The sequence below is a fragment of the Pseudarthrobacter ribosi genome (assembly GCF_055412865.1).
In genome coordinates this window covers 113,997-171,667 of the sequence record NZ_JBVAYZ010000001.1, presented here as the reverse complement: position 1 = coordinate 171,667, position 57,671 = coordinate 113,997, and the positions used below count along the sequence as shown (strand labels likewise).

Below are 57,671 nucleotides of genomic sequence, written 5' to 3'. Positions count from 1 at the left end.
CCTGCCCTGCAGGCGGGCTACGCGGTGGATGAGGCGATCGCCGCCATGTCCGGCAAGCCGACCGGCAAATGCAGCGGATCACCGGCCACGCGTGTGCTCCCCGCTCTCGCCGTCACACCACAGGACGCGTCCAAGTACGTGACCGAGGGCCTCGCCTTCGCCGGCCAAGAGTAAGCAGGAGCAATCATGACTGCGCCCGCTGAGACTGCCTTACGGCCACTGATCGCCGTGGCCGGTGTTTCCAAGGCCTACCCCGGCACCCAGGCTTTGAGCAATATCGATCTGCACATCATGCCTGGAGAAATTCACGGCATTGCCGGGCAGAACGGTGCCGGGAAGTCCACACTGGTAAGGATTCTGTCCGGAGTGGAAAAACCTGACTCCGGAACAGTCCTCCTTGACGGGGCCCCCGTCAGTTTCGACAATCCACATGCGGCCCAGCGGGCGCGGATCATGACGGTGCACCAGGAACTCAGCCTGATGCCACACCTTTCCGTGGCCGAGAACATCTACGTCGGCGAGCTGCCCCGGACGGTGCTTGGAACTGTCGACTGGCGGGCGGTCCGGTCACAGGCACGGGAGCAGCTGCTCCGCCTCGGGTTTGATCTCGACGTCCGGGCCTCCGTCGGTTCCCTGCCGATCGCGCACCGGCAGGCAGTGGAGATCGCCAAGGCTGTCAGCGGCAATGCCCGTGTGCTGATTCTGGATGAACCGACCGCTACATTGCCCCGGCACGACGTCCGCCAACTGTTTGACCTCCTCAACCAGCTGAAGAAACTTGGCATCGCGATCATCTACATCTCGCATCATTTCGACGAAATGTATGAAATCTGCGACAAGATCTCTGTGTTTCGTGATGGCAGGCGGGTGGCGGTCCATGAGGCCGACGCCAGCCGCCATGACCTGATCCTGCAAGCAATGCTGGGCGGAGTAAGCACGGAACAGTCGGCGAAACTGCAATTGAGCTCCAGCGAGACGCCCCGCCTGGGTGTGGGCCGAACCACGGGAGAGGTAGCCCTGGCCGTCAGGGGGCTCCGGGACGGCCATGACCTCCACGGCATCGACTTGACGCTCCATCGCGGTGAGGTGCTGGGCGTCGCCGGCCTGTCCGGGAACGGTCAAAGTCAGCTGGCTGCGGCCCTGTTCGGGGCGGAGAAATCGACCCAGCAGAGTTTCGAGATTAACGGCCGGAAGCGGCACACAGCGGATCCCGCAGAATCGATCAGGCTCGGCCTCGGGCTGTTGCCCGAGGAACGCAAGACCCAAGGCCTGGCGCTCACGATGTCCGTGACCGAGAACATCACCATGGCCTCACTTGCGAAGTTTTCACCCGGATTCTTCCTAAACCGGGGCAGCGAACACAGGGCCGCCCTCCGCATGCGGGACGCGCTGGCCATAAAAGTGGCGTCCGTAAGGCAACCCGTCGGCAATCTCAGCGGCGGCAATCAGCAAAAGGTTGCCCTCGCCAAGTGGCTGGTCAGCGGCGTCAAGACACTGATCATCGTGGAACCCACAAGAGGCGTGGACGTGGGTGCAAAGCTCGAAATCTATGAGCTTATCCGTCAGTTCGTGGAAGACGGCGGCAGCGTCATCGTGATCACCTCAGAAATCGATGAAGCGCTCATGTGCGACCGCGTGCTGATCCTCAGCCGTGGCCGGATCTCCGGGACCGTGGACCGTGCCGAGATCGACGAACACGGCGAAGCCGCCGTCCTTAATCGATTCAACTGATCACCCAAGAACCAGTTCTAACAATGGAGTTGTAACTCGTGTCCCTAAACACCAGTCCAGTCACCCCGCCTCGGCCCCAGACCTCCCGGCTGTCCGCTGCCGTCAATGCCCTCCGTACATTCACCAGCTCGCTTGGCTCCAAGGGATATCTCTTCGTGGTCGGCGCCCTTGTGCTTTCGGTGGGGAGCGTTCTTTCTCCCTATTTCATGACGTCGCGGAACCTGATAGCCGTGCTCATTACGGCATCGGTTGTCTCCGTGCTTGCCGTCGGCCAGTATCTCGTCATCGTTACCGGCGGCATTGATCTTTCGGTCGGGGCCGTAGCCGCACTATCCTCCGTCACTGTGGGGCTTGCCCTGCAGGCGGGCGTCTCGTGGCCATTGGCGCTGCTGCTGGCGCTGCTGGTCGCTGGCTTCGTGGGCATCTTCAACGGTCTGATGATCGTCTATGGAGGAATTACCCCGTTCATAGTGACACTCGCGATGATGAGCATTGCCCGTGGAGTGGCGTACATCCTACAGACGGGGCGCCAGGTGGCCATTGACGATCAGGGTTTCCTGTCCGCTTTCACCGCCGATTTTGGGCCCCTGCCTGCCCCTGTCGTCATCGCCATGATCGTCATGATCGTCCTGGCCGTGACCATGTCACAGACGCGCTACGGACGCCGCCTGTTCGCGATCGGCGGGAACCCCGAAGCCGCCCGGCTTTCGGGTCTTCCGATCAAGCGGGACATCGTCGGCGCCTACTTCCTTTCGTCTCTGCTGGCAGGGCTTGGCGGCGTCATGATCGCTGCCCAGTTGACGGAAGGCAGCGCGATTATCGGCGAAGGATACGAGCTGAACGCCATCGCGGCCGTAGTGGTAGGCGGCGCCTCACTGTTCGGCGGCACGGGAGACCCCATCAGCGCGGTGCTCGGCGGCCTGATTATCGCCGTGATTCTCAACATCATGGATCTGCTTGGAATCCAGGCCCAGCCGCAGCTGATCGTCAAAGGCGCAGTCATCCTCCTCGCAGTGCTGTTCACCAGCGGGGTGGGAAACAAGCTCCCTGGTGCGATACGAAAGCTCGTGTTCCAGAAGCGCTACACCGGGAATGGTGCCGACCTCCCATCCGAACGAAAGGAAAAGGAGAAGATCGATGTCGCCAAGTAGCGATACAACCGTGACCCAGTGGCAGTTCCTCACGCAGGCAGAGGCCGAGACAATCGAGGCCGTCTGCGAACGTATCTTCCCGAACGACGACGGCAGGGCGGGTGCACGCGAGGCGCGTGTGATTGTCTTCATCGATCGGACCGCTGCGGACGAGGACGAAGCCTTGCGCCTGTGCTACCGAGAAGGCGTCCAAGCACTCAATGCCCTCAGTAACGACCTGTACGGGTCCCCGTTCGCCAGATTGTCCGGCGCCGCCGCGGACAGCCTCCTGGAGCGGATTGAGAATGCTGAGTCCTCTTCCCACCCGGATGTCCCCCACCCGCTGGAGACCTTCTTCGCGCTGGTCTGGGAACACACCATCCAAGGCATGTTCTGTGACCCGAAGTACGGCGGAAACCACGACACACTCGGCTGGCAGCTGGTCGGCTTCCCCGGAGCGCAATGGGGCTACAACGCCGAACAGATGAAGCCCGGGTTCGACTCGACCACCATCCCCATCAAATCCCTGGAAGATCTACGCAAAGAATTGAGGGGCACGAATGCCTGAACAAGCAGAGGCCATCGTCGTCGGCCTGGGCGCATCGGGCGGCATCATCGCTGAACAGCTGACCAAGGCCGGCGTGCGTGTCCTTGCCCTGGACAAGGGCCCGATGCACAGCAACGAAGAGTTCACCTTCAAGCATGACGAGGTCAAGTACTACTCCCGGGGCTCCCTCGTTCCCCAGCTGTCCACCGATCCGGTGACGTGGCGGCCGAATGAAGCGACGGAGGCCCAACTTCTGCCGTGGGCAGCCGGCGTCCGCGGCAACAGCGAACCGCTGCACCTGCCGCCGTCGATCGGCCCCGGCGGCGGAACGCTTCATTGGGGCGGTGCCTCCTGGCGCCACCGCGACTCCGACTTCCGTATGAAGTCACTCATCGAGGAACGCTTCGGGCCCGAGGCGCTGGACGGCGACTCCACCATGGTGGACTGGCCGGTGACCTACGGCGATCTGGAGCCCTACTACGACAAGGTCGAATGGGAACTCGGCGTCTCCGGCCAGGCCGGGAACGTCAAGGGAATACACAATCCGGCAGGCAGCCCATTCGAATCCGACCGCCAGCGGGAGTACCCGATGCCGCCCTTGCGCCGGGCACCGGCCGACGACCGTTTCAAGGCCGCCTGTGAAAGACTCGGCTACCGCCCATTCCAGCAGCCCGCGGCCGTGGCCTCCACGGACTACAAGTCGCTGAAGGGCTGCGAATACTGCGGCTTCTGCCATGGGTTCCTGTGTCACGTCAACGCCAAGCAGTCCAGCCGTATCACCTCGGTGGAGGCGGCGCTCCAGACCGGCAACCTCGAAATCCGCTCCTCCTCCCGCGTCTTCCGGTTGAACCGCGACGCGACAGGACGCAGAATCACCGGCGTCTCCTACTTCGACGCTGATGGCGTGGTGCACGAAGTTGAATCTGACCTGGTGGTTGTCGCCTGCTACGCCCTCGAAAACAGCCGGCTGCTGCTCGCTTCCGGCATCAACGCCAACGGACAGGTGGGACAGAACTTTATGACCCACAGCTTCGGCTGGTGCACGCTCGTGTTGCCGGAGTTCAGCAACCCGTTCATGGCGCCCCTGGTGGCTGCCAGCGTGGTGGATGATCTCAACTGCGACGGCGTGCCGGACAACGACGAAGGTGTTCTCTGGGGATCCGTCCTCACGAGCATCCCCGGAGACCTGCAGCCCATCGAGGCCGCACACAACCTGCCACCGGGTATGCGCCGCTGGGGCGGGGAATTCAAGGACTGGTTTTCCGAGAACTACCGCAAACTCATGGGCATCCACAACCAAATCCCGAGTTTCCCGACGAAACGGTACTACTGCGACCTGGACCCGGCGGTAAAAGACAAGTTCGGCCAGCCCGCGCTTCGAATCACCCACGACTGGTCCCAGCACGACGTTGCTGCGCTGAACTACTTCGAAAAAGTAAAGCGCAACATCGCCGACGAAATGGGCGCCACCCAGTTCTGGTCCGAACCCAACCCACCGGCTTACCACCTCTCCACCCATGAAGTGGGCACCCACCGCATGGGCGAAAATCCCGCGGATTCCGTCGTGGACATCTACGGCGAGTCCCATGAATGCAAGGGCCTTTACGTGGTCGGAGGCGGACAGTTTCCCACCCTGTCCGGCTACAACCCCACCCAGACCCTGCAGGCCCTCGCGTACCTGAGTGCCGACCGAATTCTGGAGAAGGTCTAGCGCCTCCGGGTGATGCTTCTCCAGACCAGCAAGACCATCTGTAAACCGAACAGTCGGCCTGAATCCGGGCCGACTCCAGTGAAGAAAAAGAAAGAGAAGAAACCAATGGTTGACCCGTATTCCATCGTGGCCCTGTCAAACGTCGTCCACACGATCAAGAAGCGCGAAGACGCGATCGAAAACACGAAGCGCATCTGTGACTTCATGGACCCGGCCGTCATGGTCGCCGGCACCGACGGCGCACCCGTGAAGCTGGTAGTCCTGCCCGAGATGGCGATCCAGGGCATGCTGCCGGACTTCAAAGCCGGCAACAGGGAAGCCCACGAAGCATTCGCCATGACGATCCCCGGACCCGAAACTGACATCCTGGGCCAGAAAGCCCGCCAGCTGAACACATACATCGCCGGTGAGCTGTATCTGGTCAAGGACGAGGACTTCCCGGGCCATTTGTTCAACGTGGCGTTCATCATCGATCCCAACGGTGAAGTCATTTACAAGCGCTACAAGTCCACGTCCGACGCCTACGAAGGCGGCGCGCTGGGCACCACCAACCCGCACGACATCTGGGACGAGTTCGTCGAAAAACGCGGCAACGGCAGCGTCCTGGACGCGTTCTTCCCGGTGGCCAGGACCGAGATCGGCAACATCGGCTACATCATCTGCCACGAAGGCGCCTACCCCGAGACGTCCCGTGGCCTGGCCATGAACGGTGCCGAGATCATCATCCGCGGCACCCTGATCGAACCGCAGGTTGGTGCGGGCATGTGGGATCTGCAGAACCGCGCGCACGCGATGTTCAACCAGGTCGTCGTCGTCGCTCCGAACCTCGGCCCGCAGCGCAACGACGACGGCAGCCTGTTCGACCTGTTCGGCGGCCAGTCAATGATCGTGGACCACAAGGGCAACGTGCTGGTGAAGCAGGCCGGCGTCAGCGGCGGCGACTCGTTCGTGAGCTCCGTCATCGACATCGAGGCCCTGCGCCGCTCACGCAGCGCTAACGGCGTCACCAACTGGTTCAAGGACCTGCGCACCGAAATGTACGCAGGCATCTACGAACAACCGATCTACGAAAAGAACCAGTATCTGACGGATCTCCCCGCCGAGGGCTGGCTGGCTCGCGAGGAGAAGCGCCGCGCAGGCAACATCGACAAGCTCATCGAACGCGGCCTGCTGGTTCCGCCGTCGGGCGGCTCCCGCTAAGGGAGCATCCACCTGGTCCAGTGACCAGATAATGCGGGCGCCCGGGTCACCGCCGGGCGCCCGCACCTTTTACCTGCCGTCGTCCTCCGAATTATCCGGATCCCCTGAAAGCGAGCCCCATGTACGCCGCCATCCTCCGCACCCACGGTCCCATCGAAAGCAACCCGCTGGACTACGTCGAAGTCCCCGAACCGACACCTGGCCCCGGCGAAATATCGATCGACGTACTGGCTTGCGGAGTATGCCGTTCCAATCTCCACATGATCGAAGGGGACTGGCTGCCGGGCACGCCGGCGAGCCTGCCGATCATCCCTGGACACGAGGTGGTCGGCAGGGTCAAAGTACTCGGCCGCGGCGTCACCAACCTGGCCGTGGGCGACCGGATCGGCGTCCAGCCCATTTGGTCCACCTGTGGTCTCTGCGGACATTGCCTGACAGGGAACGAGCAGCGCTGCCGAGCACGCCAGATCACCGGTGAAACACGGGACGGCGGCTATGCCGAAGTCATGCTGGCCAACGCGGCCTACGCCTACAAAATCCCTGAAGGGCTCTCCGACGCCGAAGCGGCCCCGTTGCTGTGCCCTGGCATAACCGCACACGGTTCAGTGAAGAAAGCCCAGCTTTCCCCTGGCCAGAAAATCGGAGTCTTCGGCGTTGGCGGCGTCGGACATATGGTTCTACAGATGGCTGCACTCACGGGGGCCGACGTTTACGCCGTTACCAGGAGCGCCGCACACCGTAGCCTGGCTGAAGAGCTGGGTGCGACAGCGTCGTATGTCCCGGCCGGGCATGAAGGCGGCCCGGTGCTGCCGGACGCCTCGCTGGACGCTGCCATTGTCTTCGCTCCATCGGATCATGCCGTGGCCGATGCCATCCGCGTGGTCAGGCCAGGCGGCCGCGTAGTCCTCGGTGTGGCCCAGACGGTGGGGCCCATGGACATCGGCGACGAAAAGACAGTGGTCGGATCCGTGCTGGGCAGCCGCTGGGAGATGTCCGAGGTGCTGGGCCTGGCCTCCGACGGAAAACTACGCTCCGTACACGAGGACTTTCCCCTCAGTGAAGCCAACCTAGCGCTGTCGCGGCTGAAGTCCGGTAACCTTCTGGCCCGAGCCGTGCTGATTCCGGGCGCATGAACACCGACGCTAAAGTGCAACCGCACCGGTTTCTCGTCGTCGGACGCGGCTGGCGCGCCGACTTCTACTTCCGCATCGCCCGGCAACTGCCGGAGCTGCTCACCTGCGTGGGCGCGGTCACGCGGACGGCCGAAGGCGGAGCGGAGATCGAGCTGCAGTGGCAGTTGCCGACTTTCCGCACCGTCGATGAGGCTGTCGAGATTTTGCGGCCGGACGTAGCCGTGACCTGTGTTCCGCGGGAAGCCAACCCGCACGTGCTGCGGACCCTGGTCGCGCTGGGCATCCCCGTCCTGACCGAGACCCCGCCCGCGGTTGACGTTTTCTCGATGACTGAGTTGTGGAACGACGTCGGCCACACAGGACTCGTCCAGGTAGCTGAACAGCACCCGTACCTGCCTACATTTGCCGGCGCCCGATGCCTGATCGAAGACGGAATCTTCGGCGAGGTCAGTTCTGCGTCCGTCTCCTGGACCCATGACTACCATGCCGTCGCCATCCTCCGGGCGCTCATGGACACTGGCAGCGATCCCGTACGTGTCCTCGCGACCGCCCACGACGTTCCTATCATGTCCGGGCCCGACCGAACCGGATGGCCCGAAAACCAGAACCTTGGGACCAAGCGCCAGACCCTCGCCATTCTCGGCTTCGGCAGCAAGACAGGTCTTTACGATTTCACAGACACGCAGTGGTTCAATCCACTGCGTCGGCGGCAGATCCAGGTACGCGGAAGCCATGCAGAACTGGTGGGCGACCAGCTCACGTGGCTGGCGGACGACGGCGCACCTGTCAGCGCCCCGATCGTGCGCCGTCAACTAGGCATCGACGGCAACCTCGAGGGCGCCGACCTGGACACGCTCAGCGTCGGGGGCCGGGTCATCTACCGTAATCCCTTCCCGGGCGCGCGGCTCTCGGACGAGGAGATCGCCATGGCCGTCTGCCTGTTGAACACCCTTCCAGAAAACCGTTCCGAGGGATACTCCCTCGCTGACGGTTGCCAGGATCACTATCTCTCCCTTCTGATTCATGAAGCCGCTGGATCGGAAGGGAGTTCCAACTCCATCCGTCAACCTTGGGCACACGCTCAGCGCTGCGGGGCGACGCGGTCCTGACCGCGCAACCGTGACCTTGACAAATGTCTAGGGGCGATCTCTCCACACATAACCAAAAGGAAAAAGCATGAAAAACCGAACTCTTGGCCGTACCGGGCTGTCAGTCTCACCTGTTTGCGTGGGAACGAGCGCCCTGGGCAGCCACCCCACCCAGTACGGTTACGAAGTCAGCACTGACACCGCCGTGGCGACCATCCGCAAAGTCATGGAAGGTCCATTCAATTTCGTCGACACGTCTAACGAATACGGCCACGGGGGCGACAGCGAACGCCGGATTGGCCAGGCCCTCGCGGAAGCGGGCGGTCTGCCGGAAGGCTTCGTCGTGGCCACCAAGGTAGACCCGATCGTCGGGACCACCGACTTCTCGGGAGACCGTGTCCGCCGGTCCGTGGAGGAAAGCCTTGAACGGCTCGGCCTGGACCGTCTTCAGCTCGTCTACTTCCACGATCCCGAAAAGATTACCTTCGAAGAAGGAACCGCGGCCGGCGGTCCCCTCGAGGCCCTCATTGAACTGAGGGACCAGGGCGTGATCGAACACCTCGGCGTCGCCGGCGGCCCCATCGACCTTGAGCTGAAGTATCTGGCAACCGACGCGTTCGACGTCGTCATCAGCCACAACAGATACACACTTGTGGATCAAACAGCCGAACGGCTCATTCAGGACGCAGCCTCCCGGGGCGTGGCGTTCGTCAACGCCGCACCGTTTGGTGGCGGAATGCTCGTCAAAGGCCCCGACGCCGTTCCCAACTACTGCTACGGGCCAGCCAGCCAGGCCATCATCGAGCGGGTGCGAAAGATGGAGAAGCTGTGCAAGGCGCACGATGTGCCCCTGGCCGCCGCGGCGCTGCAGTTCTCCACCCGGGATCCACGCGTCGCGTCCACGATTGTAGGCATGTCCGAACCCCGCCGCGTTGCCCAGACAGCCGACCTCGCCGGGTGGGACATTCCCGCCGAGCTGTGGGACGAACTGATCCTGCTGGCTCGCGCCGGATCCGGCAAATTGGGATAACCACGGACCTTCCCAACCACCGCGAATGCCTCCGCCAAATCCCACACCGGAATCTGACGGAGGCATTCCGGCGCCAACGACAAACTGTCCGCCGCGATGAGACCCACATAAGGATCCGATGAACCTGAAAATCATAGACCCCGACACCATTCGCATCACCGCAACCCGCGCCGACAGCCTTCAGCAACACCTGGACGAGGCAGTAGACAAACTGGTCGGCGCCGCCGCCCATCCACGGGCCGGGATCCTCTTGACCCGCCACAGCGCCACCAAGTACACAGCAGCCCTGGATACCAGCGTGCCCTACGGGCAGACCGTCGAACGCATCCTCTGACAGCGAATCAAGGCCCTGGGGCGGCCGGGGACCCAGCGTTCGGGTGCCTGCGTCTGCCGGCTCGTCAAAGCTGATCCGACCACACCGGAGCCCAGGTTCTCGTATGCAAGGATTTCATGACCCCGTTAGGGGCAGACCGCCGTTAGCGAGGAACGGCAGCTAAATCGCAGCGATAAATGGCGGCAGAAAGTGTGGCGGTTCCTGTGGAGTTGCCCGATATCCACGGAGGGTCCGTGGCCGGCCACGGTGTGTCCCACAAGATCAGCCGGCTTTCATTTGCTACCATAGCGCTCGATTGAGCATCCGCTCGACGATAAAGGCAAACCCGGTGCGAGCCGGCGACGCAAAGCCACGGGACCCACGAGGTCAGCCGGGCCGCCGAACAGCAAAGGGCCCGGTATGCTCACCATTCCCTAGCACTGCCTTGTCGCGCCCTCGGGCAACGCATCTAAAATTCACTTTCCCTGCCCAGGCGTCCGAGCCTACGGCTTCGATGTCTGCCGGACCCTGTTCCCGTTGAGGCAAGTTTGCGGCCCTGCACGCGATCAGATTCATGTGCTGACGTGCCCGTGCTGTGGCTTGAATCTGCCTGTGGTTTTCTGGAATTTATCCTGCCCAACTATCTATCTGAAAGGCGTCATTTCATGCCTGGAATCACCCGTGCGGTGCCCGGTACGTCAACGGTGACGACGCGGGTCTTGCTGCACGTCGTGGCCGAGGAGGTCGGCGCGGAGGGTGTTGATCGTGTCCTGGAGCGGGCGGGGCTGCGTGAGCAGGCGGTGCAGCTGGAGAGCGTTGGGGGAAGGATTTCGTACCCTGACAAGCTTCGGCTCTTCGAGTCCGCCGCGGCCGAGCTTGCCGATCCCCGGATCGGGCTCCGTCTGGGCCCGGCGTCTTTCCGGGATCCTGCTATCGAGCCTATGCGAAGGCTGGGCAGGGCAACCGGATCTCCCGCAGCCGCGTACCGCGGGATCTCCCAGTTTTCCACTCGACTTGATTCCGCCGCCGTGTTCAAGTGCGACTGGGCAGAGCAAAGTTCGGCATCGCTTACTTGGAAGGTGCTCCCGCCCCACAGTCCCAGCCGAATAGACTGCGACTACAACGTCGGCTTCCTCGCCCAAATACCCGTGCTCTTTGGATTAGCGCCGGCACGCGTGGAGCATGGCACGATCTGCCAACTCGACGGCGGTCCGGAGTGCATCTACGACGTGACATGGACCGCACCGCCGCTTCAGCGTCTGCGCTTCCTGCTGGGCAAGCTCAAGGCGGAGAACCCGTCGACCGGACGGCGCTCAACCGCTGAGCACCGGCTACGCACGCTGGAGGGGGCAGCTTCGGATCTGGTCAGCACCGCGCCTCTGGAGGAGGTGCTCGACCGGGTTTTAGTGCGCGCGGACAGCGCCGTGCACGCGCCAGGACATATGTTGGCCGTCCGGCTCCCCGCGGGAGGACGCCATGTACGGATTCGCGGTACGGGCTCCGTGCTGGCGGCCGAGCTCGAAGACGACGGAGTAACTCTGTCCAGGGGCTCCGGCGCCCTGGCGGGGTTGCCGGTGCTGAGCGTTCCTGTCGCCTCCGCGAAGCATTTCTATGGTGTTCTGGCGGCAGTGGCACATAAGGGGCAGGAATTCTTTCCCGGAGATACCGAAGCCCTGGCCGCTTATGCACGGCACGCCGCCATCAGTCTCGACATTGCCGGGGTTGTCGCCGAAGCCCGGGAACACGGCGAAACGGCGCAGCTGCTGCTCGACGTCTCACGCGCGCTGGCACAGCATTCCACGGTGCAGGCACTCGCCGGTTCGATCGCCAAGGCGGTGCCTGCACTTTCGGGGGCCGACCGCTCCGCGATTGCGCTCTGGGATCACGAAAAAGGTCACCTCAGGATCGCCGGGATGAGCGGCTGGCACGGCGATCTGGCGGACCAAGTCGCCAATTTTCAGACGACCCCCCAAGACAGCCCGGAGCTTTCCGAGTTGCTCACCAGCGGCATTCCGCTCCTGCTCGACGGGAAGAGCTCGGCGTGGGCTCGGAATATGCTCGCCGACTTCGCCATCACGGCACTTGCAGCAGTACCGATCATGGCCGGGAACCAGCTCACAGGAATCGTGCTGGCACACTGGGTGGAGCAGTCTCCAGGAAATCTGGAGGGCGCCCTCACCGAACGCTTGGGCGGGCTGGCAGGTCTGGCCGCGGTGTCCCTGGAGAAGATCCGGCTGCTAGAGGACGCCCGCAGGCAGGCTTTGCATGACCCACTGACCGGGCTCCCCAACAGGGCGCTGCTGGAGAACCGTCTGGAAACTGCACTGGCTCAGGCCGGTCCGAATGGACGTCGGGTGGGCCTGCTCTTCTGCGATGTTAACCGGCTAAAGCGGATCAACGACAGCCTCGGCCACGCCGCCGGTGACAGCGTTCTCCGCCACGTCGCCGCCCGGCTCGGAATCGCTGTGCGCGACAGTGACACGGTCGCCCGCTACAGCGGCGACGAGTTCGTCATACTCCTGCCCGACATCCAAAACCCGTTGGAAGCTGACCACGTAGCCGCCAGGGTCCGGACCAGCCTTGCCGAGCCCGTCGAGGTTGGGGGCAGGAAAGTCTTCGTTGATGTCGCCATCGGAACGAGTGTCAGCGGTCCCCTCCCGGGCGAGGGGACCGCTTCACAGTCCGAATCAGCCCGCCTGCTCCTAGAGAAAGCGGATTTCGAGATGTATCAGTCCAAGGCGCGGGCCCGCGGCCAAACGCCCCCGGGAGTGCAGCCCAAGGACTACCTCCGGCTCGAAACGGACCTGCGCGGCGCTGCAGCCCGCGGCGAACTGCGGGTGCAGTACCAGCCCCAAATCGATGTGGCAACACACGCAATCGTCGCCGCTGAGGCTCTCGTCCGATGGCACCATCCCGAACTTGGCCTGCTTTCACCCGGGGAGTTCATTCCCTTAGCCGAGGACAGCAATCTGATCGCTGAAGTCGGCGCCCATGTAATCACCCAGGCCTGCCGAGCCGGCGCCCATTGGCGGGCTGCTGGATATCCGATCGAAATTGCTGTCAACGTGTCGGCAGTCCAGCTTGGTAGCACGGGATTCCCGGCGTTTGTCCGCGACACCCTGGCTCGAACCGGGTTGCCGGCAGCGGCGCTCACCCTGGAAGTCACCGAGTCTCAGGCAATGTCCGAATCAACGGTGAACGACGACAACCTGCGCGACCTGCGGTCCGCCGGTGTTGCAATTTCGATCGATGACTTCGGCACCGGATTTTCCTCCCTGGCCCAGCTGCACCGGCTCCCGGTCACGGAAGTCAAGATCGACAGGTCGTTCACCTCACGGCTCGCGGAGGGCGGATCCTCCGGTTTCATCGCCGGTATTGTCGGACTCGGCCACGGGATGGGACTGCGCGTTGTCGCCGAGGGTGTTGAAACACCGGAACAGCTGGACGCACTGCGTGCCATGGGCTGCGAACGCGCCCAGGGATTCCTGCTCGGAAGACCCGTAGATGCATCTGTCCTCGAAGAGCAACTCCGCGCCGGCAGGCGCCATTGACTACGCTTTCGTCAGGGTACCCACGTCCGAAACGCCCTTGGACCGTTCCCGTGGGGTCTTTCGTTTTCAAAGATCCTCGCTACAGCCAAGAAATCCTCACCTATCCCTTCCGATAGGCACTTCGGGTTCCGTCGCCGACAGCGCGCGCCTGGGTCCAAGACGGAATCCCCGCCGGACAGCACGGTGTCCGTTTTCGCCGGAGAACAGGTGCGCCTATACCGTGAGCCGCCACGATCGCCACTCCGCGTAGGGCGGGCCAACCCTGACACGCAACTTTGTCCTTGGCCTCCGCCGGCGCGGGCCTGAACTAGACAGCCGCCAGAAACAAACTCCGGCGAACTATGCACCGAAGGGAAGTACACATGACCGATGACGCAACTCTGCTCCGCTGGACGCTCTTGATCGACCAGACCACAGCGATTGAGCTGCTCCGGGTCGCGGCCGCCACGCGCAGGCTCACGCTAACATCCTCCGGCCCGGGAACGGTCGTGCTCCGCGGCAGCCGGTCGCTCCTTCGGCGCCGCGCAGCCTGGGACATTACCGCTGCGGTTACGACTACCCGTACCGAGACGCTTGTCTCCTGGGCTGCCGGCGTTCTCGCAGGTGAGCAAATTGAACACCTGCTGGGCATGGAGGATCAACTGCCGCAAGGTTTGATCTTTGATGACGGCATCGGCGAGGCTGCCTCGCCCGCCGGAAATGCACCCCCGACGGCCCCAATGAGGGCTGCCCTCGTCAGTATCATGCGCCGCGACGAATTAGTGCTGACCATCGCGGCTGGAGAAGTCACCGGCGCGAGGACCCTCGTGGCGCTCACCCAGGACAGACTGCTTCTCAGCGGCGGGGTCCTGAAAGCTTGGACAGCTTACCCCGTTGCCGACATCACATCCCTGACCCTGGGAAAAGCGGACGAGCGGGGAAACACTGACCATCGCCATTCAACCCGCACCTCCTGCCGTAGCAACGAAAATGGGCCACGGCGAAGGGCTCCTCATCACCCGCCGCTTCCGTGAACTTAGAGACGACTTGACTCGCGCGTCAGTACTTCAGCCGGGCATCCCTGGCCCTGAACTACGCTTGGGCCAAACCCGGCATCCTCTGCCCCGACGGGGACAACCCCGCTTACAAATGCGTCCGGTTACCGTGAGGCAGGCATCAACGGGCCCGTGGCCCGAACAAAGGAACAACCGTGATCCGGCAGTGGCTGAACACACTAAATAGGAACATACCCAGAGGACCGCGGCTTCCAGACAGCGCGAAAGGCCCCACGATGTTCAAAATTCTTGGAACCAAAATGGCCGTCTAACGCGGGATCGTTTTGATGCTCTAGTCCTAGGTGGACTGCGTGTCCTGTGCCTGTGCTGAATGCCCCTGCGCGCGGCTCTCGCTCGAGGTGGGCGCGTGGCTAGCCGTTTGCTTGCAGTGGTTTCGCGAAGCTAACCATATGGCGCCGCCCTCTCGAGGGCAGCGCCATTCTTAGTAAGGCAGTTGGTGTCGAGGTTGGTAGGAGGACAATCTCCTCTCGGGATGACACGGTCCGCAACTTGAGGGGTCCCAAGGGTCCGTGCCGTGTCTGCCTACTTCGGGATTGTGATCCCCAGCCTGGCCATGCGGCGGTAGATGGTCGCCCTGCTGATGCCCAGTTCTGCTGCCGCCCCGCTTACTGTAACCCCGTGCTTGGAAAGACAGCGGACGATCTCGTCGCGTTCCACCGCCTCGATCCGACTCAGTTGCCGGCTGCTCCCGCCCAGAAGGTAGGCAGGCAGATGACTGACGTCGATGGTCTCTGTCTGGACAGCGGCGGCGTGGATGACGGTGAAAAGCTCGTCAATGTTGTCCGGCCAGCTATGGGCGATCAGTACTTTTTCCGCGGCGCCAGTGAAGTTGATTTCCCGCAGGCGGGTTTGGCGGGCGGCGTATCTGGCCAAGTGCAGGACATCCTCGCCGCGTTCCCGCAGAACGGGAACAGAAATCACCGTATCGACCATGCCTGCCAGGGGATGCGGAATGCCGTCGTGCCTCGCAGCTGTGACGGCCCAGGCGAGCGTTGGCGCGCTCCCGCTCTGGGAGAGGGGAAGTGCCCGAACTGCGCTGTGGGCTTGGGCGTGGAGTTCTTGTGCTGCCCACGCGGGCAGCAGGTCTACATTTTCGACTATGACAGCGGTTGCTGGTTTGGCCAGTTCGGGGGCCCACAAGGACAGCCAGGCGTCGACGTCGCCGGGGGCGGGGGCGGCCGCTGAGATGATACGGCTCCCGGGCTGAATTTGCCGCAAGGCCTGTGCCAGCAGAGTTGCGCGCCCCGTGCTCTGCTCCCCTACAGCGGCAACAACCCTTCCGGCCGCCAGGGCCTGAGTCGCCTGATCGAGGGCGTTTGTCCAAGCTGACGACATTTTCCGCACCGTTCCGGCGGCCGGCTCGAGTTTGCCTCTCTGGATGCGGAAGACGCCGCCCTTCGGTCCGGGCTTTCCTTTGCGGCCCTGTGACCTTGCGAGCATCAGGGCCGAGGTGTTGCCCGCAGCTGATTCTGCCAACGCCAGGAGCAATTGCGGGGATGAGCGGGACCATGTGGTGATGTTGACGCTCCCTTCCAGCAATCCGCTGACCGGATCGAAGACAGGGACTGCCGCGCAGGTGTAAGTCCGGAGGCTGGCACTGTAGTGTTCTTCAGCGCGGACAAGGGTCGGGACGCGGTCCGCCAGCGCTAATCCCATGCCGTTGGTCCCGGCCTCCCTTTCGGAGAATGCGAACCCTGGCGCCAGATGGACCTTGTCGAGCGCCCGCAAGAGGGAGGTGTCTCCGCTGAAGCGGTTGAGGAGCAAGCCGTTGGCATCGGTAAGCATCAGGCTCAAGGGTTCGTTCGCCAGAGTGCTGTAGAGGCCGGTGAGCACTTCCTGACCGCACTGGAAAAACAGGGAGTCAGTCCCTGCGGAGCCAGCCCACATCGGATCCACTACTTCGGCGGAAACGCCGTATTCCTCGCTCCGCTGCCAGGAAGCGAGGAGGCGTTTGTCCGGAGTGGCGAGCTGGCCGGCGTAATCGTGCGCCAGGCTGACCTTCCCCTCGTCCTTGTTCGGCATCATCGCCGTCCTCCTCGTCTCCATACTTCGAGGTTACTTTGTCTCGCGATCCCAGTCGGAAGAGAACCGTCTCAAAATGAGACACACGCCACATGTTGCCAGCTGTTCCACCAGCCTAGTCTCGATGATGTCGCGACTACGGCAGTCGCCAGAAGGAGACCGGACATGTACAGCAAAGACGGCGAAAACTACTTCATTGTCGACGCCCACATCGCATTGTGGGACGCCCGCCCGGAAAACCAGAGGAATATCCCTGGTAAGCAGTTCATCGATTGCTTCTACGACTACCACCGTAACCTCTCTCCCGACGCGGAACAGTGGTCCTACGAGGAATTCCTCTACCAGGGCGGCGAGCGCCTCAAGAAGGATCTGTTCGAGGACGGCTACGTCGACCACGCGATCTTTCAGCCGGCTTATCTCGGCGCGTTCTACAAGAACGGATTCGCACAGGTGGAGGAGGCATACGGCCTTGCCGCGGCGAATCCGGACAAGCTCACGTACAACCACTGTTATGACCCCCGCGATGGTGAGGCAGGCCTTGACCGGCTCCGCGCCGATCACGAAAAGATGGGCTTCAAAGGAGTGAAGCTCTACACCGCCGAGTGGCACGGTGAATCCCGTGGGTACAAGCTCTCGGACCCCTGGTCCTACCGGTATTTCGAGGAGTGCCGCAAACTCGGCATCAAGAACATCCACATCCACAAGGGTCCTACTGTCCGCCCGCTGGACCGGGACGCTTTCGACGTCGCCGACGTCGACCACGCAGCCTCAGACTTCACCGATCTAAACTTTGTGGTCGAGCACGTCGGTCTGCCCCGGCTGGAAGACTTTTGCTGGATCGCCACCCAGGAGCCCAATGTTCATGGCGGCCTGGCCGTCGCGATGCCCTTCATGCACACGCGGCCGCGGTACTTCGCCCAGATCATCGGCGAGCTCATTTATTGGATCGGAGAGGACCGGATCCAGTTCTCCAGTGACTACGCCATCTGGACACCCCGCTGGCTGATTGAGCGGTTCGTTGACTTCCAGATCCCGGAAGACATGACCGAATATGCCCCGCTCACCACTGCCCAGAAGAAGAAGATCCTGGGACTCAACGCTGCGAAGATGTACGACATCCCGGTGCCTGCCGAGATTCAGCTTCCCGATGCGGACGAGACAAAGACAGGACCGCGACAGCCCGAACGCGCCGACCTGGCAGGCGTCCAGTGACAGCTCTGCACCTCGATCCTGCAGCTGAAACCCGCTGGGATGTGACCGAGGAGGACATCCGCCGTGCCCTGGACTCGGTGTTCGACCCGGAACTGGACGAACCGATCACTGATCTTGGCTTCGTTCGTTCCCTTAAGGTCCAGGCCAGTGTCGGTGGTGCACGGGTGGAAGTTCACCTGCGCCTGCCCACCTCCTTCTGCTCGCCCAATTTCGCCTACCTGATGGCGTCCGACAGCAAGGACGTGATCTCGGCGCTGCCGACCGTGACGCAGGTGGTCGTCGAGTTGGACGATCACCACGACTCCGACCTCATCAACGCCGGGCTGGTCGCGGACGCAGGGTACCGCGGCACGTTCCTGCACGAGGCTGAGGACAGTCTGGACGAGCTGGAGTGGACGTTCCGTCGCAAGGCTCACACCGCTGCAATGGAGCGATGCCTGACTGATCTCCTGCGTGCCACCGCAAGTCTCGTGGAAACGGAGATGGGAACCATTCGTCTCTGGGACCTTCCGGCTGGAAGGAACAAGGAAGCGCTGCTGCGCCGACGGGCAGCGCTTGGCTTGCCCGAAGCGGCCGATTCGATTGTCCTGGTTAACCACGAAGGGCACCCGTATCCCCCCGATGCCGTTCCGGTGGCACTGCGCCGGGCCCGCTCGACCCGCATTTCCATTGACGGGAACGCGCATTTCTGCCGGGGTCTGCTGCGCACACGCTATGAAGGATCCGGCGCGGACCAGAGCGCGCGGCCCGATGGCGCTGAGGCCGCAGACCACCACGAACTACTTCCGCTAATAGTCAAGGAGATTCACCCATGAGCACCATGCGAGCCGTCCAGGTTGTCGGCTACCACGAGGGCCTGAAAATGGCAGAAGTGCCGGCCCCCGAAGTCACTGGCCCCTTTGATGTCGTCGTCAGAATCGGGGGAGCCGGGGTTTGCCGTACGGACCTACACATTCTCGAAGGCCAGTGGGCGGAAAAATCGCAGGTCCACCTGCCGTACACCATCGGCCACGAGAACGCCGGATGGGTGCACGCAGTCGGTAGCGCAGTTACCAATGTGAAGGAAGGCGACAAAGTCATCCTGCACCCCCTCATCACGTGTGGTCTGTGCCGTGCCTGCCGTTCCGGGGACGACGTGCACTGCGAGCAGAGCAAGTTCCCTGGTATCGACACCAGCGGCGGATACGCCGAATACCTCCTGACATCCGCCCGCTCCGTCGTCAAAATCGACGACTCCCTGGAACCCGCCGACGTCGCGGCCCTGGCCGACGCCGGCCTTACCGCCTATCACGCGGTTGCTAAGGCGGCCAAGCGGCTGACCGCAAGGGACACATGCGTTGTCATCGGCGCCGGAGGGCTCGGCCACATCGGAATCCAAGTCCTCACAGCGCTAACACCGGCCCGCATCGTCGTTGTAGACCGTAACCCTGCCGCCTTGGACCTGGCCACGAAGATCGGAGCACATGAGGGCGTCCTGGCTGACGGGTCACAGGTCGGGCAGGTCCTTGCCCTCACCGGCGGTCATGGGGCGGAGGCACTCATCGACTTCGTTGGCGAAGGTGGCGCGACCGCCCAAGGCCTCGCCATGCTGCGCCAGGCCGGGGATTACTACGTGGTGGGCTACGGCGAGAACATCGACGTCCCTACCATCGACATCGTCTCAGCCGAGATCAACATCATCGGCAATCTCGTCGGCTCCTACAACGACCTCCAGGACCTGATGGCCTTGGCGGCGCGGGGTGCCGTCACCCTTCATACCCAGAAATACGCCCTCGACGACTTCCAACAGGCGATCAGCGACCTCGAAGCGGGCAAAGTACGCGGCCGGGCCATCCTGGTGCCCTGACGAAAAACCGGAGAGCTCAACGCATCAACAAAATAGAGAGAATCGACATGAAACTATACATCGGCGTGGGTATATCCGTCGGCGTACTTGCAGGAATCTGGACGCAGGTAAGCGTGGAACTTGGCCTCGTCACGTGGGTGGCGTTCGTCGCATGGGCATGCTTTTTCGCCGCAGGAGGAGGCAGGGCAGGATTTTCCAAGGGGTTGGCGGCCAACCTGTCCGGCGTCATCTACGGGTGGCTAGTAGCGCTACTGACCAGTGGGGTGCAATTCCCCGGCGTTCTCGCCGTTGGCGTGGCTTTTGCCGCACTGGCCATGTGCCTCCAGGCCGGATGGGCGCCACTGTCCTTCATCCCCGGCGCCTTCGCCGGGACAGCCGTGTTCTTCGGAACACAACTGTCTTTTTGGCCCACCATCATTGCCCTCATCATCGGGGCCTGCCTGGGATGGCTTTCAGCCGTCATAGGAGGGCACATACAGGCTCTCGTCGCCAAACCCATCGTTGCACCACCCGCAGACGACCCACACCGGCCCGTCCGTCCGGCCGGAGAACACGATCCATCGGAAACTGCAGACCGTGTTCCCTATCCATCACCGAAGGACCAAAATTCGGCGGGGAACGCTTACTCGTCCAGGAGACCATCATGAGGGTGGAAGATTTGCAGACCACAGCCGCGCACTCGGGCACCGCGGGCCCTGAGGCTGCAGCGTCCAGGACAGCAGTCCTGGAGAGTATCGCCCAGCGGGTGCGCTGGACCGCCGCCGCAATCGTGGATGCCGCCAACCGCGGACGCCCCAACACCAGCGGCATCAAAGTCGGCGGCCATCAGGCCTCCAGCGCCTCCATGATTGAAATCATGACCTCCCTCTGGTTCTCCGAGCTGACCGAGGCGGACCGTGTGTCAGTCAAGCCCCACGCCTCCCCTGTCCTGCACGCCATCAATTACCTCCTGGGCGACTTGGACGAAAACAAACTCAGCACTCTTCGGCAGAAGGGCGGCCTGCAGAGTTACCCTAGCCGGTCAAAGGATCCTGACACGGTGGACTTTTCCACCGGGAGTGTGGGTATCGGCGCCACGGCCACCATCTGGGCGGCCATGTCACACCGCTTCGTCAGCGACAGGTACGCTGAATCCCGCATATCCGGTCGCTTTATCGGACTTCTGGGCGACGCCGAACTGGACGAAGGCGCCATCTGGGAAGCTGTCGCCGACCCCACCGTGGCGCAACTCGGCGAATTGCTCTGGATCGTTGATTTGAACCGGCAGTCATTGGACCGGGTGGTACCCGACTCGCAGATCATGCGTCTGCAGGGCATGTTTGAAGCCGCCGGCTGGCAGGTCTTAACCCGGAAGTGGGGAACCCGTGTGCAGGAACTCTTCACCCGTCCCGGCGGTGCGGATCTACACCGCCGGCTGGAGACCATGCCCAACGAGGAATACCAGCGCCTGCTCCGCTCCCCCGATTCGGAGATCTTCGACCGCCTGCGCGCCAGCGGTTCAACCCCGGCCATGGAAACCCTGCTCAGCTCGATCACCGCCGCGGAACAGGCTGTGGCGGTACGTGATCTCGGCGGACACGACATCGGACTGCTGCTCGACACTTACAACCAGGTCGACCCCACCCGGCCCACCGTCATCTTTGCGTACACGATCAAGGGCCGCGGCCTTGCCACCGAAGGGCATCCGAACAACCACTCAGCGCTCCTGTCCAAAGAGCAGATGGAAACACTGGCGGAGACCTCAGGGATGGACCTTGACGATCCATGGCGCAAATTCCAGCCGGGCACCGTCGAAGAACGGGCCTGCGCCAGTGCATCCCGCCGGCTCAAGCGCCGGCAACCCGCACTGGCCCGTCCCTCCAGATCCCAGCTTCCCTGCCATGGGGCTACGGCGACAGGATTTCCACGCAAGCCGCACTGGGACGGTTCCTGTCCGACCTGAAACGGGCAGCGCCCGAGGTGGCCCACCGTGTCGTCACCTGCAGCCCCGACGTTGCCTCCTCCACCAACCTCGGCGGCTGGATCAACAAGACCGGAGTCTGGTCCGTCGGTGAACGCCAGGACTGGTTCGCGGACGACCTCGAACGGGTCCTCCGCTGGATTGAAAACTCCCACGGCCAACACATCGAACTCGGCATCGCCGAAACCAACCTCGTGGGCCTCATCTCCGAACTCGGAACGACCTGGAGCCGCTGGGGCCAGCCGCTGATTCCTATCGCCACCATCTACGACCCGTTCGTGGCCCGCGCCCTCGAACCGTGGTCCTTCGGCATGTACGCCGGCGGCCAGTCCATCCTGATCGGGACACCGTCAGGGGTGACTCTGGCACCGGAGGGCGGCGCGCACCAGTCCCTCACCACCCCGTCCATCGGCTTGGAGCAACCGGAGTGCACAGCCTGGGAGCCAGCCTTCGCCCAGGATCTGGAATGGTGCATGCTCGAAGCCATGAGCCGGATCGGCATTCCCGAAGGACGCTCAGCCTACTTCCGGCTCACAACCCGTCCACTGAATCAGGCCCTGGCTGCCATGCCGACTGACGCGGTGCTGCTGGAGCGGCGCCGCAGGCACGCGGTGGCCGGCGGTTACCGGCTGAGCGACCATGAGCCGGTCGAGGATAGGGTCACTCTGGTCGGCGTCGGGGCAATGATGCCCGAAGTCGTCGCCTCGGCCACACGGCTGAAGGCACTTGGCATCATGGCCGGCGTCGTCTGCCTCACCAGCCCTGACCTGGTCTTTGAATCCCTCCAGCGTCGCAACTCGCTGAACCAAGGAACCAAGGCGATTGGATTCGACATCATCGACGGCCTCTTTCCACGACATGCCCCCGCGCCCCTCGTCACGGTCCAGGACGGACACCCCCACACCTTGTCCTTCCTGGCCGGAGCCCGAGGCGACCGCACAATCTCCCTGGGAGTAAAGGACTTCGGGCAGTCCTCTGATCTACAGGACGCCTACCGGATCCACGGCATCGACGAAGCATCCATCGTCAACGCGGCGCTGAACCTCGTTCGCTGACATCGGCCGTCTAACGGTACCGGGCCGGGAGACATTCGACTGTCGGGTCAAGAAGAGGGGCTACGTCCACCCTGAGGTGGTCCCCAGAAGTTGGACTGGCTAACTAAACCCTAAGCTGCGAGGGCTTGGGCCCGGTCTTCGACCGGGTTCAAGCCCTCGCGTCAGCGGATCGCCGCGCTGGCCTCGGACTTGATGGCGCATCGGGAGAACCGCAGCGCCGGGATGGGCAAGTTCATCGAGATGCCGGGCAAGGCGATGATCGTGGGAGGCACGCAGGAAATCTGCGCGAAGTTGCACACGGCGGTTGAGGAGCTGCGGCCCGAATGGCATTCCGACGACCTCGCCAAGGGAAAGGTCAAGGTGATCTACTCCGGCACGCCATCCGACGTGCCGCCGGGGTCAAGGAACGGCTCAAGGATACGGACGACGAGCTGGAACTGGTGATTTTTGGAGGACTCTCCGGCGAGTTCCCCCTTGACTTCTCTGCTGACCGTCGTCAGTCTTTCGACAACAGGAGGGGGCATCCGTCCGCTCCTAGCCCAGTGGAGGCTACCGATGTTCCGTGCCACGTCGCTGATGCGTTCCGCAACCTCCGAAGACCGGGTCACGCGCCTTGAGCTATTCTTCGATCTGGTCTTTGTCTTCGCGCTATCGCAGCTGTCCCATCATTTGCTCGAGTATCCCTCATGGGTGGGGGCCGGTGAGACATTTGTGCTTCTTCTTGCGGTCTATAAAGTTTGGGTGTACACGACCTGGTCGGCTACATTGCTGGACACTTCGCGGCTTGAGGTGCAGTGGATGCTGCTGATCGTCATGCTGGTCACACTGTTCATGAACGCCTCAATCGGCTCAGCGTTTGGTGACTTCGGCTGGCTCTTTGCTGCGAGCTATCTCCTGGCCCAGCTGGGCCGGGGTGCGTGGATGCTCACTGTCGGACTTGACCGGACAACCCACGACCACTTCGTGCGAACACTGATCTGGGGGTGTTTGAGCGCCCCTTTTTGGATTGCCGGCGTCTTCTTCGCTCCGGGGCCGCGTTTGATGTTCTGGAGTGTCGCTGCCGCGATCGATCTGGGCGGCCATATGCTGGCCCACCGGTTGCCGGGCCGGAAAACCGAAGGAAGCCGAGTCCCGCTCACGGGAGAGAGGATCTTTGAGCGGTTCGGGTTGTTCTACCTGATCGCGCTCGGCGAGACGATCCTTTCAACCGGCCTGGCGATTGCAGGCAATCTGGAAGACCCCTTAATATTTCTGACCGGGACCATTTGTTTGGCCGGAAGCGTCGCGATCTGGTGGTGCTACTTCCATGGCCTCGAACAGGACATTCAGGAAAAGCTTGCTTCTGTCGATGATCAGTTCCGGCCCGGCATTTTGGCTGGCAACACCTTGGTCGTGTTACTGGCGGGCCTGATCCTGGTGGCGGTTGGTGATCAGCTCGTGATCAGCCATCCGGCCGCCCGCCCCGATCTGGCCACCGTTCTACTTCTTTTTGGTGGCCCGGCTCTCTTCCTTGCCGGCCGGGGCTTTTTTATTCGACGGGTACTGGGCCAACGCCAACCATCTGATCTCGTCGGCATCGGAGCCTTGGTGGTGCTGGCGAATTTGAGCTTTTTCCTCCCGGCCTTCATTGCCGCTATGGGGGCCGTTCTTCCCCTCATAGGCGTAGCAGTTTCCGACACCGTGAACCGCCGCCGCCGAACGCAACAGGGAGCCCGCTGACGGCCCATTGGATGCCAGGGAACGTATCCTGGGCAGGCTTTGACAGCCTAAGGAGTCTTCTGCCAGTCCCCTCCCCCACTGTCCCGCGGTGCACCGTTACATCTTTCGCAGCCCGGGTCCTGTTGCAGGCTGAGGGGGTGTTGCCACCGGGACCGATCAGGCGGCAGTTGATCGCTGATACAGGCGCGACGACGATTTCTTCGTAACGTGGGTTCCACACCTGCCGCCCCTCGACCAGCCAGCACAGCTCGGTGGACTGCGTACATAGGAGCGACTAGGGCGGTGATTCTGGAACACCAAGACAATGACGTGCTCATCGGGCCACAGTTGCCCACCACGGTGGCTTGATGAGGAAGGTCAGTACCGTGATGGCTCCCACAAGCCACAGCGCGTGCGCATGGGTGCTGGTGTTGCAGCGGCCCAGCCCGACCCGTGTTCCGGTCAGTTGTTCCAGCCCACGCCAGATGGCGCGGGAGGAGCTAGCCCCTGCAGGATCAGGACCCAGGTGGAGATGGCCCAGTAGGCATGATCTAGTCCGAACAACCCACCGAGACGATGACCAGAAGTGATCTCGCTCGGGGTTCCCCCTCAGCCTGAGCAGCGTCCAGGCACCGGGGCGCCCCGATTCCCCCGGGTCTGCACCCTGCCCACCGCTGCACCCGGGAATAAACCCGTTTTCCCAACGTTGAGTCAAGTACACTCAACTCTCTTACGGAGGTTTCATGGCTGAATTTTTTGGGCCGGCGGAGTCCGGCCACGGCTCGTTCGACGAATTCCTTGCCCGTTACCTGCAGGGCCAGCGCGCGGCCGGCCCCGGGCACCCGATGGACATCACCCGGCTGCTGAGCCGGCGCACCCATGACGTGCTCGCGCGTGCCGCACAGTTCGCCGCGCAGCACGGTCACATCCATGTGGACGCGCTCCACATCCTGCGTGTCATGGTCGAGAGGGAACCGGCCGCCGACTACATCCGCCACGCAGGCGCGGAACCTGCTGCCATCGCCACGGCGGCCGAGGAGCGGCTCCCGGAGCAGGCAACCGCCAGGGCGGAAACGACGCCGGCCCTGACGCCGTCGGCCCAGCGAGCCCTACTCGATGCCTACCAGGTTGCCCGGGCATTCGGCTCAACCTACATCGATCCCGAACACGTGTTCTTCGCGCTCGTCGTCAACCAGGAGGCCCCGGCCGGGCAGGTGCTCGCCGCGGCCGGGGTGACGCCGGAGTCCCTGCAGTCCGGTCCGCGCGAGCAGTCCGCTCGGCGTGGGGCCACGCCGACCGGCGCGGAGCCCGGACTGTCGCAGGCAGCTGCCGCCGGGCCTGACACCCCGACCCTGGACACCTACGGCAGCGACCTCACGGCACGTGCCCGCGAAGGCGGCCTGGACCCGGTGATCGGCCGGAGTGCCGAAATCGAGCAGACCATCGAGATCCTGGCCCGGCGCACCAAGAACAACCCTGTCCTAGTCGGGGAAGCCGGCGTGGGCAAGACCGCTATCATCGAAGGGCTGGCCCAGGCGATCATCGCCGGCGCCGTGCCCGAACAGCTCCGCGGCATGCGCGTCATTGCCCTGGATCTGCCGTCCATGTTGGCCGGAACGCGGTACCGCGGTGACTTCGAGGAGCGCCTGACCAAGGCGATGGACGAGGTCGGTTCACACGCCGGGGAAATCATCCTGTTCATCGACGAACTTCATACGGTCGTCGGAGCCGGCGGCGCGGGGGAAGGCGGGATGGACGCAGGAAACATCCTGAAGCCGCGCCTGGCCCGCGGTGAACTTCATCTCGTCGGCGCCACCACCCTGAACGAATACCGAAAGGTGGAGAAGGACGCGGCACTGGAACGCCGCTTCCAGCCCGTACAGGTCGGCGAGCCGAGCATCGAGGACGCCGTACAGATCCTCGACGGCCTGCGCGGACGGTACGAGGAACACCACGGCGTCCGCTACACCGACGAGGCGATCCGCGCCGCCGTCGAACTCTCCGCACGCTACGTGAGGGACCGTTTCCTGCCCGACAAGGCCATCGACCTCATCGACCAGGCAGGTGCGCGGCTGAGCATCAGACTCGGCTCACAGACCGACGTGGCTGTTCTTCGCGAGCAGCTCGCAACCCTGGAAAAGTCCAAGAACGACGCCGCCGCCACGGAACGCTATGAAGAGGCCTCGCGGCTGCGGGATGAGATCGAAGCAGTGCACGGGAAGCTCTCCGCTGCGATTTCCAGTGCACCTGAGGCTTCCGAAGGCGCCGAGGCGGTCGTCAGCGAAGCGGAAATCGCAGGGATCATCTCCCGGTCCACCGGAATCCCAACCAGCCGGCTCACAGAAGACGACCGGGAACGCCTGGCCGGGCTCGAGGAGGAACTGCATCAGCGGATCGTCGGGCAGGACGACGCCGTGACGCTGATCGCGAAGGCGGTCCGGCGTAGCCGCACCGGCATGGGGGACGCGGACAGGCCTGTCGGCAGCTTCCTGTTCCTCGGCCCGACGGGTGTGGGCAAGACCGAACTCGCCAAGGCGCTGGCCGGGTCGTTGTTCGGGGATGAGAATGCAATGGTGCGCTTCGACATGAGCGAGTTCGGCGAACGGCACACCGTAAGCCGGCTGGTCGGAGCCCCTCCGGGCTATGTCGGCTACGGCGAAGCCGGGCAGTTGACCGAACGCGTCCGTCGTAACCCGTACTCCGTGGTGTTGCTCGACGAAGTGGAGAAGGCCTACCCGGATGTGTTCAACCTGCTGCTCCAGGTGCTCGACGAGGGGCGGCTGACCGACGGACAGGGCCGCATGGTGGACTTCCGCAACACCGTGATCATCATGACTTCCAACCTCGGCTCGGAGTTCCTGGCCAGCAAGGGCGGCGCGATGGGCTTTGTATCCAAGGCCGACGACGGCAACGGCTTCGGCTCAGAGAAGGCGCTGCGGGACCGGGTGCTGGGCCGGCTGCGCGAGACGATGCGGCCGGAATTCCTCAACCGGATCGACGAGATCGTCCTGTTCCGCAAGCTGGACCAGGCGCAGCTGCGCCGGATCGTTCGGCTGATGCTGAACCAGACGGAAGCCCGCCTGCAGTCCCAGGGCATCACTCTCGAGGTCAGCGAAACGGCTGTCGACTGGATCGCCGAACGCGGCTACGAGCCCGAATACGGAGCCCGGCCGATGCGCCGCGTGATCCAGCGCGAGCTGGACGACCGGATCGCGGATCTGTTCGTGGCGTCGGACCTTCAGTCTGGCGGCCAGGTGGCCGTCTCGGTCGACGGGCAGTCGCTCGTCGTCGAGGCCCGCCACGAGGCGATGCCGCTGGCGGCGTAAGCCACCTCCGGATCCGCCAGCGGGCGGATCCGGTACACGGCCGGGTACACAGGCCCACCCTGTGTGCCCGGCCGAAGCTGTCTGCGTCGTGCCGTATCGCCAAGCCCGCGCCATTCTCCGCGGACTCCATGAGGCGGTGGTAGATGACGGTGATGCTTTTCAGCGACCGCCGTGGCGAGCAGAAGTCCATGATGAGTGCCAGCTGCCCCTTGTGCCCACTCTCCCCGAACGGGCTAGGCCACCGCCTCCAGGGCTGCAGCGATGGGCTGGCTGCCGTCGCGGAACCCGATAGTCCGGCCGATTGCGGCGGGCAGCTCCAGTACGGCCGCAGCGACGAGGGCGACGTTGGCGCGGGCGGTTTCGGCAGCCTGCCAGGGCTCGTTGACCTGGACGTCTATCAGGCCGCTGCCCGGCTTGTCCGTGAGCGCGCCGGGGCCGAGGATGGTCCAGTCCAGGCTGGTGCCGCGCAGGTAGGAGTCAGCGGCGGCCTTGGCCTCCGCGTAGTGGAAGAAGGGGTTGTCCCGTGGCACTCCGTGGTCCGGTCCGGCTCCAAGATAGGACACCATGACGTAGCGGCCGACGCCGGACTGGGCAGCAGCGTCCATCGAGCGGATCGCGGCGTCACGGTCCACGGCGTAGGTCCTCCCGGGGTTTCCGCCGCCGGCACCGGCCGACCATACGACGGCGTCGTGACCCGAGAGCGCCTCGGCGATTTCCGCCGTCGTCGCATTCTCCACGTCCAGGACGACTGGGGTGGCGCCGGTTGCCGCGACGTCGGACGCGTGTTCGGGGTTGCGGAAGATGGCGGTGACCTCCTGCCCGTCCGCAGCCAGGACTTTGGAGAGTTCCCTAGCCACTTTTCCATGGCCGCCGATGATCGCGATTCGGGTCATAGACCCATTCTGTCCCACGTCCCGGCATCCCGGCACCCTTTGCGCTATCAGATTCGGCGGCGTTGCCGGCGGCTGGCGTCCAAAGTGATAGCCCAACCGGGTTATGTGCATTGACTACGATGTCGTCGATATAGCTGTCGCCCGCCTGCCGAGGGCGCTCCGCGCCCAGTTGCACGCAGGTTAGGGTCGTGAACCCGGTCCCGACCCGGTGGCTGGAGTAGAGGAGCTTGCCTGCCGGATGCCCACAAAACGTCTGGCGCACCCAGCTCGTACGGATAGTCCCGTTCCGGCTGCCGACAGCGATGGCCAAGAAGATCTGATCCCCAATCAGCAGCAAGTCATGCGGTTCCTGGCGTTCCTGGCCATGAATGAGTGAGCAGCAACACCGCTGCTCCAACCAGAGAAGGAGCCAGCTGGCCAGAGCAACGGCCACGACAAAAAAGGGCCCCCGCAGGGGCCATAAGTGAACAGTTTGTGCACACTCAGAGGCCCACAAGCCCGTGAACAGGGAAAACACTGTGCCCGAGGTGGGACTCGAACCGGGTTCCAGCCCCTGAATACTCGCCACTCCCCCGCAAACATCGCCAATCCGGTCCAGTCCGGCCGATGTACCACCCGGTCCGAAGCCCAGGGTGTGCACATTGTGCACACCCTCTTTTTTGCCCACTCCGGCGCCCCCAACCAGGCTGCATACTCGGCCGTCCGGGCGGGGCAGATTTGTCCTGCGCGCGATTTCGCTCCGATATGAAGAGTGGGCCCACCCGGAACCCGACCGTCCGCAAATGAGTGCCGCACTAAGGGGCGGCCCTCATGCTGAAAATCAACGAACATCATTGCGGCAGGTTCCTCCTTTCCGAACATCTCATGGAGAAGCGAAGGGCCACCTGCATGACCACCCGACAGCCCGGCCCTCCACTAAGTGTGCACGCACCACCAACGGCGCAGCGGAGCCCGCCGCCCTCAGCGACCACAACTCCCATTGCGGAACTCCACCCCAGAAGCCGTCGGCATGGTCAACATCCTTCCACCAGCTCTCGCTCGCTAGGTCAAGGAGTCAACAAGACCGGGCGCAGTTCCTATGGACTGTTTACCGCCATCGTGAAGCCGTAGGCTCCCTGCGCATTGATTCGTCACTGATCCTCCGCCACTATTGGGTTGCTCGAGGATTGTCCAGATAGGTCGTCAAGACCTTCGTAGGTGTCACAGAACTCAACCAAGCCAAGGCCTTTCAGCCGAGTGAGTGCGTCGCTGAAGCCGTCGTACCTGATCCCCTACGGCCCTCCTTGAGTGAGGATCGCTTGCTTTAGGACTTCACGCGTTCCTGATTCACTCGCAACCTGACTGATGTCACGGATCATCAGGAGAAGCCTTAGACCGACTTGCGTCTTGGCAAGCGCGGCAGTGTCAGATATGAGGTTCCCCTTGTACTCATCGGTTGTGAGTCCAGGAATCCACGACTCCGCAATTGACTTATCTGACTTGTCAACTGGGCCACAAGCTGAGCTTCTGCAGCCCAATACAACGGGGTTACAGCAATTTCAGGCGTGTAGTGAGGTACCAGTCACTCTCGAGCATGGCCTCATACGCTGCGCCCTCCCACGAATTGACGCGACCGCCGGACTCTTGGACGGCCATCCGTTGGAGATGATCTCGCGCCCAGTCGAGAGTCATGGTTTCGGCATCCAGGTACCTCTCGAAATTATTGAGTGACTGCGCAGCCCAAACGCTGAAGCGTTCCCAGAGCTTGAATACCTCCATGTGCGCATTCAGTCGCGCCTCGAGCTCGGGATTCGAATTGGCGAGACTCACCTCAAAAGCGACGACGGGAACACCTAGCCTGCCCTGCTTAACCGTCGCTGACAGCCACGCTGTGTCGAAAGCTGTGTCGAAGTAGGGGTGCAGAACCGCTGGGGCTGTCTGCCCCGGCTTGTAATCTAGCTTCGCGAAGTTACAGTCTCCACATGCTGGAACGAGGTTGGCAGGATGCACTGCCGTACCCGCGAAAGCCTTCTTTGGGAGGTAGTGGTCGAGCTGTGCAACGCTTCCTTCACCACAGTAAGGACAGAGCTTATACGGTGCTGCGTTCTTGATGCCGTCGCGGATCGCTTTGGTTCCGATGCGCCGCGCGAATTGGACATCGTATAGGTCGGACATTGCGTCCTGACCCAAACCCTGAACATCAAAGTGCGGGCCCTCAGCGCGATCGAACTGCAGGTCTGCTGCGAGTTTATCGAAGGCGTTGCATCGAGCTTGGACGATCGTCGCAGCCTTGGTAAAAGGTGCGCGACTGTCCATCTTTTGAATGGTTCCGACGGCCGCATCGTAGGCATCGATTGAGCTCGTTGTTGGGACACCGAGGCTATACATGACTTTCACCTTGCTGGTATTCGAGGGCGCTCAATACGAATCGTCCTTCGCCGCCGAGCTGATCACCCAGGGCCTCGATAACATTCTCGGCAGAACCATTGTTCTGTGTAAGCAGCTCTCGAAGCACTTGGTTGTAACCAGTCCGATTTACGTCGAGATGAAAGACCTCCGACGTCAACCGCGAGACAGATTCTCCGAACGTCTCTGTGGGGAGCTGCAAAGCACGGAGGTCTTCGCCGCTTCGCTGGAGCGTCCAGACGCACGAAGATGGCACCTCCTGAAGAACGACCGGCGAGTGAGTCGCTACGATAGCGACGCCGTTACGGTCGATTACCAGGTCGGAGATTGCCCGCGTGAGCGCTGACAAGAGCGGGGGATGGAGGTGAGTCTCCGGTTCGTCAATTAATACTAACGATCGCTCCTCAACGAACTGGACCAGGCGAGTCACCGTTAGGACCACTATCTTGTGTCCCGAACTCATTGCGGAGAATGCTTCTAGCGCCCTAGACCTTCGAGATGCCACGTCCAAGCTGATGAGGTCGCGTATCATCGTGTCGGCAAGGATCGGGTCGGAGTCCGAGAGCGTGTCAATCGCGGCAATCCAACGATTCTTGCGGCGTCCGCCCGCGCACTCGCTGAGCCCCTTGAGGAACTGCTCTTCAAGCGTATCCCCGTCCAAATCTGACAAGCCGACCGCGTGAACTTCAATCCCACTTATAGATGACGCTGGCATTTCAGCGTTTTCGCGATCGAACGCCGAGTATGCGACATGCACTGCATTGGCGAATGGGGCTTCCGTCGAGTTTGCGAGGCTTGACGCCATCCCATCCAGGAAGACGCCGGAAGCATACTCTGCGCCGCTGGCTGCTGCGACAAAGTCTCGGAGTAATCGCGATTTGCCGACGCCATTCGCGCCAATGAGCACATGCACGTTCGTCGGCGGCATCACCTCCGGGTGAACACCGAACTCCAGGCGTAGGGGCGGCGCAGTAGAATTCGGGAGGGTACGTGTATAGCTGAACCTGTACGGCGTCAGTGGGGCTTGACCGTGGACGATTCGTCGGAACTGGGTAGTTACTGTCTGGAGGGGAAGGCTGCGCAGAAGCGAGACTGAAAACGCATCCTCGCCACGCACCTGTTCAAAAATGGAAGGGGCTTCGGCGACGTCCCGGAGGGCGCGGAGAGCTGCTCGCCCGACCCCGTTAGGTAGCTTCGCCAGCGCTTCATAGTACTCCCGGTCTTGTCCGAGTGAGTAGAACGGCTCGTCAAGCCGGGTAAATGTGCGCCGTAGCTCAGTGTGAGGGTCATACGCTGCCATGCCTCGAGGCGCAATTTTGACGGCGCCGATCTCGGTGGCCCCATCACCGGTCCCGTAGTGAAGGACGTAACTAGTCCTGAAATGGTGGTCGTCCCAGTTATCGATAACCAGCGTGAACGTGCCAGCCGTCTGTGTGGGCCACGTGCCTTTGTCAACGACATTGAAGCGAGGAGTAGTCATGTGACCATCCTCCCAGAGCAAGTGGCCTTGAACTGCCAGTGAATTCGCGTTCGGACAGCAACAGCCGGGGAGCGACTATTCAAGAATTCGCATTTTGCGCTCCGCGTGTTGGTGACGGTCGAATCCGCCGCCCACGGGCGGTGTGTCCTCGGAGAGGGACGTCCGATGCATCAGAATCTTGGTCACCTAGAGTTCAGGCCAACAGATCGACCGGACTGACGTGGTCTGCGCGCCGTGCGGCTATTTGAAATGAATGCAAATACATTCGGAAGTGGCAAGTAGAGTCGTCATACAGTTGCTGAAACCTCGAATCGCCGACTCAGATATAGGAATGGGGCCAATGTCTGAACTCCAGACCGATGAGTCTTCGCCGGACCATGGGCATCCTCCGTTCTCGGCCAATTCTGCGACACCAGACTTTCTCGCTGCGCTCGCCTCTGACCGATCGGGCTACGAGACATTCTCCAGATACCGCTGGCAAGCAAAGCAGTCCGTTTGGCAGTGGCTAACTTGCTTGAGCTCAATCGATCCGCCGACGGCAATAGTTTGCGAACATGTGGAAGACATCGTCATTGTCTACGAGTCAAAGCTTCGTTTCGCGCAACTTAAGACACGCGACAAAGGGTCGTGGAGTGCGAATCGAGTGTGTTCGGAAGGCCACGGGATCGATGCCTTGGTTCGATCGTTCAAGGAGGCCGAGATTCATGGCCTGATTGAGATCAGCACTTTTGAACTGTGGCTTGAAGGTCCCATGGCTGAAGCCAAGGAGACGGTCAATTTTTTCTCCTCGCCTACCACCGCCAGCCCGGCACTTCGGAGGAAAATCGTTGAACTGGGTATGCCCGCTCGAAAGGTCGATCGTTTCCTAGAGCGTTTGATCGTCAGGCCACAACAGCCCACTAGGCTCCACATCGACGCCGTGATACTTCAATACATAGGAGCTCTTTGGCCAGCCCTGTCGACTCCGGAGCGCGAGAGCATTTTTGGCGGCCTCCTTGAAGCAGCACAGCAGGCGCAGGCAAACGAGCACCGCACGGCGACGGTTGTCGCCCGTCTTGCCGAGCAACTCCATGGTTCACCTGAGACCACCAGGGCTTTCAGCAGTCAGGAGATGACGGGGATAGAGTCGCTCGCCACTCAGACACTGACTCGAACGTCTCTGCTATCGCGCGTCCCGCCACTTCAGGGCGCAACCCGGGAGGATCTGCTCGCAAGAATCAAAAATGGTGAAGTGACAAGTGCATTGGAACTCAAGATGCGAGCGGCCGGCGTCACTAAACAAACTCTCGATTTGGCCCAAGGACTCCGCGCAGAGGCTGAAATAGGGCGCCAAGAGGTTCTAGGAAGTCGGCCGGATGCGATCTCGACTCTTGAAAGTCTCGAACGCCGAGTACTTCAAACAGCAGATGCGGCGGCCACTCGCGCGAGACTGATGGCTGGGGGCAATCCGGCGATCGCATCACAGCCTGGTGAATACGTCGTCGCAGAGCTGCTAAGCCAACCGATGCAACTGGCTCACCTCGATAGCGACAAATTGTTTCAAGCCGACAGCAACCTTGTCTTCGGGTTCCTATGCCATGTTTCTGATACCTGCAAGTTTTGGTGGCAGTCCTGATGACGGAGAATCTAGGGGCTATCGTCGGACACTCGCCAAGTGGCGGATCATCGAAGTGGCAGCAATATCGATCTAGTCCTGAAGCGGAAGCCCGGCTGCTTCTCCTTATCGACGGTTTCAGCCGGAAGACGACTGGTCCTCGGACTTTGGAAGGCCGAGTAAAACTGGCCAAGCTGGACTTCCTTCTGCGCTACCCGCGTCACCTCGAACGAGTCCTGGAACGTAGGCAGGTTGGCCTAAGGGCGCGCACTGAAATTTTGGAAATCAAGGATACAGCGCCAATTGACAGCCGCATGATGCGCTATAGGTATGGTCCTTGGGATCCTGCCTACTATGCCATTCTGGGAGCTCTAATTGGACGGGGTCTAATCCAAGCGCTCCCGCTCTACGGTAGCAGCGGTTTCGGCTACCGTACGACGTCAAGAGGAGAAACCGTTTCAGTCAACCTTGCGGACGACGAGTCATTCGGTGAGCTTCAGGCGCGGGTCAAGATTCTTCGCAGGCACCTTGACTTGTCTGGCACTACTCTAAAGGGCCTTCTTTATGAATTGCCTGAAGTTGCTGATGCAACATGGAAGGAGGACATACTGTGAGTACGTCCCCAGAAGACAGTAATCATGAATTGACGACAACAGGCAGTACCCTGCAGGACCATCGTTTGCGCGTCGTCGAGGTGGAGCTCCTCGGAGGCGGACGGACTGTTCGGCTCTTTCCCTCGCTCAACTTCGTTCGCGGAGACATCACAACGGGCAAGACGACCTTCGTACGGCTGTTGCGCTCACTCTTGGGCACTGTGCCTGACAATTTGCCTCCCGAAGTCGGGCACGTCCGCGCCTTGCGAGGGACGTTGCAGCTCCGTATGAACAACTGGCACGTGTACCGTCCACTGGTGACGACGCGGACGGCGCCCGTGGAAGTCGCTCGTGTTAAGAACGACGACAATGCAATCACATCGGACAATGAGGCGGTTCGCCTGCCTGCAACAGGACCAGAATCCTCGTATAGCCGCTTCTTACTTGACCAACTGGCCCTGCCCGCAGTTAGTGTCCCAGAAGCTCGAACCGATCCGATGTCGAGGTTGTCAGCGGTGAGCATGACTGACTGGCTGGGCTACTGCATCGTTACCGGTGATGAATTGGACTCAGATGTATTCGGTCACAAGGACCGATTCAAGAACCAGAAGCGTCGGTGGATCTTCGAACTTGCCTATGGCTACTACGACGTTGAACTGGCGGCCCTAATAGCCAGGCGACGAGGCGTGGAACTCAGGCTGGACAGTCTAGACAGGGAAGCAGAAGTCATCCGCCGTTTCCTGGAAGGCACGCCATTTTCTGACGAAGCAGAGATTCAAACAGCCATCACGCAGCGTCAACAAGCGCTGAAGTCCATTGAGCAACAACAGCGAACGGTTGCTTCGGAAAGTGTAGACGCTGCCGAAGTTGGCGATCTTCGCACTTCAGTGCTCGAGCACAGGAATATTCAAGACACGCTACAAGCTAACGAGGCACATCTCACCACACAGCTGACCGATCTCCAGGAACTAAAACGGCAGCTAATCAGCCAATCGGCTCGTTTGACTAGAGCAATCGTTGCTGACGAATGGCTCGTGGACTTCGACTTCGTCGTCTGCCCCCGTTGCGGCAACGGCATTGAACCGAACAGGGTAGAGAGCGGCCATTGCTACTTGTGCCTGTTGCCCGAGAACTCGACGACGTCACGCGAGGCGCTACTCTCCGAGCAGGACCGCATTATTAGCCAGATTTCCGAGACTGATCGAGTCATGGAATGGCGGCAATCGGCGCTCGACAAAACGAAGTCGGACGTCGAAACCAACAAGATCATTCTGCACCGCTTGGCCGCTGAGTTGGACCAGCGGACAGCTTCCTTCGTTTCGGACAGGGCCGCGGTTATCCGCTCGCAAGCGAGGGACATAGCAACAATAAGCGCTGACATCGAAAAATTCCGTGAATATGCACAGCTCTTGGCGCGTCATTATGATCAAGACCAAATTCGGAGAGAACTTGAAGAAGAGCGGGAGGAGCTCAGCCATGCTATTGAGGGCCGCGAGACCAATCGATACGATGCTGACCAAAATCTCGAAGCTCTGGAGAAACGGATTCTTGAGTATCTGCAAAGACTTCGCATTCCACAGTTGGCAGACCTCCTAACCGTACGAATCAACCGAACGACCTTCCTACCGGAGGTCAGCGGAAGGTCATTCGACGAACTATCAAGTCAGGGGCTAAAGACGCTTGTAAATGTCGCTCATGCCCTGGCCCATCATACTGTCGCCATCGACAGGGGTCTGCCGATACCTGGGTTGCTCGTCCTGGACGGCATTTCCGCCAATGCTGGACGCGAAGGGTATGATCGCGATCGGATAGGCGACATGTACCGACTACTGATTGAGGTCGGAAATGAGTACGAAGACCACCTGCAGCTGATCGCTGTGGATAATGACATACCCGGCTCCATCGTCGACGAAGTACGGGACTCCATTATCCTCGAGCTCAGCCAGCAAGACAGGCTCATCCGCTTTGCACCCCCATCGCCGAACGACGAACTCGGAATCTGAGCATGGCAATTGACGAACAGCGCGGTCGCCGAGCCGTTGACAAGACAACTATCGACACGTCGGTGAGGACCCAGCAACGATTAGCGGTACGTGAAGTTGCGCGCTTACGGCGGGCTCACTCCAAAATGTCCCCTGAGGAGCTCCTCGCGCATGTCAACAAGCACTATTTAAGGGATGCCAGAAGAATTGGCGCGAAGGCTGGCCAAGTGGCTATAGCGCAAAGAACACCGGTTCAGACCGCCGCCGATTCAAGCGCTTTCAAGCAACGCTCGGCCCTATATGTGCTCACCGTTGCCGAGATCCACAATCTGCACCCCGAAGACTCCGAAACGCGAAACGACTTAGTGGAAATTGTCTTCGCAGCGAACTGGGTTTCTCATGCCGTCACGTCGGAGCCTGTCATGGGCCGCCCGGTGAACTACTGGACTCAGAAGGTCGTTGGCGGAATCCCGGAGACAGTCCTGAAATTGAGCGATATTGCCTTGGGAGACCGCTACGCGATCAGGCAGGCAGTCGCTACCTATGGCCCCGACGCTCTCAGAATCGGAATCGGCACGCTCGGATACTGGAGTTCAGGGCAACTTGTCGTGCGACGTACAGACAGGGTGCTTGAACCGCTTCCTGAAACGTGGGAGGAGCGGCAAACGAATCAAGGGGGCTCGTAGTCCTAGTCCCAGGACCCCTACGGAGGGGTGCCCAACAACAGTTCCCAGGCCTTCTGCCCGGGAGGGCGCGACCGCTCAACCATTGCGAAGTCGGAACTATCAAGCATTGTCAACAGTCCGAATCCAAAAATCGTCTGACCTGCGGAAACACGTGCCCGAGGTGGGACTCGAACCGCGTTCCAGCCCTTGAATTTCCGCCGCTCCCCCGAAAACCTCCGCAATCCGGCCCAGTCCGGCACCAGGCGTCATGGGGCCAGCCTAGTCCTGCGCCAAGAAGCCACGTCATGACATCTATGAAGCGAAAACCGCAGGACCGCTTCAATAGTCGACTTTTTTTCACGGGCGCCTGCCCGGGATCAGTCTGTTTTGGGCATAGAGTCGTTGGGCATAAGACTTCCTCCGTCTGGAAACTGGGCGATAAGTCCTTCGATTCGTGTCCTGCGCCGCGAGATCCATATCGGATACCAGACCGCGATACCGGCAAACGCGATGGTGGCCAGCACCCAGAACCAGGGATGATCCGTATTCTCGAGCGTCAGGAAGACACCCATCGCCGCGAATGCACCAAACAGAAGGGGCCCGATCCAGAACATGTAGCGCTCCTGGGCGGCAATCTTGGTCAACTCGGGAATCCACTGCTCCGCGGCCGCACCTTCCGGGAGCCGGCCTGTAGATACTGCTTCCCTGAGTCTGGTTGCAGTAGGCCAGCCGACAGGCTTCTTCCTCTCCCTGGCACGCTGCCAGCGGGTCAGCCACAGAGCCAAGCCGCCCACCGGTCAGGCCCAATACGCCGGTGACCGCAACCTCGCTCGGCTCCACCTCTTCACCCTGGAGGAGTTTCATCCCAAGCATGAAGACTGTGAACACGACGGCGATCCCCACAACCAGAGCCCACCTCGGTGCCCGGCGGAGTAACCGCACCCAGCCGCTTACGCTGTCATCGTCCACATCCATCCCCCATTCGAATGCTGATCAGCAGTACCATCCTCGTTAGCCTGACCCTGGCGTCGCCAAGGATCTCGGACGAAAACGGGTGGAAGTCATCCTTGCATACGAAGTGGGCGCAGGGCAGGAACCCTCCCGGGCTAATAGTCCAGCCGCGGACGAGGTAACTACTTCGACTCAACGAGCTCTCTGGATCCGGCTTGGTTTCAGGGGAGCTGAGAAGTCTTAGCTCCTCGTGACAGGACCTGTTGGTACCCATAGGCTCAGGGCATGAGTCAAGGCGCAACGGAGTCGAACCGGAAGCAACAGCGCATCATGCTGGTGGCGATGTTCAGCATGCTCATCGTTTCATTGATGAACCTCTTCTTGCCGGTTGTTGAACCATGGAGCCTGCTAATACTCGGCCTCCAAGTGGCGCTTACGGTAGTTTTTGTCGTTCTGCTGTGGCGCTTGGTTCTCCGTCAACGCGACCAATACTGGCGGACAGAGGAAAAGAGCCCAGACACCCTGATCTCTAACGTCGTTGCAAGGATGTAGGCATGAGCACAACGTCCTCCGCGCGGTTCGGGAGTTGGTTCCAGGCTTGGTGCGGACTGGGCGTCGGCGTATGCCTCATCCTTCCAGTCCTGCTGCGCCTGGAAGAGGAAGGCTGGACACGGGTCAACATCTTCTTCGTGATCGCAGGCACTGTACTGACCATCTTTTGGGTGACGAGGCTAACCATCCTTGGCTGGACCAAACGGCAGGAAGCCTCAACGGAACCTGAAGGACGACGGACCCACTAGCTTAGATTTCCTCTTGTCGCGCCATCCCATGGATAGGTTGTAGCAGCCGAAACGTACCCTAAGCGCCGACGCCCCGGCGGCGTCCTCGCCACTGGCAACGACATGGGAGCCTGCAGATTGCCAGAATCAACCGGAACAGAGCGGTCCGGTTCCGCAACCCAACGCCGGGCAGAACCCGTCAACAAGACGCACCAAGTCATGCACTTACCTGGCAGCGGCGCCATGAACAGTCATGACATCAAGAAATGCAAACCAGCAAATGCCGCACCGCTCCCCCAGCTAGCGTCCAGTCATGCAGTTAGCGGCACCCCGGGCCATGAACGAGTAAGCAGCGCCACCGCTACCAGAAACCTCGAGAAGGAGCCGCCGGCCACAGCAACGGCCGCCAACAAAAAAGGCCCCATAGGGGCCCATAAGTGAACAGTTTGTGAACACTCAGAGGCCCACAAGCCCCTGAACAGGGAAAACACGTGCCCGAGGTGGGACTCGAACCCACACACCTTTCGATACCGCATTTTGAGTGCGGCGCGTCTGCCATTCCGCCACTCGGGCGCGGAACACCGGTGTCATAATCGCACAGCCACAGTGCTGTGAGCAACGCGATCGCTTCCAGTGCGCGAAATTACTCTACATGCAGATAGGCTGAATTCCAGAATCGCGCCAGTGACGCCGCATTGAACCCAACCAGGTCCCAGTACACCAGCGGTGACAACCTAAGATGGTCTAGTTCCCGCCGTACCTTTCCAAGGAGTTCCCGTGTCAGAACAGACGGAGTCAAACCCCACGTCCAAGCCGGCGCGCCGCGTGGTCGTGGCCGAGGATGAGACCCTTATCCGGCTCGACATCATCGAGATCCTGCGGGGCGAAGGCTACGACGTCGTCGGCGAAGCAGACAACGGTGAGAAGGCCGTGCAGCTCGCCGAAGAACTGAAGCCGGACCTCGTCCTGATGGACGTCAAGATGCCCGTCATGGACGGCATCACCGCTGCCGAGAAGATCGTCAAGGCCCGGATCGCGCCCGTGGTCCTGCTGACCGCGTTCAGCCAGAAGGAACTCGTTGAACGCGCCCGCGACGCCGGCGCCATGGCCTACGTGGTCAAGCCCTTCACCCCGGCGGACCTCATCCCCGCCCTGGAGATCGCACTCTCCCGCCATGAGGAGATCAAGGCGCTCGAAAGTGAAGTGACCGACCTGCAGGAGCAGTTTGCCACCCGCAAGCTCGTGGAGCGCGCCAAGAGCCTCCTGACCACCAAGATGGGCCTGACGGAGCCGGAGGCCTTCCGCTGGATCCAGAAGACGTCCATGGACCGCCGCCTCAGCATGCGCGAGGTAGCCGAGACCATCATCAACCAGGTCAACTAGCCGCAGGCACCACAAGAGCCAGGCAACGATAGACAAAAGGGAGGGTCCCCGCCAGCGGCGGGGACCCTCCCTTTTATGTCAAGCGCGGAACTAGATCTTGGAGTTCCGCTTCTTCCGTTCCGGCCAGGGGCCGAGCTTGTCCTTGGCTACCTCGGCGTCGCCGGTGCTGCCGGCGTCGGCCAGGTCGCCAACCTTGTGGACCTTGAGCATATTCGTGGAACCGGCCTTTCCGGGAGGCGACCCGGCGGCGATGACCACCATGTCGCCGTCCTCGACGACGTTCATGTTCAGCAGGCTTCGGTCCACCTGGGCAGTCATCTCATCGGTGTGGCCCACCATCGGGACCAGCACCGGCTGGATGCCCCAGGTCAGCGCCAGCTGGTTCCAGACATGCTCCACCGGGGTGAAGGCGAAGACCGGGCGGATCGGACGCAACCGCGACAAACGCCGGGCGGAGTCACCGGACTGGGTGAACGCACAGATGTACCTCGCATCCAGCTGGTCGGCGATCTCGACGGCGGCACGGGTGATGGCGCCACCGCGGGTCTTGGGCTTGGTGCCCAGCGGGGGGACGCGCTCCAGGCCGTGGACCTCGGTGGATTCGATGATCCGGGCCATGGTCTTGACGGTCTCGATCGGGAACTTGCCCACGCTGGTCTCGCCCGAGAGCATGACCGCATCGGCGCCGTCGAGTACGGCGTTGGCGCAGTCGGAGGCCTCGGCGCGGGTCGGGCGCGGGTTGTCGATCATGGACTCGAGCACCTGGGTTGCCACGATGACCGGCTTGGCCCACCGGCGGGCCAGTTCAACGGCGCGCTTCTGCACGATCGGCACTTCCTCGAGCGGAAGTTCCACGCCGAGGTCGCCACGGGCCACCATGATGGCGTCGAAGGCGTCGATGATCTCGGGGAGCTGCTCGACGGCCTGCGGCTTCTCGATCTTGGCGATGACCGGCACGCGGCGGCCTTCTTCGTCCATGATCTCGTGGACGCGCTTGATGTCCGAGGCGTCGCGGACGAACGAGAGGGCCACCATGTCCACGCCGCGGCGCATGGCCCAGCGGAGATCGTCCTCATCCTTTACGCTCAGCGCCGGCACGTTGACGGCCACGCCGGGCAGGTTGATGCCCTTGTTGTTCGACACGTAGCCGCCGACGATCACCTGGGCGACCACCTTGACCTCGTCGACGTCGATCGCGCGGAGGGCGACCTTGCCGTCGTCGATCAGCAGGGCGTCGCCGGGCTTGACGTCCTCGGTGAGGCTCTTGAGCGTCGTGGAGCAGATGTCCTTGGTGCCCGGAACGTCCTCCGTGGTGATGGTGAAGGTGTCGCCGACGGCCAGCAGGTGCGGCCCGTCCACGAACCGGCCCAGGCGGATCTTCGGCCCCTGCAGGTCAGCCATGATGGCGACCGGCTTGCCGAGCTGCCCGGCAGCCTTGCGGACGTTCTCGTACGTGCTGTCGTGGACGGCGTAGTCGCCATGGCTCATGTTCATGCGGGCCACGTCGACGCCGGCTTCCAGCACGGCGAGAGTGTTCTCAAAGCTCGCGATTGCCGGTCCGAAGGTGGCCACTATTTTAGCGCGTCTCATATACCTACCCTAGTAGTCGATTGTATGGATGAAGTTGTTGGCAGAATGTGACCGTCGCCGGCCACCGGGAAGCGGCTTCGGCCTACAGGACGGCCATGGCCCGGTCGGTCGGCGCCACGGGGGCCGGAAGGATGGTGCTGCCCATCAGGAACTTGTCCACCGCGGCGGCGCAGGCGCGCCCCTCGGCAATGGCCCAGACGATGAGGGACTGTCCGCGGCCGGCGTCTCCGGCGACGAAGATGCCTTCCGTGTTGGTCATGTAGTAGCCGTCGCGGGCCACGTTGCCGCGGCCGTCGAACTCGGCGCTGACCTGTTCGGTGATCCCGGCCGGTTCCGGACCGGTGAAGCCCAGGGACAGGAAGACCAGGTCCGCCGGGATGATCCGCTCGGTGCCGGCCTTCGGGAGGCGCTTGCCGTCGACGAATTCGGTCTCGGCCACCTTCACGCCGGTCAGTCTGCCGTTCTCGCCGACGAACTCCACGGTCGAGGCGAGGTAGGTGCGTTCGCCGCCTTCCTCGTGGGCGCTGGCAACTTCGAACAGGGTGGGGAACGTCGGCCACGGCTGGTGGCCGGCGCGCTCGGCCGGCGGCTGCTTGCCGATCGCCAGGGTGGTGACGGACGCGGCCTGGTGCCGGTGCGCGGTGCCGAGGCAGTCCGCGCCGGTGTCGCCGCCGCCAAGGATGACAACGTGCTTGCCGGCAGCGTTGATCTGGTTCTCGACCGTCTCCCCCGCCACCACACGGTTGGCCGGGACGAGGTAGTCCATCGCGAAGTGCACACCCTCGAGCTCGCGGCCCGGGATCGGCAGGTCACGCGGGACGGTGGCGCCGGTGGCGACGACGACGGCGTCGTAACGGCGGCGCAGCTGCTCCCAGGTCACGTCCGTGCCGACGGCGACACCGGTCCGGAAGCGGGTGCCTTCGGCCTTCATCTGCTCCAGGCGGCGGTCCACGTGCTCTTTTTCCATCTTGAAATCGGGGATCCCGTACCGCAGGAGACCGCCGATCTTGTCGTCGCGCTCGTAGACGGCGACGGTGTGGCCCACCCGGGTCAGCTGCTGCGCGACGGCGAGCCCGGCGGGGCCGGAGCCGACGACGGCGACCGTCTTGCCGCTGAGGCGGGCCGGCGGCAGCGGGTTAACCCAGCCGTTCTCGAACGCCTGGTCCACGATCGAAACCTCGACCTGCTTGATCGTCACGGCGGGCTGGTTGATGCCCAGCACGCAGGACGCCTCGCAGGGGGCCGGGCAGAGCCGGCCGGTGAACTCGGGGAAGTTGTTGGTGGCGTGCAGCCGCTCCATCGCTTCCTCGCCCTTGTCCCGCCAGATGAGGTCGTTCCATTCCGGAATCAGGTTGCCCAGCGGGCAGCCCTGGTGGCAGAACGGCACGCCGCAGTCCATGCAGCGGCCGGCCTGCGCCTTCAGGACACCTTTTTCCTGGGCCTCATAGACTTCCTTCCAGTCCATGATGCGGACCGGAACGGGACGGCGGGGCTGGGTTTCGCGCTGACGTACTTTCAGAAATCCGCGTGGATCAGCCACCGGTCACCTCCAGGATTCGAGACCAAACTTCTTCGCCGTCGGGGTCAAGGCCCTCTTCGATGGCGTCGAGACGGGTTTGCAGGACGGCCGCGTAGTCGCGCGGCAGCACCTTGGTTATGCGGGCTGCGGTGTCATCGAAGTTCTCCAGCAGCCGCGCCGCGAGCAGCGATTCGGTCTCCTCGGAGTGCTTCAGGAGCAGCCCATGGACAATCTCTCGGTCCTCGGCGTCCAGTTCGCACAGCTGCAGTTCGCCGGCTTCGAGGGCCTGCTTGTTGACGCGTTCGGTCTGCAGGTCCAGCACGTAGGCCGTGCCCCCGGACATGCCGGCACCGAAGTTGCGGCCGGTGCGGCCGATGATGAGCGTCTGGCCGCCGGTCATGTACTCGCAGCCGTGGTCGCCGATTCCCTCGACCACCGCGGTGGCGCCGGAGTTGCGGACCATAAAGCGTTCGCCGACCTGGCCGCGCAGGAACATCTCGCCGCTGGTGGCGCCGTAGCCGATCACGTTGCCGGCGATCACATTGCGCTCGGCCGGGAACACGTTGGTGCGGTCCGGCCGGACGATGATGCGCCCGCCGGAAAGGCCCTTGCCGACGTAGTCGTTGGAGTCACCGAACATCCGCAGCGTGATGCCGGCCGGCAGGAACGCGCCGAGCGACTGGCCGGCGGTGCCGGTCAGGGTGATGTCGATGGTGTCCGTCGCCAGCACGTCCGTGCTGAAGGTCTTGGTGACCACATGGCCCAGCATCGTGCCGACGGAGCGGTCCGTGTTGATGACGTTCACCGCGATCTTGACCGGGGTGCGGTCGCTCAGGGCTTCCGCGGCCATCACCATCAGGCGCTGGTCAAAGTGCTTGTCCAGCTCGTGGTTCTGGCCGGTGAGGTTGCGCAGCGGGGCGTCGTCGTCGAACTCGAGCCCGTGCAGGATCGGGTCCAGGTCCAGCCCTTCGGCCTTCCAGTGGTTGATCGCCTCACGGGTGTCGAGCATTTCGGCGTGACCGATCGCTTCCTCGATGCTCCGGAAGCCCAGTTCGGCCAGGATCTCGCGGACTTCCTCGGCGAGGAACTCGAAGAAGTTGACCACGAACTCCGGCTTGCCGTTGAAACGGGAGCGCAGTTCCGGGTTCTGCGTCGCGACGCCCACCGGGCAGGTGTCGAGGTGGCAGACGCGCATCATGATGCAGCCGGAGACCACCAGCGGGGCGGTGGCGAAACCGAACTCCTCGCCGCCGAGCAGCGCGGCAATCACCACGTCGCGGCCGGTCTTGAGCTGGCCGTCCACCTGCACCACCACGCGGTCGCGCAGGCCGTTGAGCATGAGCGTCTGCTGCGTCTCGGCGAGACCCAGCTCCCACGGCACACCGGCATGCTTGAGCGAGTTCAGCGGCGAGGCGCCGGTGCCGCCGTCGTGCCCGGACACCAGGACGACGTCGGCCTTGGCCTTCGTGACGCCGGCGGCCACCGTGCCGATCCCGACCTCGGAGACCAGCTTGACGTGCACCCGCGCCGAGGGGTTGGCCCGCTTCGCGTCGTAGATCAGCTGGGCGAGGTCCTCGATCGAGTAGATGTCGTGGTGCGGGGGCGGGGAGATGAGCCCGACGCCGGGCGTCGAGTGCCGTGTCCGGGCCACCCAGGGGTAGACCTTCTGCGCCATCAGCTGGCCGCCTTCGCCGGGCTTGGCACCCTGCGCCATCTTGATCTGGATGTCATCGGCGTTGGTCAGGTACAGGCTCGTCACGCCGAAACGGCCGGAGGCGATCTGCTTGACCGCCGAGCGGCGCGTCGGATCGAGCAGCCGGTCCACGTCCTCGCCGCCTTCACCGGTGTTGGACTTGCCGCCCAGCCGGTTCATGGCGATCGCGAGGGTTTCGTGGGCCTCCTGCGAGATGGAGCCGTAGCTCATTGCGCCGGTGGAGAACCGCTTGACGATGCTGGAGACGGACTCGACTTCCTCCAGCGGGACTGCGGGGCGCAGCCCGGCCTTGAACTTCAGCAGCCCGCGCAGGGTCATCAGGTTCTCGGACTGGTCGTCCACCCCGCGGGTGTAGGACTTGAAGATGTCGTAGCGGCGCTCACGCGTGGCGTGCTGCAGCCGGAACACGGTCTCCGGGTTGAACAGGTGCGGCTCGCCGTCGCGGCGCCACTGGTACTCGCCGCCGCCCATCAGGGCCTGGTGGGGCTGCTCGATGCCGTTCTCGGGGTACGCCATCCGGTGGCGTGCCGCGACCTCGGCCGCGATAACGTCCAGGCCGACGCCGCCGAGCTGGGAGTGCGTGCCGGAGAAGTACTCATCCACCAGGTCCTGGCCGAGGCCCAGGGCCTCGAACGTCTGGGCTCCGGTGTAGGAGGCCACGGTGGAGATGCCCATCTTGGACATGATCTTCAGGACGCCCTTGCCGAGGCCCTTGATCAGGTTGTAGACGCCGTCCTGCGGGGTGACCCCCAGGACGTCGCCGGTGGAAATGAGCTGCTCCACGGATTCCATGGCCAGGTACGGGTTCACGGCCGAAGCACCGTAGCCGATCAGCACGGCCACGTGGTGGGTTTCGCGGACGTCGCCGGCCTCGACCACCAGGGCAGTCTTGGTGCGGTTGGCGCTGCGCAGCAGGTGGTGGTGCACGGCGCTGACCAGCAGCAGGGACGGGATCGGCGCCCACTGGGCGTTCGAGTCACGGTCCGAGAGGACCACGTACTGGACGCCGCGGTTGATGGCGCCGGAGACCTGCTCGCAGATTTCGGTCAGCCGGGCGCGGAGCGCGTTCTCGCCGCCTTCGGGGCGGTAGAGGCCGCGGACCTTCATGGCGACCTTGTCGCCGTCGGCGTTCTCGATGTTCGCGATCTTGGCGAGCTGGTCGTTGTTGATCACGGGGAACGGCAGCGAAACCTGCGGCTGGCGGACCTGCTTGGTGTCCAGCAGGTTGCCGTTGGGACCGATGGCGCAGGTCAGCGAGGTGACGAGTTCCTCGCGGATGGCGTCCAGCGGCGGGTTGGTGACCTGCGCGAAGGACTGCACGAAGTAGTCGAACAGCAGCCGGGGCCGCTTCGAGAGCACGGCGACGGGGGTGTCCGAGCCCATGGCGCCGAGCGGCTCGGCGCCGGTGCGGGCCATCGGGCCGAGCAGGATCTTCAGTTCCTCGGTGGTGTAGCCGAAGGTGCGCTGGCGGATGTTGACCGACGCCGCGGTGTGCACCACGTGCTCGCGTTCGGGCAGGTCCTTGAGGTCGATCAGGTTTTCCTTGACCCAGTCGGCCCAGGGGTTGGCTGCCGCGACCTCGGCCTTGACCTCGGCGTCGCTGATGATCCGGCCGGCGTCGGTGTCCACGAGGAACATCTTGCCCGGTGAGACGCGGCCCTTCTTGACCACCTTGGAGGGTTCGACGTCGATCACGCCGACCTCGGAGGCGAAGATAATCAGGCCGTCCTCGGTGATCCAGAACCGGCCCGGACGCAGGCCGTTACGGTCCAGGGTGGCGCCGACGAGGTTGCCGTCGGTGAAGGACACGGCGGCGGGGCCGTCCCACGGTTCCATCAGCAGCGAGTGGTACTCGTAGAAGGCGCGGCGGGCCGGATCCATCGTGGCGTGGTTTTCCCAGGCCTCGGGGATCATCATCATGATCGAGTGCGTGATCGGCCGACCGGAGAGCCAGAGCAATTCCGCGACCTCGTCGAAGGACGCCGAGTCGGAAGCGCCCGGAGTGCAGATCGGGTACAGCTCCTCGGGCGATTCCCCCAGCAGCGGGTTGGCCAGCTGCGACTGGCGGGCGCGCATCCAGTTCCGGTTTCCCTTGACCGTGTTGATTTCGCCGTTGTGGGCGATGGTCCGGAAAGGCTGGGCCAGCGGCCAGGACGGGAAGGTGTTGGTGGAGAAGCGTGAGTGGACGATCGCAAGCTTGGTCTTGAAGCGCTTGTCCGAGAGGTCCGGGTAGAACGGCTCGAGCTGGGCCGTGGTCAGCATGCCCTTGTAGACAATGGTCCGGGAGGACAGCGACGGGAAGTACACGCCGAACTTGTTCTGCGCCCGCTTCCGGATGCGCCAGGCGCGCGAGTCGAGTTCGTTGCGCTCCAGCACTTCCCCGGTGCTGGAGGCAAAGAACGGCTGGGAGAAGTAGGGCATGCAGGCCCGGGCCATCGCCCCGACCAGGTCGGCGACGATCGGCACTTCGCGCCAGCCGAGGACTTTCAGGCCCTCGTCGGCGGCGAGGCCCTCGATGCCGGCCTTCGCCGCGTCGGATTCGCGCTGCTCCGCGGGGAGGAACGCGGTGCCGGCGACAAACTGGCCGGGGGCAGGAAGTTCGAAGTCGGTCACGGCGCGGAAGAATTCGTCCGGGATCTGCATCAGCAGTCCGGCGCCGTCGCCGGTGCCTTCGTCCGCGCCCACGGCACCGCGGTGCTCGAGGTTGCGCAGGGCCGTCAGGGCGGCGTCAACGATGTCGTAACCCGGTTCCCCCCGCAGCGTGGCGATGATGGCGAGGCCGCAGGCGTCCTTCTCCTGCTCGGGGTTGTAGAGCCCGGCCGCCTCGGGAAGCGCGGCGAAGCGCTTGAAAGGTGACATGGCGGGCTGCTGAGGCTCGGACCAACTGGGGCTGTGCAGGGTTTGGGTCATGGAAGACGTCCTTCCTCCTGATCGTGCGTATGGGAGGGACAACATTGGCCCGCATCGGTGCGCCGGTGTGATGGGCACAACAGAGTTTTTTCTTATTCGAATTGTAGGTCAGCGCCGCTTCCTGCACTAACAGTTACGCGAACGCCGTCCCGGGTTTGCGCGAACCGCAGCTGTCTGCAGTCCGCCGCTTTCCCTGCTGCCACGACGCTGTGGGAACGGGCTCTGCGAGGGGTGACTCCGCGGCCCGGTTTGCCGGGGCTGAGCTACTTGGTGCCCTCAGCTTCCGGCGCGGTTCCGGTGACCTGGTGGCCGGGGGTTCCGGCCGCCGGTACTCCGGTGGCGGGCTTGGTGCCGCCGGTGGATTCCTTTGACGCTTCAGCTGGGGCGGAAGCGTGGCCTGGACCGCTTTGGTTATCAGGGAGATTATCACGGGATTCACTATCTGAGACAGCAGAATCCGCATGCCGGGCATTGCTGTAGGCAGGAACAGCGTCCGCCGGCACGGTGGCCGGCACCTTGTCGCCCGCGTCATCGCGGGCGTCGGAGCGTGCCGTGCCGGCGTCGGTACCGGCGTCAGTGACAGGGTCGGCGACACTGTCAGTGTCGGTGTCCGTGTCGGTACCGCTGTCCGTGTCCGTACCGGACGGTTCGTGTCCGGGCAGGTAGACCGTGTCGGGTTCCGTGCTCTTGCGCAGGCCCAGGAGGATGAACGCAGCAAGTGCGCCCAGCAGGACGAAGATGCTGGTCCACACGTTCAGCCGGGTGGTGATGCCGAAGAGGCCGACCAGCTCGGCGTCGTCGATCCGCATCGCTTCGATCCAGACCCGGCCCAGCGTGTAGTAGACCGCGTACAGGCAGAACAGGCGGCCGCGGCGGAATCGGAACTTGCGGTCCAGCAGCAGCAGAATGCCGACGCCGGCCAGGTTCCAGAGGGATTCGTAGAGGAAAGTCGGGTGGAAGAGCGTGTCCGCGGCCATGCCCGGAGGGAAGTTCGGGTTTTCGGCGTCGATCTGCAGGCCCCACGGCAGGGTGGTGGGCCCGCCGAAGAGCTCCTGGTTGAAGTAGTTGCCCCAGCGGCCGATCGCCTGGGCCAGCAGCAGCCCGGGAGCCGCGGCATCGAGGAAGGCGCTGAGCTTGACGCCCGCCTTGCGGCAGCCGATCCACGCACCCACGACGCCCAGCAGTACGGCGCCCCAGATACCCAGCCCGCCGCGCTGGAGCTGCGGGATCAGGGACAGGTCACCGGTGCCGTCGAAGCCGGGGCCGAAGTACGCGTCCGGGGAGGACACCACGTGGTAGAGCCGGCCGCCGATGATGCCGAACGGGATGGCCCAGATGGCGATGTCCCACACGCTGCCCTCGGGAGCGCCGCGCTTGGCCCAACGCACGGAGGTGAGCCAGAGGCCGGCGATGATGCCAAGCAGGATGCACAGGGCGTAGGCATGGATCCGCAGTGACCCCCACGGCAGCGGGATGTCGAAACCGGACCAGTCCGGGCTCGGAATACTCGCGGGGATCATCGCCGCCGCGTGGAGGACTGACTGCATTTGCTTAGGCTTCTTCCCTGGTAAGGCCGGTGCTGAGGTCTTTCGTCAAGGCCGCTACCGCGTCCACGCCGCCGTCGCCGATGGCGACGACCAGCGCGGTGCCCACAATCACGCCGTCCGCGTAGGCGGCGATCTCCCGGACCTGGTCAGCGTTGGACACGCCCAGCCCGACGCAGACGCGTTCGGCGCCCGCGGCGTGCGCGGCGGCCACCACGTCCCTGGCCGCGGAGCTGACCGAGGCGCGGGCACCGGTGACACCCATGATCGACACAGCGTAGACGAAGCCGCGGCTTGCCTCCACGGTGCGTTTCATCCGCTCCGGGGAGGACGACGGCGCCACCAGGAACACCCGGTCCAGGCCGTACTGGTCCGAGGCTGCCATCCATTCCGACGCCTCGTCCGGGATCAGGTCCGGGGTGATGAGCCCGGCTCCCCCGGCTTCTGCCAGCTGGCGGGAAAATTCGTCAACACCCATCCGGACCACGGGATTCCAGTAGGTCATGACCAGCACGGCGGCGTCGGTCTTGCTGGTGATGCCGCGGACGACGTCGAAGACCTGCTTGACGTGGAAGCCCTTCGCGAGGGCCTCGGTGGTCGCGGCCTGGATGACCAGGCCGTCCATGACCGGGTCGGAGTACGGGATGCCGATTTCGATCAGGTCCGCGCCGTTTTCCGCGAGGGCGATGCCGGCCGCGATGGTCGCCTCGACGCTCGGGTAGCCGGCGGGCAGGTAGCCGATCAGGGCCGCGCGGCCCTGCGCTTTGGCGCGGTCGATGGCCGCGGCCGACTTGCTGGCGGTCCGGGCAGTGCCCGGGTCCTGGACGGTGCTCACAGCTGCTCCCCCTCTTTGGCGATCTCGTGTTCGGGTGAATCCTTGTCCAGCAGGTCGAACCATTCCGCGGCGGTGGCCACGTCCTTGTCGCCGCGGCCGGAGAGGTTCACGAGCACGATCTTCTCTGATGTCTTGCCTGCGGCACCGACTGCATCGTCGCCTTCGGCGGCCAGCCGCTGGCCGACCTTCATGGCACCGGCCAGGGCGTGTGCCGATTCGATGGCCGGGATGATGCCCTCGGTGCGGCAGAGCAGCCGGAACGCGTCCATGGCCTCGCTGTCGGTGATCGGCTCGTAGCTGACCCGCCCGATGTCCGCGAGGTAGGAGTGCTCCGGGCCGACGCCGGGGTAGTCCAGCCCTGCCGAGATGGAGTGCGATTCGATGGTCTGGCCGTCGTCGTCCTGCATGAGGTACGAGCGGGCGCCGTGCAGCACGCCGGGTTTGCCGAGCGTGATGGTGGCGGCGTGGCGGCCGGTTTCGACGCCCTCGCCGCCGGCCTCGAAGCCGTAGATCTTGACCGAGGGATCGTCCAGGAAGCCGTGGAAGATGCCGATGGCGTTGGAGCCGCCGCCGATGCAGGCGCAGACGGCGTCGGGCAGGCGGCCGGTCTGCTTTAGGATCTGGGCGCGGGCCTCCTCGCCGATGACCTCGTGGAAGTAGCGGACCATGGCCGGGAACGGGTGCGCCCCGGCGGCGGTGCCCAGCAGGTAGTGGGTGTTGTCCACGTTGGCGACCCAGTCGCGGAGCGCCTCGTTGATGGCGTCCTTGAGCGTCTGGGAGCCGTTGGTCACCGGGATGACGGTGGCTCCGAGGAGCTCCATCCGGGCCACGTTCAGGGCCTGCCGGCGGCAGTCCTCGGCGCCCATGTAGACAACGCATTCCAGGCCCATCAGGGCCGCTGCGGTGGCGCTGGCGACGCCGTGCTGGCCGGCGCCGGTTTCGGCGATGACGCGGGTCTTGCCCATCCGCTTGGCCAGCAGTGCCTGGCCCAGCACGTTGTTGATCTTGTGCGAGCCGGTGTGGTTCAGGTCCTCGCGCTTGAGGAAGATCCGGACTCCCCCGGCGTGCTCGGCGAAGCGCTTGGCCTCGGTCAGCAGCGAGGGCCGGCCGGAGTAGTTCTTGTTCAGCTCGGCGATCTGCGCGGTGAACTCGGGGTCCGCCTTGGCTTTCTCGAAGGTGTCCTCGAGCTCGTCCAGGGCGGCGATGAGTGACTCGGGCATCCATCGGCCGCCGTAGGAGCCGAAGTAGGGTCCGGGGGCGTGCCGCAGGGATTCTCCACCCTGCAGGAACGCGTCCACGGCGCTTTCGTCTGAGCCGGCTGCTGGCGCATCGACCATCGGTCTCACCATCCTGTTCCACTGTTGATTAGATCTGGGTGCCGCACGGAGGCGCTGCCGGCGTCCTGCCGGGAGGTGCCCGGCAGGAAGCGCGGGTCAGGAACGTGCGGCGATTGCTTCGGCTCCGGCGGCCATGAATTCGGCGATCCGCTCCCGCGGGGTCGCGTCGCTGACCAGGGCTTCGCCGACGAGGACCGCGTTGGCGCCGTTCGCGGCGTAGTGCCGGACGTCGTCGACGCCGCGCACGCCCGATTCCGCGATGACCAGCGCGCCGGCGGGAATGCCTCCGGCGAGTTCGGCGAAAACGGAACGGTCGACGTCGAGCGTCTTGAGGTTGCGGACGTTGACGCCGATGATCCGGGCTTCCGCGGCGACCGCCCGCCGGATTTCCTCGGCGGTGTGCGTCTCGACGAGCACGTTCATGCCGAGTTCGCGGCTGAGGGCGCTGAACTCGCGCAGCTGCGCGTCGGACAGGGACGCCACGATCAGCAGGATCAGGTCGGCACCGTGTGCCCGGGCCTCCCAGATCTGGTACTCATCGATCATGAAGTCTTTGCGCAGCAGCGGGGTGTCCACGGCGGCCCGGACGGCGTCGAAGTCGGCGAGGGAGCCGTTGAAGCGGCGCTGTTCGGTGAGGACGCTGATCGCGGCGGCGCCGCCCTCGGCGTACTGCACGGCGAGCGAGGCGGGGTCCGCGATGCTCGCGAGATCGCCTTTGGAGGGGCTGCGGCGCTTGATTTCGGCGATAACCTTCAGCTGCCCGCGGGTCGCTGAGGCCCCGCCCAGGGCGGCCCAGGCGTCGCGTGCCGGCGCGGCCGCGGCGGCACGCTCCTTCAGTTCCGCGAGCGTGACGAGGCGCTGACGGGCCTCCATATCCTCCCTGACACCGGCGTTGATGTCATCGAGAACAGTCACCCTTAGTGGCCGGAGTTCTTCAGCTTGCTGCCGCCCACGCCGTATCCGGCTTTGCGCATGATGAAGCCGATGACCAGGCCAAGCAGCATCACAACGCCGCCAGCGATGAAGATCGTGGTGTTGGCGATGACAAAGGCGATGGACATGATGAGGGCGCCGACGAGCATGACAAATACCGTCGTCCAGGCGGCCGGGCTGTTGCCGTGGCCGGTCGGTTCGCGGTGATCGATGTCGTCGTAGGAGTAGCCGGTTCCGGCAGCGGGCTTGGGGGCGGAAACAGATGCTTTGCTCATTGAAATCTCCTCAGGGTGAATACTGCTTACATTCTGCCATTTATTGGCAGTGTTGTTGGCCGCGTTACCGGCCGCATGGCTGTGCGCGTAGCTGGCCGGGCACGTGGCGTCGGCTCAGGTGGGGTCGTCACCGCGTGACAAGCGGTCCCAGCTGTCGATCTCGTCTGCCGGTCCGGCCGGCGCCGCGGACCCGCCGGCGGCCGCACCCGTGGCTGCCGTGTCATATCTCGTGCGCGACTTCCAGTAGCGGCCCGCCGGGATGACCAGCAGGGCGCTGAGCCCCAGCAGGCTGCCGGCGACGACGGCGAGGGCCGGGAACACCGTGACGTCCACCTGCACGTTGCTGCCCGTGATCCCCGTGGCGGCGGCGATGGAGCCCTGGGCGGCGGCCAGCGGGTCCGCAATGACGACCGCGGCGGCGCTGACGATGCCGGCCGCGGCCAGCAGAATGAGCGCCGTGATGATCCAGCGGCCGATCCGGCCGGCAATCGACGCGGCGAGTCCGCCGGCGAGGGCCACCAGCGCCAGGGCCGTCACCGTGGTCGCGGCTTTGCTGCCCTGCACCTGCAGGCCGTCCTGGCTGTCGACGGCCTGGCCGAGCTGGGCCGGGTCGAGGTGGACGGTGAGCCAGGTCTGCGTGGTGGTGCCGAAGACGGCCAGCGCCAGGGCGGCGATGGCCAGCACGAGGGTGGATTTCCGGGCCCAGCGGGGAACGACGGGGCTGGAGCTCCTGACCGTGGTGTCGCTCATGCCTGCGCCCCGGCGTCGGAAACGGAGTCCGGCGTGATGTTGCGCAGCGACCGGGCGGTGTGGACGGCACGCATCGGGGCGGCGGCCTTGTTGACGGTTTCGAGGGCTTCGGTGGCGTTCACCGAGTCAGCCACAATGCCGCCGCCGGCCTGCACGTAGGCGCGGCCTTCCCGCAGCAGGGCCGAGCGGATGGCGATCGCCATGTCCATGTCACCGGCGAAGTCGAGGTAACCCACCACTCCCCCGTAGATCCCGCGGCGGTGCGGCTCCAGCTCGTCGAGCAGGCGCAGCGCGCGGGGTTTGGGGGCGCCGGACAGCGTTCCGGCCGGGAAGGTCGCCTTCAGCACGTCGTAGGCCTTGGCCGTGGGCGCGAGTTTGCCGACCACGGTGGAGACCAGGTGCATGATGTGGCTGAAGCGCTCGACCTCCATGAACTGGGTGACGTCGACGGATCCGGCCACGCAGACCTTGGACAGGTCGTTGCGGGACAGGTCCACCAGCATCAGGTGTTCGGCGCGTTCCTTCTCGTCCGCGAGGAGTTCCTCGGCCAGGGCCTTGTCCGCCTCCACGGTCTTGCCGCGCGGCCGGGAACCGGCGATGGGGTGGGTGATGACTTCCTCGCCGGTCACGGTTACCAGCGCTTCCGGGGAGGACCCGACGATCGAGTACTGCCGGCCGTTGGCGTCCTCGAGGCTGAAGATGTACATGTACGGGCTGGGGTTGGTGTTCCGGAGCACCCGGTAGACATCCAGCGGGTCGGCGCCGCATTCCATTTCGAAGCGGCGCGAGATGACCACCTGGAAGACCTCGCCGTCGACGATCGCTTCCTTGCTGCGGTCCAGGGCTGCAAGGTAGTCCGTCTCGTCCCAGCGTTCCTGCACGCTGGAGGCGAAGTCCAGGGCGGCCGGGTCCAGCACGGAGACGGGCTGCTGGACGGGGGTGCTGACCTGCGCCAGCAGGGCCTTGACCCGGGCGACGGCGTCATGCCAGGCCTCGTCGACGCGTTCGGTGCTGTTGTCGAAGTTGATCGCGTTGGCGATCAGCAGCACGGTGCCGTCCATGTTGTCGTGCACCGCCATGTCGGTGACGAGGTTCAGCGCCATTTCCGGCAGTTCCAGGTCGTCCTCGGGCGGGCTGGTGAGCTTCTCCCAGTGCCGGACGGTTTCCCAGCCGAGGAAGCCGACCAGTCCTGAGGTGAACGGCGGAAGGCCGTCGAAACGGTCGGTGCGGAGGGCCTCGACGGTGTCGCGGATGGCGTCCACCGGGCTGCCGCCCAGCGGAACGCCGACGGGCGGTTCGCCGAGCCAGTGCGCCTGGCCGTCCTTGGTGGTCAGGGTCGCCCGTGAGCGGGCACCGATGAAGGAGTAGCGGGACCAGGAACCGCCGACGGCCGCGGATTCCATCAGGAACGTGCCGGGCTGGCCCTGGGCGAGTTTGCGGTACAGCCCGATCGGGGTTTCGGCGTCAGCCAGCACCTTCAGCCGGACGGGGATGACACGGCTGTGGCCTGCGAGTTCACGGAACTCCTCCAGGCCCGGGCTGATGATTCCAAGGTCCTGCATGGCTGTGGTTTCCGCCTGTTCTTTCAGTGGTCCTGAAGGTTGAGTGTCTGGGGCTGTCCGCCGGTGAGGCTGTGTTGTGTGGCTGTGTTGGGTGGCTGTGCGCCGCAGTCAGCGGCCGGGCCGGAGGTGTTACCGGTCAGCCGACGCTTACCGGGTCAGCCGGCGTGGCCGGTGACGACGTCAAGTCCGCGGCCTTCGAAGCAGGTCCGGGTCCCGGTGTGGCAGGCTGCGCCGACCTGATCCACGCGGACCAGCAGCGCATCGCCGTCGCAGTCCATCGCGAGGGATTTGACCCACTGCACGTGGCCGGAGGTGTCCCCCTTGCGCCAGTACTCCTGGCGGGAGCGGGAGTAGAACGTCACCCGCCCGCTGGTCATGGTGCGGTGCAGGGCCTCGTCGTCCATCCAGCCCAGCATCAGCACCTCGTTGGTGTCGTACTGCTGCACGATCGCTGCGACCAGGCCGGCGCTGTCGCGCTTCAGCGCGTCAGCAAGGCCCACCGGTAGCGGGCTTGCGGGCGTGGCCGGGCCGGGAACGGCGGTGCTAACGGGCTCTCCGTTGACGGTAGTTCCGTCAGCGGGGCTTCCATTAGTAAGGGCGGGGTCGGGCTGCTCAGACATCTAGTCAAGTCTAGTGCCTTGGCGCGGGCTGCCGCCCAGCTTCCCGGCGCCCCGCTTAACATCGGCGTCACCACGCCGCGAATCACTTCCCTGGGGCCACAACGACGGCGGTTCAGGTGCGCACGCGCCGTCGTCTCGTGCTAGTTTCACAAGTGATGCATTTCGTCGATCCCTCCCGAGAAGTTCTGGCCGAAACCTTACTGGCGGCCGGTCCTGACTCCCCCACGCTCTGTGAGGGCTGGCGTACCAGGGACCTTGCGGCCCACCTGTACTTGCGCGAGCGCAAAGCCGCCGTCGGACTCGGCCTGCTGATCAAGCGCCTGGCCAAGGCCTCGGACCAGGCAACGGCCGCACTGGCGGCCAAGCTCACGACGCCGGAGGAGTACAACAAGCTGGTCTACTCCTTCCGTGCCGGACCGTCCGTGCTATCGCCGATGAAGATCAAGGCGCTGGACGAAAGCGCCAACCTGATCGAGTACTTCGTCCACACGGAGGACGTCCGCCGCGCCGTGGACCGCTGGGCGCCGCGAGCCCTCGATGAGGAGTACTCGGACGCCCTCTGGGATGAACTCGTGAAGCGCGCGGCCATCCTCTACCGCGGCGTGGACCTCGGAATCGTGCTGGTGCGCCCCTCCGGCCCCCGGCACGTCGCCAAGCGCGCCCCGGTGTCCGTGGCGATCGTCGGCGAACCGAGTGAACTCCTGATGCACGCGCACGGGCGCACCCGCCACGCGCTCGTGACCTTCGAAGGCCAGCCGGACGCCGTCGCGCTCCTGCAGTCCGCCGAAGTCGGGCTCTAAGCCGCACGCCCGACAGGACAACAAACGCGGGGTCACCTACCGCCCACAATCCCCTCCGGGATGGGCGATACGTGACCCCGCGTTGCTTTAGGCGGTTGGTGGATGGGTGGGTGGGGACTAGCGGACGTCGAAGCCGGCGTCGCGGATCGCGGCCTTGACCTGGGCGATCATGTCCAGCGGACCGAAGTGGAAGACGGACGCGGCGAGCACCGCGTCGGCGCCGGCCGCTACGGCCGGCGGGAAGTGCTCCGGCTTGCCGGCACCGCCGGACGCGATGAGCGGAACCTTGACCGCGGCCCGCGCGAGGCGGATCAGTTCCAGGTCGAAGCCGTCCTTGGTGCCGTCGGCGTCGATCGAGTTCAGCAGGATCTCCCCCACACCGCGATCAGCCGCTTCACGGGCCCAGGCGATGGCGTCAATGCCGGTGCCCTGGCGGCCGCCGTGCGTGGTGACTTCGAAGCCGGAAGCGGTGGGCTGCGACCCCGGGCGGGTGCGCCGCGCATCGAGGGACAGCACCAGGACCTGGGACCCGAAGTGCCGCGTGATCTCGTCGATCACGTCGGGCCGGGCGACGGCGGCGGTGTTGATCGCCGCCTTGTCCGCGCCGTAGCGCAGGAGCTTGTCCACTTCGGCCACGCCGCGGACGCCGCCGCCGACGGTCAGCGGGATGAAGACTTCCTCGGCGGTGCGCCGGACGACGTCGAAGGTGGTCTCCCGGTTGCCCGAGGACGCCGTGACGTCAAGGAAGGTCAGCTCGTCGGCGCCGCCGTTGTCGTAGCGGTGCGCCAGTTCCACCGGGTTCCCGGCGTCGCGGAGGCCCTCGAAGTTGATGCCCTTGACGACGCGGCCGGCATCAACGTCCAGGCACGGGATAACGCGGACGGCTACAGCCATGACTTCTCCTGGTATTCGTACGAAAGGTTGACTCGCGCCGGTCAGATGCGGCAGGCGTGGATCGTGCTGACCAGG

Annotated in this window: 47 protein-coding genes, 1 tRNA gene and 1 riboswitch (2 of these 49 cut by a window edge); of the genes, 29 read left to right on the top strand and 19 right to left on the bottom strand. The window is 63.7% G+C overall.

The genetic code is table 11. The features are described 5' to 3' along the window. The 12 genes from ACZYZ5_RS00745 to ACZYZ5_RS00690 all read left to right on the top strand — a co-directional run. Positions 1-174: the end of a sugar ABC transporter substrate-binding protein gene (locus ACZYZ5_RS00745; protein WP_463898485.1), read on the top strand. Its footprint begins 903 nt before the window's first position; the window shows 174 of its 1,077 coding nt (coding positions 904-1,077); the start codon falls outside the window, past its left edge; the stop codon is at positions 172-174. A 12-nt stretch (positions 175-186) separates the two neighbouring features. Then, complete coding sequence (locus tag ACZYZ5_RS00740; protein WP_463898483.1) at positions 187-1,731, top strand: sugar ABC transporter ATP-binding protein; 1,545 nt, start codon at positions 187-189, stop codon at positions 1,729-1,731. A 155-nt stretch (positions 1,732-1,886) separates the two neighbouring features. Further along, positions 1,887-2,882 carry an ABC transporter permease gene (locus ACZYZ5_RS00735; protein WP_463898481.1) on the top strand — a complete coding sequence of 332 codons (996 nt, stop codon included), beginning with the start codon at positions 1,887-1,889 and terminating at the stop codon, positions 2,880-2,882. Continuing rightward, the gene (locus tag ACZYZ5_RS00730) at positions 2,869-3,429 is read left to right on the top strand and encodes a gluconate 2-dehydrogenase subunit 3 family protein (RefSeq protein ID WP_463898480.1); all 561 of its coding nucleotides are present in this window, start codon (positions 2,869-2,871) and stop codon (positions 3,427-3,429) included. Before ACZYZ5_RS00735 ends, ACZYZ5_RS00730 begins: the two co-directional genes overlap by 14 nt. Further along, positions 3,422-5,119 carry a GMC family oxidoreductase gene (locus ACZYZ5_RS00725; protein ID WP_463898478.1) on the top strand — a complete coding sequence of 566 codons (1,698 nt, stop codon included), beginning with the start codon at positions 3,422-3,424 and terminating at the stop codon, positions 5,117-5,119. Before ACZYZ5_RS00730 ends, ACZYZ5_RS00725 begins: the two co-directional genes overlap by 8 nt. A 105-nt stretch (positions 5,120-5,224) precedes the next feature. After that, complete coding sequence (locus tag ACZYZ5_RS00720; RefSeq protein WP_463898477.1) at positions 5,225-6,319, top strand: nitrilase-related carbon-nitrogen hydrolase; 1,095 nt, start codon at positions 5,225-5,227, stop codon at positions 6,317-6,319. A 119-nt stretch (positions 6,320-6,438) separates the two neighbouring features. After that, positions 6,439-7,452 (top strand): alcohol dehydrogenase catalytic domain-containing protein, encoded by a 1,014-nt coding sequence (locus tag ACZYZ5_RS00715; RefSeq protein WP_463898476.1) that lies wholly within the window; start codon positions 6,439-6,441, stop codon positions 7,450-7,452. Then, complete coding sequence (locus ACZYZ5_RS00710) at positions 7,449-8,561, top strand: Gfo/Idh/MocA family oxidoreductase (protein WP_463898474.1); 1,113 nt, start codon at positions 7,449-7,451, stop codon at positions 8,559-8,561. Before ACZYZ5_RS00715 ends, ACZYZ5_RS00710 begins: the two co-directional genes overlap by 4 nt. A 67-nt stretch (positions 8,562-8,628) precedes the next feature. Then, complete coding sequence (locus ACZYZ5_RS00705) at positions 8,629-9,570, top strand: aldo/keto reductase (RefSeq protein WP_463898472.1); 942 nt, start codon at positions 8,629-8,631, stop codon at positions 9,568-9,570. A 118-nt stretch (positions 9,571-9,688) separates the two neighbouring features. Continuing rightward, complete coding sequence (locus ACZYZ5_RS00700; protein WP_463898471.1) at positions 9,689-9,904, top strand: hypothetical protein; 216 nt, start codon at positions 9,689-9,691, stop codon at positions 9,902-9,904. A 308-nt stretch (positions 9,905-10,212) separates the two neighbouring features. Beyond that, positions 10,213-10,287: riboswitch (cyclic di-GMP riboswitch) on the top strand. Positions 10,288-10,431: 144 nt separating this feature from the next. Then, on the top strand, positions 10,432-13,434 hold the full coding sequence (locus ACZYZ5_RS00695; RefSeq protein ID WP_463898469.1) for an EAL domain-containing protein: 3,003 nt from the start codon (positions 10,432-10,434) through the stop codon (positions 13,432-13,434). Between the two features lie 362 nt (positions 13,435-13,796). Next, a complete protein-coding gene (locus ACZYZ5_RS00690) occupies positions 13,797-14,447 on the top strand; it encodes a hypothetical protein (protein ID WP_463898466.1) in 651 nt (216 codons plus the stop codon). A gap of 564 nt (positions 14,448-15,011) precedes the next feature. On the opposite strand, the gene ACZYZ5_RS00685 is transcribed toward ACZYZ5_RS00690, so the two are convergent. Beyond that, complete coding sequence (locus tag ACZYZ5_RS00685; RefSeq protein ID WP_463898464.1) at positions 15,012-16,514, bottom strand: AAA-type ATPase lid domain-containing protein; 1,503 nt, start codon at positions 16,512-16,514, stop codon at positions 15,012-15,014. A 162-nt stretch (positions 16,515-16,676) separates the two neighbouring features. Here ACZYZ5_RS00685 and ACZYZ5_RS00680 point away from each other — a divergent pair, with 162 nt between their 5' ends. From ACZYZ5_RS00680 to ACZYZ5_RS00640, 9 genes are all read left to right on the top strand, one after another. Further along, positions 16,677-17,723 (top strand): amidohydrolase family protein, encoded by a 1,047-nt coding sequence (locus tag ACZYZ5_RS00680; RefSeq protein ID WP_463898463.1) that lies wholly within the window; start codon positions 16,677-16,679, stop codon positions 17,721-17,723. Next, entirely contained in the window at positions 17,720-18,538 is an 819-nt protein-coding gene (locus tag ACZYZ5_RS00675; RefSeq protein ID WP_463898461.1) for an iron-sulfur cluster assembly protein, read from the top strand. Before ACZYZ5_RS00680 ends, ACZYZ5_RS00675 begins: the two co-directional genes overlap by 4 nt. Next, entirely contained in the window at positions 18,535-19,569 is a 1,035-nt protein-coding gene (locus tag ACZYZ5_RS00670; RefSeq protein ID WP_463898459.1) for an NAD(P)-dependent alcohol dehydrogenase, read from the top strand. Before ACZYZ5_RS00675 ends, ACZYZ5_RS00670 begins: the two co-directional genes overlap by 4 nt. 47 nt (positions 19,570-19,616) lie before the next feature. Further along, positions 19,617-20,216, top strand: a complete 600-nt coding sequence (locus tag ACZYZ5_RS00665; protein ID WP_463898457.1) for a DUF1097 domain-containing protein — start codon at positions 19,617-19,619, stop codon at positions 20,214-20,216. Then, entirely contained in the window at positions 20,213-21,511 is a 1,299-nt protein-coding gene (locus ACZYZ5_RS00660) for a thiamine pyrophosphate-binding protein (RefSeq protein WP_463898454.1), read from the top strand. The genes ACZYZ5_RS00665 and ACZYZ5_RS00660 overlap by 4 nt, the downstream gene beginning before the upstream one ends. After that, positions 21,433-22,584, top strand: coding sequence for a transketolase-like TK C-terminal-containing protein (locus tag ACZYZ5_RS00655; RefSeq protein WP_463898749.1), 1,152 nt, complete (start codon positions 21,433-21,435; stop codon positions 22,582-22,584). The genes ACZYZ5_RS00660 and ACZYZ5_RS00655 overlap by 79 nt, the downstream gene beginning before the upstream one ends. A 222-nt stretch (positions 22,585-22,806) precedes the next feature. Continuing rightward, on the top strand, positions 22,807-23,028 hold the full coding sequence (locus ACZYZ5_RS00650; RefSeq protein WP_463898452.1) for a hypothetical protein: 222 nt from the start codon (positions 22,807-22,809) through the stop codon (positions 23,026-23,028). Between the two features lie 111 nt (positions 23,029-23,139). After that, a complete protein-coding gene (locus ACZYZ5_RS00645; protein ID WP_463898451.1) occupies positions 23,140-24,303 on the top strand; it encodes a low temperature requirement protein A in 1,164 nt (387 codons plus the stop codon). 722 nt (positions 24,304-25,025) lie between these two features. Continuing rightward, positions 25,026-27,608, top strand: a complete 2,583-nt coding sequence (locus tag ACZYZ5_RS00640; protein WP_463898449.1) for an ATP-dependent Clp protease ATP-binding subunit — start codon at positions 25,026-25,028, stop codon at positions 27,606-27,608. Positions 27,609-27,841: 233 nt separating this feature from the next. Here ACZYZ5_RS00640 and ACZYZ5_RS00635 read toward each other — a convergent pair whose 3' ends face one another. The 3 genes from ACZYZ5_RS00635 to ACZYZ5_RS00625 all read right to left on the bottom strand — a co-directional run bounded on the left by ACZYZ5_RS00635 (position 27,842) and on the right by ACZYZ5_RS00625 (position 32,366). Continuing rightward, entirely contained in the window at positions 27,842-28,501 is a 660-nt protein-coding gene (locus ACZYZ5_RS00635) for an SDR family oxidoreductase (protein WP_463898447.1), read from the bottom strand. Positions 28,502-30,028: 1,527 nt separating this feature from the next. Then, on the bottom strand, positions 30,029-30,868 hold the full coding sequence (locus tag ACZYZ5_RS00630; RefSeq protein ID WP_463898444.1) for an HNH endonuclease: 840 nt from the start codon (positions 30,866-30,868) through the stop codon (positions 30,029-30,031). Beyond that, the gene (locus ACZYZ5_RS00625) at positions 30,861-32,366 is read right to left on the bottom strand and encodes an AAA family ATPase (protein ID WP_463898441.1); all 1,506 of its coding nucleotides are present in this window, start codon (positions 32,364-32,366) and stop codon (positions 30,861-30,863) included. The genes ACZYZ5_RS00630 and ACZYZ5_RS00625 overlap by 8 nt, the downstream gene beginning before the upstream one ends. Before the next feature lie 340 nt (positions 32,367-32,706). Between ACZYZ5_RS00625 and ACZYZ5_RS00620 the strand changes: the two genes are divergently transcribed. The 4 genes from ACZYZ5_RS00620 to ACZYZ5_RS00605 are packed head-to-tail and all read left to right on the top strand — an operon-like array spanning position 32,707 to position 37,221. Continuing rightward, complete coding sequence (locus tag ACZYZ5_RS00620; RefSeq protein WP_463898439.1) at positions 32,707-33,981, top strand: dsDNA nuclease domain-containing protein; 1,275 nt, start codon at positions 32,707-32,709, stop codon at positions 33,979-33,981. After that, positions 33,981-34,574, top strand: coding sequence for a hypothetical protein (locus ACZYZ5_RS00615; RefSeq protein WP_463898437.1), 594 nt, complete (start codon positions 33,981-33,983; stop codon positions 34,572-34,574). The genes ACZYZ5_RS00620 and ACZYZ5_RS00615 overlap by 1 nt, the downstream gene beginning before the upstream one ends. Next, positions 34,571-36,556: a coiled-coil domain-containing protein gene (locus ACZYZ5_RS00610; protein ID WP_463898435.1), complete on the top strand. Its 1,986-nt coding sequence runs from the start codon at positions 34,571-34,573 to the stop codon at positions 36,554-36,556. The genes ACZYZ5_RS00615 and ACZYZ5_RS00610 overlap by 4 nt, the downstream gene beginning before the upstream one ends. Before the next feature lie 2 nt (positions 36,557-36,558). Beyond that, the gene (locus ACZYZ5_RS00605) at positions 36,559-37,221 is read left to right on the top strand and encodes a hypothetical protein (protein WP_463898432.1); all 663 of its coding nucleotides are present in this window, start codon (positions 36,559-36,561) and stop codon (positions 37,219-37,221) included. A 356-nt stretch (positions 37,222-37,577) separates the two neighbouring features. Here ACZYZ5_RS00605 and ACZYZ5_RS00600 read toward each other — a convergent pair whose 3' ends face one another. Beyond that, positions 37,578-37,844 carry a hypothetical protein gene (locus ACZYZ5_RS00600; RefSeq protein ID WP_463898430.1) on the bottom strand — a complete coding sequence of 89 codons (267 nt, stop codon included), beginning with the start codon at positions 37,842-37,844 and terminating at the stop codon, positions 37,578-37,580. A gap of 592 nt (positions 37,845-38,436) precedes the next feature. Here ACZYZ5_RS00600 and ACZYZ5_RS00595 point away from each other — a divergent pair. Next, the gene (locus tag ACZYZ5_RS00595) at positions 38,437-38,703 is read left to right on the top strand and encodes a hypothetical protein (RefSeq protein WP_463898428.1); all 267 of its coding nucleotides are present in this window, start codon (positions 38,437-38,439) and stop codon (positions 38,701-38,703) included. A 2-nt stretch (positions 38,704-38,705) separates the two neighbouring features. Next, a complete protein-coding gene (locus ACZYZ5_RS00590) occupies positions 38,706-38,951 on the top strand; it encodes a hypothetical protein (RefSeq protein ID WP_463898426.1) in 246 nt (81 codons plus the stop codon). 471 nt (positions 38,952-39,422) lie between these two features. On the opposite strand, the gene ACZYZ5_RS00585 is transcribed toward ACZYZ5_RS00590, so the two are convergent. Then, positions 39,423-39,503 (bottom strand) — tRNA-Leu (locus ACZYZ5_RS00585). 204 nt (positions 39,504-39,707) lie between these two features. On the opposite strand from ACZYZ5_RS00585, the gene ACZYZ5_RS00580 reads away from it, so the two are divergent. Next, the gene (locus ACZYZ5_RS00580) at positions 39,708-40,313 is read left to right on the top strand and encodes an ANTAR domain-containing response regulator (RefSeq protein ID WP_301226264.1); all 606 of its coding nucleotides are present in this window, start codon (positions 39,708-39,710) and stop codon (positions 40,311-40,313) included. A gap of 90 nt (positions 40,314-40,403) precedes the next feature. Here the strand turns inward: ACZYZ5_RS00580 and pyk are convergent, their stop codons facing one another. From pyk to hisI, 11 genes are all read right to left on the bottom strand, one after another. After that, positions 40,404-41,903: a pyruvate kinase gene (gene pyk / locus ACZYZ5_RS00575; protein WP_463898423.1), complete on the bottom strand. Its 1,500-nt coding sequence runs from the start codon at positions 41,901-41,903 to the stop codon at positions 40,404-40,406. Positions 41,904-41,985: 82 nt separating this feature from the next. After that, positions 41,986-43,443, bottom strand: a complete 1,458-nt coding sequence (locus ACZYZ5_RS00570; RefSeq protein ID WP_463898420.1) for a glutamate synthase subunit beta — start codon at positions 43,441-43,443, stop codon at positions 41,986-41,988. After that, positions 43,436-48,046 carry a glutamate synthase large subunit gene (gltB, locus tag ACZYZ5_RS00565; RefSeq protein WP_463898418.1) on the bottom strand — a complete coding sequence of 1,537 codons (4,611 nt, stop codon included), beginning with the start codon at positions 48,044-48,046 and terminating at the stop codon, positions 43,436-43,438. The genes ACZYZ5_RS00570 and gltB overlap by 8 nt, the downstream gene beginning before the upstream one ends. A gap of 263 nt (positions 48,047-48,309) precedes the next feature. After that, on the bottom strand, positions 48,310-49,593 hold the full coding sequence (lgt, locus tag ACZYZ5_RS00560; RefSeq protein ID WP_463898416.1) for a prolipoprotein diacylglyceryl transferase: 1,284 nt from the start codon (positions 49,591-49,593) through the stop codon (positions 48,310-48,312). A 4-nt stretch (positions 49,594-49,597) separates the two neighbouring features. Further along, positions 49,598-50,425 (bottom strand): tryptophan synthase subunit alpha, encoded by an 828-nt coding sequence (trpA, locus tag ACZYZ5_RS00555; RefSeq protein WP_463898415.1) that lies wholly within the window; start codon positions 50,423-50,425, stop codon positions 49,598-49,600. After that, a complete protein-coding gene (gene trpB, locus ACZYZ5_RS00550; RefSeq protein ID WP_463898413.1) occupies positions 50,422-51,762 on the bottom strand; it encodes a tryptophan synthase subunit beta in 1,341 nt (446 codons plus the stop codon). The genes trpA and trpB overlap by 4 nt, the downstream gene beginning before the upstream one ends. A gap of 96 nt (positions 51,763-51,858) precedes the next feature. After that, positions 51,859-52,677, bottom strand: a complete 819-nt coding sequence (gene trpC / locus ACZYZ5_RS00545) for an indole-3-glycerol phosphate synthase TrpC (protein WP_463898411.1) — start codon at positions 52,675-52,677, stop codon at positions 51,859-51,861. A gap of 2 nt (positions 52,678-52,679) precedes the next feature. Further along, positions 52,680-52,970 (bottom strand): HGxxPAAW family protein, encoded by a 291-nt coding sequence (locus ACZYZ5_RS00540; RefSeq protein WP_463898409.1) that lies wholly within the window; start codon positions 52,968-52,970, stop codon positions 52,680-52,682. Positions 52,971-53,084: 114 nt separating this feature from the next. Then, positions 53,085-53,720 carry a Trp biosynthesis-associated membrane protein gene (locus tag ACZYZ5_RS00535; RefSeq protein WP_463898408.1) on the bottom strand — a complete coding sequence of 212 codons (636 nt, stop codon included), beginning with the start codon at positions 53,718-53,720 and terminating at the stop codon, positions 53,085-53,087. Further along, positions 53,717-55,282, bottom strand: coding sequence for an anthranilate synthase component I (locus ACZYZ5_RS00530; RefSeq protein WP_463898406.1), 1,566 nt, complete (start codon positions 55,280-55,282; stop codon positions 53,717-53,719). Before ACZYZ5_RS00530 ends, ACZYZ5_RS00535 begins: the two co-directional genes overlap by 4 nt. A gap of 155 nt (positions 55,283-55,437) precedes the next feature. Further along, entirely contained in the window at positions 55,438-55,902 is a 465-nt protein-coding gene (gene hisI, locus ACZYZ5_RS00525) for a phosphoribosyl-AMP cyclohydrolase (RefSeq protein WP_463898404.1), read from the bottom strand. A 155-nt stretch (positions 55,903-56,057) separates the two neighbouring features. Here hisI and ACZYZ5_RS00520 point away from each other — a divergent pair, with 155 nt between their 5' ends. Next, positions 56,058-56,702, top strand: a complete 645-nt coding sequence (locus ACZYZ5_RS00520; RefSeq protein ID WP_463898747.1) for a TIGR03085 family metal-binding protein — start codon at positions 56,058-56,060, stop codon at positions 56,700-56,702. Positions 56,703-56,819: 117 nt separating this feature from the next. Here the strand turns inward: ACZYZ5_RS00520 and hisF are convergent, their stop codons facing one another. Together hisF and hisG are read right to left on the bottom strand one after the other, a co-directional pair. After that, positions 56,820-57,596 carry an imidazole glycerol phosphate synthase subunit HisF gene (gene hisF / locus ACZYZ5_RS00515; protein ID WP_463898401.1) on the bottom strand — a complete coding sequence of 259 codons (777 nt, stop codon included), beginning with the start codon at positions 57,594-57,596 and terminating at the stop codon, positions 56,820-56,822. A gap of 41 nt (positions 57,597-57,637) precedes the next feature. Next, positions 57,638-57,671, bottom strand: partial view of an ATP phosphoribosyltransferase gene (gene hisG / locus ACZYZ5_RS00510; protein WP_307463403.1) — the 3' end only. The gene runs 809 nt beyond the window's last position; the window shows 34 of its 843 coding nt (coding positions 810-843); its start codon lies off the right edge, out of view; its stop codon occupies positions 57,638-57,640.

Excerpts from the sequence above, each read along its gene's own strand:
- ACZYZ5_RS00740 (WP_463898483.1), top strand. The coding sequence starts at position 187 with ATGACTGCGCCCGCTGAGACTGCCTTACGGCCACTGATCGCCGTGGCC.
- ACZYZ5_RS00730 (WP_463898480.1), top strand. The coding sequence starts at position 2,869 with ATGTCGCCAAGTAGCGATACAACCGTGACCCAGTGGCAGTTCCTCACG.
- ACZYZ5_RS00725 (WP_463898478.1), top strand. The coding sequence starts at position 3,422 with ATGCCTGAACAAGCAGAGGCCATCGTCGTCGGCCTGGGCGCATCGGGC.
- ACZYZ5_RS00720 (WP_463898477.1), top strand. The coding sequence starts at position 5,225 with ATGGTTGACCCGTATTCCATCGTGGCCCTGTCAAACGTCGTCCACACG.
- ACZYZ5_RS00715 (WP_463898476.1), top strand. The coding sequence starts at position 6,439 with ATGTACGCCGCCATCCTCCGCACCCACGGTCCCATCGAAAGCAACCCG.
- ACZYZ5_RS00710 (WP_463898474.1), top strand. The coding sequence starts at position 7,449 with ATGAACACCGACGCTAAAGTGCAACCGCACCGGTTTCTCGTCGTCGGA.
- ACZYZ5_RS00705 (WP_463898472.1), top strand. The coding sequence starts at position 8,629 with ATGAAAAACCGAACTCTTGGCCGTACCGGGCTGTCAGTCTCACCTGTT.
- ACZYZ5_RS00700 (WP_463898471.1), top strand. The coding sequence starts at position 9,689 with ATGAACCTGAAAATCATAGACCCCGACACCATTCGCATCACCGCAACC.
- ACZYZ5_RS00690 (WP_463898466.1), top strand. The coding sequence starts at position 13,797 with ATGACCGATGACGCAACTCTGCTCCGCTGGACGCTCTTGATCGACCAG.
- ACZYZ5_RS00685 (WP_463898464.1), bottom strand. The coding sequence starts at position 16,514 with ATGATGCCGAACAAGGACGAGGGGAAGGTCAGCCTGGCGCACGATTAC.
- ACZYZ5_RS00680 (WP_463898463.1), top strand. The coding sequence starts at position 16,677 with ATGTACAGCAAAGACGGCGAAAACTACTTCATTGTCGACGCCCACATC.
- ACZYZ5_RS00670 (WP_463898459.1), top strand. The coding sequence starts at position 18,535 with ATGAGCACCATGCGAGCCGTCCAGGTTGTCGGCTACCACGAGGGCCTG.
- ACZYZ5_RS00665 (WP_463898457.1), top strand. The coding sequence starts at position 19,617 with ATGAAACTATACATCGGCGTGGGTATATCCGTCGGCGTACTTGCAGGA.
- ACZYZ5_RS00660 (WP_463898454.1), top strand. The coding sequence starts at position 20,213 with ATGAGGGTGGAAGATTTGCAGACCACAGCCGCGCACTCGGGCACCGCG.
- ACZYZ5_RS00650 (WP_463898452.1), top strand. The coding sequence starts at position 22,807 with ATGGGCAAGTTCATCGAGATGCCGGGCAAGGCGATGATCGTGGGAGGC.
- ACZYZ5_RS00645 (WP_463898451.1), top strand. The coding sequence starts at position 23,140 with ATGTTCCGTGCCACGTCGCTGATGCGTTCCGCAACCTCCGAAGACCGG.
- ACZYZ5_RS00640 (WP_463898449.1), top strand. The coding sequence starts at position 25,026 with ATGGCTGAATTTTTTGGGCCGGCGGAGTCCGGCCACGGCTCGTTCGAC.
- ACZYZ5_RS00635 (WP_463898447.1), bottom strand. The coding sequence starts at position 28,501 with ATGACCCGAATCGCGATCATCGGCGGCCATGGAAAAGTGGCTAGGGAA.
- ACZYZ5_RS00630 (WP_463898444.1), bottom strand. The coding sequence starts at position 30,868 with ATGTATAGCCTCGGTGTCCCAACAACGAGCTCAATCGATGCCTACGAT.
- ACZYZ5_RS00625 (WP_463898441.1), bottom strand. The coding sequence starts at position 32,366 with ATGACTACTCCTCGCTTCAATGTCGTTGACAAAGGCACGTGGCCCACA.
- ACZYZ5_RS00620 (WP_463898439.1), top strand. The coding sequence starts at position 32,707 with ATGTCTGAACTCCAGACCGATGAGTCTTCGCCGGACCATGGGCATCCT.
- ACZYZ5_RS00615 (WP_463898437.1), top strand. The coding sequence starts at position 33,981 with ATGACGGAGAATCTAGGGGCTATCGTCGGACACTCGCCAAGTGGCGGA.
- ACZYZ5_RS00605 (WP_463898432.1), top strand. The coding sequence starts at position 36,559 with ATGGCAATTGACGAACAGCGCGGTCGCCGAGCCGTTGACAAGACAACT.
- ACZYZ5_RS00595 (WP_463898428.1), top strand. The coding sequence starts at position 38,437 with ATGAGTCAAGGCGCAACGGAGTCGAACCGGAAGCAACAGCGCATCATG.
- ACZYZ5_RS00590 (WP_463898426.1), top strand. The coding sequence starts at position 38,706 with ATGAGCACAACGTCCTCCGCGCGGTTCGGGAGTTGGTTCCAGGCTTGG.
- pyk (WP_463898423.1), bottom strand. The coding sequence starts at position 41,903 with ATGAGACGCGCTAAAATAGTGGCCACCTTCGGACCGGCAATCGCGAGC.
- gltB (WP_463898418.1), bottom strand. The coding sequence starts at position 48,046 with ATGACCCAAACCCTGCACAGCCCCAGTTGGTCCGAGCCTCAGCAGCCC.
- lgt (WP_463898416.1), bottom strand. The coding sequence starts at position 49,593 with ATGCAGTCAGTCCTCCACGCGGCGGCGATGATCCCCGCGAGTATTCCG.
- trpB (WP_463898413.1), bottom strand. The coding sequence starts at position 51,762 with ATGGTCGATGCGCCAGCAGCCGGCTCAGACGAAAGCGCCGTGGACGCG.
- ACZYZ5_RS00540 (WP_463898409.1), bottom strand. The coding sequence starts at position 52,970 with ATGAGCAAAGCATCTGTTTCCGCCCCCAAGCCCGCTGCCGGAACCGGC.
- ACZYZ5_RS00535 (WP_463898408.1), bottom strand. The coding sequence starts at position 53,720 with ATGAGCGACACCACGGTCAGGAGCTCCAGCCCCGTCGTTCCCCGCTGG.
- ACZYZ5_RS00530 (WP_463898406.1), bottom strand. The coding sequence starts at position 55,282 with ATGCAGGACCTTGGAATCATCAGCCCGGGCCTGGAGGAGTTCCGTGAA.
- hisI (WP_463898404.1), bottom strand. The coding sequence starts at position 55,902 with ATGTCTGAGCAGCCCGACCCCGCCCTTACTAATGGAAGCCCCGCTGAC.
- ACZYZ5_RS00520 (WP_463898747.1), top strand. The coding sequence starts at position 56,058 with ATGCATTTCGTCGATCCCTCCCGAGAAGTTCTGGCCGAAACCTTACTG.
- hisF (WP_463898401.1), bottom strand. The coding sequence starts at position 57,596 with ATGGCTGTAGCCGTCCGCGTTATCCCGTGCCTGGACGTTGATGCCGGC.